This is a genomic window from Burkholderia sp. KCJ3K979, from assembly GCF_016759955.1.
In the GTDB taxonomy this organism is placed as follows: Bacteria; Pseudomonadota; Gammaproteobacteria; order Burkholderiales; family Burkholderiaceae; genus Burkholderia; species Burkholderia orbicola.
Genome location: NZ_JACFYV010000028.1, coordinates 1 through 51,451, shown reverse-complemented (window position 1 = coordinate 51,451; position 51,451 = coordinate 1). Strand labels below are relative to the sequence as shown.

Annotated in this window: 40 protein-coding genes and 1 tRNA gene; 14 read left to right on the top strand and 27 right to left on the bottom strand. The window is 66.7% G+C overall.

Annotated features, from left to right (window positions below; all coding sequences use genetic code 11):
* From recJ to H3O04_RS09640, 4 genes are all read left to right on the top strand, one after another.
* On the top strand, positions 1-1,452 hold a 1,452-nt coding region (gene recJ, locus H3O04_RS09655), incomplete at its 5' end, for a single-stranded-DNA-specific exonuclease RecJ (protein ID WP_202587570.1).
* Between the two features lie 153 nt (positions 1,453-1,605).
* Positions 1,606-2,710 (top strand): peptide chain release factor 2 gene (prfB, locus tag H3O04_RS09650; RefSeq protein WP_102961735.1). Its coding sequence is split into 2 segments (ribosomal slippage): positions 1,606-1,686 and positions 1,688-2,710, totalling 1,104 coding nucleotides; the frame shifts between segments, so codons are not numbered across the junction.
* Positions 2,711-2,782: 72 nt separating this feature from the next.
* On the top strand, positions 2,783-4,309 hold the full coding sequence (lysS, locus tag H3O04_RS09645; protein ID WP_006478395.1) for a lysine--tRNA ligase: 1,527 nt from the start codon (positions 2,783-2,785) through the stop codon (positions 4,307-4,309).
* A 347-nt stretch (positions 4,310-4,656) separates the two neighbouring features.
* Positions 4,657-5,385, top strand: coding sequence for a glycine zipper 2TM domain-containing protein (locus H3O04_RS09640; protein WP_202587569.1), 729 nt, complete (start codon positions 4,657-4,659; stop codon positions 5,383-5,385).
* Between the two features lie 157 nt (positions 5,386-5,542).
* Here the strand turns inward: H3O04_RS09640 and iscX are convergent, their stop codons facing one another.
* From iscX to H3O04_RS09580, 12 genes are all read right to left on the bottom strand, one after another.
* Complete coding sequence (gene iscX, locus H3O04_RS09635) at positions 5,543-5,752, bottom strand: Fe-S cluster assembly protein IscX (RefSeq protein ID WP_006478393.1); 210 nt, start codon at positions 5,750-5,752, stop codon at positions 5,543-5,545.
* Positions 5,753-5,771: 19 nt separating this feature from the next.
* Positions 5,772-6,113 (bottom strand): ISC system 2Fe-2S type ferredoxin, encoded by a 342-nt coding sequence (fdx, locus tag H3O04_RS09630; protein WP_006478392.1) that lies wholly within the window; start codon positions 6,111-6,113, stop codon positions 5,772-5,774.
* An 87-nt stretch (positions 6,114-6,200) separates the two neighbouring features.
* Entirely contained in the window at positions 6,201-8,069 is a 1,869-nt protein-coding gene (gene hscA, locus H3O04_RS09625; protein ID WP_105798537.1) for a Fe-S protein assembly chaperone HscA, read from the bottom strand.
* Positions 8,070-8,123: 54 nt separating this feature from the next.
* Complete coding sequence (hscB, locus tag H3O04_RS09620) at positions 8,124-8,651, bottom strand: Fe-S protein assembly co-chaperone HscB (RefSeq protein WP_006491598.1); 528 nt, start codon at positions 8,649-8,651, stop codon at positions 8,124-8,126.
* 96 nt (positions 8,652-8,747) lie between these two features.
* Entirely contained in the window at positions 8,748-9,071 is a 324-nt protein-coding gene (gene iscA / locus H3O04_RS09615; protein WP_011549461.1) for an iron-sulfur cluster assembly protein IscA, read from the bottom strand.
* Between the two features lie 65 nt (positions 9,072-9,136).
* Positions 9,137-9,544 carry a Fe-S cluster assembly scaffold IscU gene (gene iscU / locus H3O04_RS09610; RefSeq protein WP_006478389.1) on the bottom strand — a complete coding sequence of 136 codons (408 nt, stop codon included), beginning with the start codon at positions 9,542-9,544 and terminating at the stop codon, positions 9,137-9,139.
* Positions 9,545-9,611: 67 nt separating this feature from the next.
* Positions 9,612-10,835, bottom strand: a complete 1,224-nt coding sequence (locus H3O04_RS09605; protein WP_011549460.1) for an IscS subfamily cysteine desulfurase — start codon at positions 10,833-10,835, stop codon at positions 9,612-9,614.
* Positions 10,836-10,900: 65 nt separating this feature from the next.
* The gene (iscR, locus tag H3O04_RS09600) at positions 10,901-11,440 is read right to left on the bottom strand and encodes a Fe-S cluster assembly transcriptional regulator IscR (RefSeq protein ID WP_006401955.1); all 540 of its coding nucleotides are present in this window, start codon (positions 11,438-11,440) and stop codon (positions 10,901-10,903) included.
* A 114-nt stretch (positions 11,441-11,554) separates the two neighbouring features.
* Positions 11,555-12,037 carry a low molecular weight protein-tyrosine-phosphatase gene (locus H3O04_RS09595; protein ID WP_011549458.1) on the bottom strand — a complete coding sequence of 161 codons (483 nt, stop codon included), beginning with the start codon at positions 12,035-12,037 and terminating at the stop codon, positions 11,555-11,557.
* Positions 12,038-12,138: 101 nt separating this feature from the next.
* Entirely contained in the window at positions 12,139-12,366 is a 228-nt protein-coding gene (locus H3O04_RS09590; protein WP_006478387.1) for a hypothetical protein, read from the bottom strand.
* A 128-nt stretch (positions 12,367-12,494) separates the two neighbouring features.
* Positions 12,495-13,907, bottom strand: a complete 1,413-nt coding sequence (locus H3O04_RS09585) for a lactate utilization protein B (RefSeq protein WP_202587568.1) — start codon at positions 13,905-13,907, stop codon at positions 12,495-12,497.
* A gap of 35 nt (positions 13,908-13,942) precedes the next feature.
* On the bottom strand, positions 13,943-14,665 hold the full coding sequence (locus tag H3O04_RS09580; protein WP_006478385.1) for a (Fe-S)-binding protein: 723 nt from the start codon (positions 14,663-14,665) through the stop codon (positions 13,943-13,945).
* A 183-nt stretch (positions 14,666-14,848) separates the two neighbouring features.
* Here H3O04_RS09580 and H3O04_RS09575 point away from each other — a divergent pair, with 183 nt between their 5' ends.
* Positions 14,849-15,658 (top strand): IclR family transcriptional regulator, encoded by an 810-nt coding sequence (locus H3O04_RS09575; RefSeq protein WP_185920959.1) that lies wholly within the window; start codon positions 14,849-14,851, stop codon positions 15,656-15,658.
* A 123-nt stretch (positions 15,659-15,781) separates the two neighbouring features.
* On the opposite strand, the gene pbpG is transcribed toward H3O04_RS09575, so the two are convergent.
* Complete coding sequence (gene pbpG, locus H3O04_RS09570; RefSeq protein WP_124591788.1) at positions 15,782-16,948, bottom strand: D-alanyl-D-alanine endopeptidase; 1,167 nt, start codon at positions 16,946-16,948, stop codon at positions 15,782-15,784.
* A gap of 654 nt (positions 16,949-17,602) precedes the next feature.
* Between pbpG and H3O04_RS09565 the strand changes: the two genes are divergently transcribed.
* A complete protein-coding gene (locus tag H3O04_RS09565; protein ID WP_006478382.1) occupies positions 17,603-18,169 on the top strand; it encodes a phasin family protein in 567 nt (188 codons plus the stop codon).
* 192 nt (positions 18,170-18,361) lie between these two features.
* Here the strand turns inward: H3O04_RS09565 and lpdA are convergent, their stop codons facing one another.
* The 3 genes from lpdA to aceE form a co-directional block, all read right to left on the bottom strand.
* Positions 18,362-20,128 (bottom strand): dihydrolipoyl dehydrogenase, encoded by a 1,767-nt coding sequence (gene lpdA, locus H3O04_RS09560; RefSeq protein WP_011549453.1) that lies wholly within the window; start codon positions 20,126-20,128, stop codon positions 18,362-18,364.
* Between the two features lie 286 nt (positions 20,129-20,414).
* Positions 20,415-22,058 (bottom strand): dihydrolipoyllysine-residue acetyltransferase, encoded by a 1,644-nt coding sequence (aceF, locus tag H3O04_RS09555; protein ID WP_078041003.1) that lies wholly within the window; start codon positions 22,056-22,058, stop codon positions 20,415-20,417.
* Positions 22,059-22,126: 68 nt separating this feature from the next.
* The gene (aceE, locus tag H3O04_RS09550; RefSeq protein ID WP_006478378.1) at positions 22,127-24,823 is read right to left on the bottom strand and encodes a pyruvate dehydrogenase (acetyl-transferring), homodimeric type; all 2,697 of its coding nucleotides are present in this window, start codon (positions 24,821-24,823) and stop codon (positions 22,127-22,129) included.
* A 273-nt stretch (positions 24,824-25,096) separates the two neighbouring features.
* Between aceE and fixL the strand changes: the two genes are divergently transcribed.
* From fixL to H3O04_RS09530, 4 genes are all read left to right on the top strand, one after another.
* A complete protein-coding gene (fixL, locus tag H3O04_RS09545) occupies positions 25,097-27,613 on the top strand; it encodes an oxygen sensor histidine kinase FixL (protein WP_006478377.1) in 2,517 nt (838 codons plus the stop codon).
* Positions 27,610-28,248, top strand: coding sequence for an oxygen response regulator transcription factor FixJ (gene fixJ / locus H3O04_RS09540; protein ID WP_006493245.1), 639 nt, complete (start codon positions 27,610-27,612; stop codon positions 28,246-28,248). The genes fixL and fixJ overlap by 4 nt, the downstream gene beginning before the upstream one ends.
* A gap of 252 nt (positions 28,249-28,500) precedes the next feature.
* A complete protein-coding gene (gene folD / locus H3O04_RS09535) occupies positions 28,501-29,361 on the top strand; it encodes a bifunctional methylenetetrahydrofolate dehydrogenase/methenyltetrahydrofolate cyclohydrolase FolD (RefSeq protein WP_023477455.1) in 861 nt (286 codons plus the stop codon).
* Between the two features lie 282 nt (positions 29,362-29,643).
* A complete protein-coding gene (locus H3O04_RS09530) occupies positions 29,644-31,731 on the top strand; it encodes a M3 family metallopeptidase (protein WP_202587567.1) in 2,088 nt (695 codons plus the stop codon).
* Positions 31,732-31,789: 58 nt separating this feature from the next.
* On the opposite strand, the gene dinB is transcribed toward H3O04_RS09530, so the two are convergent.
* Positions 31,790-32,965, bottom strand: a complete 1,176-nt coding sequence (gene dinB, locus H3O04_RS09525; RefSeq protein ID WP_202587566.1) for a DNA polymerase IV — start codon at positions 32,963-32,965, stop codon at positions 31,790-31,792.
* Positions 32,966-33,140: 175 nt separating this feature from the next.
* Here dinB and H3O04_RS09520 point away from each other — a divergent pair, with 175 nt between their 5' ends.
* Positions 33,141-33,833: an aspartate/glutamate racemase family protein gene (locus tag H3O04_RS09520; RefSeq protein ID WP_006478371.1), complete on the top strand. Its 693-nt coding sequence runs from the start codon at positions 33,141-33,143 to the stop codon at positions 33,831-33,833.
* A 298-nt stretch (positions 33,834-34,131) separates the two neighbouring features.
* The gene (locus H3O04_RS09515; RefSeq protein ID WP_202587565.1) at positions 34,132-34,935 is read left to right on the top strand and encodes a DUF3472 domain-containing protein; all 804 of its coding nucleotides are present in this window, start codon (positions 34,132-34,134) and stop codon (positions 34,933-34,935) included.
* Between the two features lie 97 nt (positions 34,936-35,032).
* On the opposite strand, the gene H3O04_RS09510 is transcribed toward H3O04_RS09515, so the two are convergent.
* A tRNA-Met gene (locus H3O04_RS09510) sits at positions 35,033-35,109 on the bottom strand.
* 172 nt (positions 35,110-35,281) lie between these two features.
* On the opposite strand from H3O04_RS09510, the gene xth reads away from it, so the two are divergent.
* The gene (gene xth, locus H3O04_RS09505) at positions 35,282-36,058 is read left to right on the top strand and encodes an exodeoxyribonuclease III (protein ID WP_006478369.1); all 777 of its coding nucleotides are present in this window, start codon (positions 35,282-35,284) and stop codon (positions 36,056-36,058) included.
* 25 nt (positions 36,059-36,083) lie between these two features.
* Here the strand turns inward: xth and H3O04_RS09500 are convergent, their stop codons facing one another.
* From H3O04_RS09500 to glnA, 4 genes are all read right to left on the bottom strand, one after another.
* Positions 36,084-38,192 (bottom strand): prolyl oligopeptidase family serine peptidase, encoded by a 2,109-nt coding sequence (locus H3O04_RS09500; RefSeq protein WP_023477458.1) that lies wholly within the window; start codon positions 38,190-38,192, stop codon positions 36,084-36,086.
* An 87-nt stretch (positions 38,193-38,279) separates the two neighbouring features.
* Positions 38,280-39,791 (bottom strand): nitrogen regulation protein NR(I), encoded by a 1,512-nt coding sequence (gene ntrC, locus H3O04_RS09495; protein WP_023477459.1) that lies wholly within the window; start codon positions 39,789-39,791, stop codon positions 38,280-38,282.
* Between the two features lie 37 nt (positions 39,792-39,828).
* Positions 39,829-40,971, bottom strand: coding sequence for a nitrogen regulation protein NR(II) (gene glnL / locus H3O04_RS09490; RefSeq protein WP_006478366.1), 1,143 nt, complete (start codon positions 40,969-40,971; stop codon positions 39,829-39,831).
* Positions 40,972-41,132: 161 nt separating this feature from the next.
* Positions 41,133-42,548: a type I glutamate--ammonia ligase gene (gene glnA, locus H3O04_RS09485; RefSeq protein ID WP_011549441.1), complete on the bottom strand. Its 1,416-nt coding sequence runs from the start codon at positions 42,546-42,548 to the stop codon at positions 41,133-41,135.
* Between the two features lie 407 nt (positions 42,549-42,955).
* Between glnA and H3O04_RS09480 the strand changes: the two genes are divergently transcribed.
* On the top strand, positions 42,956-43,420 hold the full coding sequence (locus H3O04_RS09480; RefSeq protein ID WP_006478364.1) for a rhodanese-like domain-containing protein: 465 nt from the start codon (positions 42,956-42,958) through the stop codon (positions 43,418-43,420).
* A gap of 116 nt (positions 43,421-43,536) precedes the next feature.
* On the opposite strand, the gene H3O04_RS09475 is transcribed toward H3O04_RS09480, so the two are convergent.
* From H3O04_RS09475 to hrpA, 5 genes are all read right to left on the bottom strand, one after another.
* Positions 43,537-44,352: a competence/damage-inducible protein A gene (locus H3O04_RS09475; RefSeq protein ID WP_202587564.1), complete on the bottom strand. Its 816-nt coding sequence runs from the start codon at positions 44,350-44,352 to the stop codon at positions 43,537-43,539.
* On the bottom strand, positions 44,349-45,176 hold the full coding sequence (locus tag H3O04_RS09470; RefSeq protein WP_006478362.1) for an EI24 domain-containing protein: 828 nt from the start codon (positions 45,174-45,176) through the stop codon (positions 44,349-44,351). The genes H3O04_RS09475 and H3O04_RS09470 overlap by 4 nt, the downstream gene beginning before the upstream one ends.
* 125 nt (positions 45,177-45,301) lie before the next feature.
* Positions 45,302-46,276: a sterol desaturase family protein gene (locus H3O04_RS09465; RefSeq protein ID WP_023477463.1), complete on the bottom strand. Its 975-nt coding sequence runs from the start codon at positions 46,274-46,276 to the stop codon at positions 45,302-45,304.
* 16 nt (positions 46,277-46,292) lie between these two features.
* Complete coding sequence (locus tag H3O04_RS09460; protein WP_006478360.1) at positions 46,293-47,282, bottom strand: YVTN family beta-propeller repeat protein; 990 nt, start codon at positions 47,280-47,282, stop codon at positions 46,293-46,295.
* Between the two features lie 180 nt (positions 47,283-47,462).
* A partial coding sequence (gene hrpA, locus H3O04_RS09455; protein ID WP_272929880.1) for an ATP-dependent RNA helicase HrpA occupies positions 47,463-51,451 on the bottom strand: 3,989 nt, incomplete at its 5' end.

The following is a 51,451-nucleotide window of genomic DNA, read 5'->3' as shown; positions in this document are numbered from 1 at the left end:
GACGGCGCGACGGCCTGCGCGGTCGCGGTGCGCGGCCTGCGGATGTTCGGCGCGCAGATCGACTACCTGGTGCCGAACCGCTTCGAATACGGCTACGGCCTCACGCCCGAGATCGTCGAGCTCGCGGCCGCGCGCAAGCCCGACCTGCTGATCACCGTCGACAACGGGATCGCGAGCGTCGCCGGCGTCGAAGCCGCGAACGCGCGCGGCATCGACGTGCTCGTGACCGACCACCACCTGCCCGGCGACGCGCTGCCCGCCGCGCGCGCGATCGTCAACCCGAACCAGCCCGGCTGCGCATTCCCGAGCAAGCACCTCGCCGGCGTCGGCGTGATGTTCTACGTGCTGCTCGCGCTGCGCGCCGAGCTGCGCCGCCGCGGTGCATTCGCGAGCAAGGAGGCCGAGCCGCGCCTCGACGGCCTGCTCGACCTCGTCGCGCTCGGCACCGTCGCCGACGTCGTGCGGCTCGACAGCAACAACCGCGTGCTGGTCGCGCAGGGGCTGCAGCGCATCCGCAACGGCCGCATGCAGCCGGGCATCGCCGCGCTGTTCCGCGCCGCCGCGCGCGAAGCGCGCACCGCGTCGGGCTTCGACCTCGGCTTCGGCCTCGGCCCGCGCCTGAACGCCGCCGGGCGGCTGTCCGACATGTCGCTCGGCATCGAATGCCTGATCACCGACGACATCGGCCGCGCGTGGGATCTCGCGCAGCAGCTCGACGTGATGAACCGCGAGCGCCGCGAAATCGAGGCCAGCATGCAGCAGCAGGCGCTCGCCGATCTCGCCGACGTCGATCCGGCCGACGCGTGCACGATCACGCTGTTCAATCCCGCGTGGCACCAGGGCGTGATCGGCATCGTCGCCGGCCGGCTCAAGGAGAAATTCCACCGTCCGTCGTTCACGTTCGCGCACGCCGACGACGAAGGCCGGCGGGTCAAGGGTTCCGGCCGATCGATCGCCGGCTTCCACCTGCGCGACGCGCTCGACCTCGTGTCGAAGCGCGAACCGGACCTGATCGTCGCGTTCGGCGGCCACGCGATGGCGGCCGGCCTCACGCTCGACACCGACAACGTGCCGCGCTTCGCGGCCGCGTTCGAGGCCGTCGCGCGCGAATGGCTGTCCGACGACGCGCTGGCCCGCGTGATCGAGACCGACGGCGAACTCGAGGACGCGTACTTCACGCCGCAGTTCGTCGGCCTGCTCGACGAAGCCGTGTGGGGGCAAGGCTTTCCGGCCCCGCTTTTCTCGGGCGAATTCGACGTCGTGTCGCAGTCGCTCGTGAAGGAAAAGCACCTGAAGCTGCAGCTGGCGCGCGGCCGCCAGCGCTTCAACGCGATCTGGTTCAACCACACCGAGCCGCTGCCGGCGAGCGCGCTGGTCGCGTACCGGCTCGTCGCCGATACGTGGAACGGCGTCACGCGCGTCCAGTTGATCGTCGAACACGCGGCCGGCTGAGCGGGCCGACCGCCCCGCGACGCGCCGCCGCACGCGTGCACGCCGCGCCGGACGGGGCCGCCGACACGCGTACGGGCACCGTTTGCGTCACCGGGCAACCCTCCCGATCAGCTATAATTCCGCTTTTTTACGAAGCCGGAACAGCGAACGATCATGGAAGCGGAACGTCTCAACGCGATCGAAAGCTCCCTGCTCGACCTGCGCAATCGCGCGGGCGAGCTTCGGGGGTATCTTTGACTACGACGCCAAAGCTGCGCGTCTGACCGAAGTCAACAAGGAACTCGAAGACCCGAACGTCTGGAACGATTCAAAGAACGCCCAGGCACTCGGCCGCGAGAAGAAGCTGCTCGAAGGCGTCGTCACGACGCTCACCGCGCTCGATAGCGACCTGCGCGATGCGCTCGACCTGTTCGAGCTGGCACGCGAGGAAGGCGACGAAGACACCCTTCTCGCATCCGAAGACGACGCCGCGAAGCTCGAAGCGCGCGTCGGCGACATCGAATTCCGCCGGATGTTCTCGAACCCGGCCGATCCGAACAACTGCTTCATCGACATCCAGGCCGGCGCCGGCGGCACCGAGGCATGCGACTGGGCGTCCATGCTGCTGCGCCAGTACCTGCGCTACTGCGAGCGCAAGGGCTTCAAGGCGGAAGTGCTCGAAGAGTCCGACGGCGACGTCGCCGGCATCAAGAACGCGACGGTCAAGGTCACGGGCGAATACGCGTACGGCTTCCTGCGCACCGAAACGGGCATCCACCGCCTCGTGCGCAAGTCGCCGTTCGACTCGTCGGGCGGCCGCCACACGTCGTTCTCGTCGGTGTTCGTCTATCCGGAAATCGACGACTCGATCGAAGTCGAGATCAACCCGGCCGACCTGCGCATCGACACGTACCGCGCCTCGGGCGCGGGCGGTCAGCACATCAACAAGACCGACTCCGCGGTGCGGATCACGCACATGCCGACGGGCATCGTCGTGCAGTGCCAGAACGACCGCTCGCAGCACCGCAACCGCGCCGAAGCGATGGCGATGCTGAAGTCGCGCCTCTACGAAGTCGAAATGCGCAAGCGCCAGGCCGAGCAGGACAAGCTCGAATCGAGCAAGACCGATGTGGGCTGGGGCCACCAGATCCGCTCGTACGTGCTCGACCAGAGCCGCGTGAAGGACCTGCGCACGAACGTCGAAATGAGCAACACGCGGGCGGTGCTCGACGGCGACCTCGACGACTTCATCAGCGCGAGCCTCAAACAGGGCGTGTAAGCGCCGCGGCGCGGCCGGCCCGCGCCGCCCTTTCCGTTGCCTTGCCGCACCCCACTCCGAATTCCGACCATCATGACCGAACCGACCCAAACGCAGCCCGCCGTCACCGCGGACGAAAACCAGATCATCGCCGAGCGCCGCGAGAAGCTGCGCGCGTTGCGCGAGCAAGGCGTCGCCTACCCGAACGATTTCCGCCCCGAGCACCACGCAGCCGACCTGCAGGCCAAATTCGCCGATTCGGACAAGGCCGCGCTCGAAGCGAACCCGGTCGAGGTGTCGGTGGCCGGCCGCATGATGCTCAAGCGCGTGATGGGCAAGGCGAGTTTCGCGACGGTGCAGGACGGCTCGGGCCAGATCCAGTTCTTCGTGACGCCGAACGACGTCGGCGCCGACACCTACGACGCGTTCAAGAAGTGGGACCTCGGCGACATCGTCGCCGCGCGCGGCGTGCTGTTCCGCACCAACAAGGGCGAGCTGTCGGTCCAGTGCAAGGAGCTGCGTCTGCTGTCGAAGGCGCTGCGCCCGCTGCCGGACAAGTTCCACGGCCTGTCCGACCAGGAAATGCGCTACCGCCAGCGCTACGTCGACCTGATCGTCACGCCGGAAACGCGCGACACGTTCCGCGCCCGCACGAAGACGATCGCGTCGATCCGCAAGTTCATGGACAACGCCGACTTCATGGAAGTCGAGACGCCGATGCTGCACCCGATCCCGGGCGGCGCGGCCGCGAAGCCGTTCGTCACGCATCACAATGCGCTCGACATGCAGATGTTCCTGCGCATCGCGCCGGAGCTGTACCTGAAGCGCCTGATCGTCGGCGGCTTCGAGCGCGTGTTCGAGATCAACCGCAATTTCCGGAATGAAGGCGTGTCGCCGCGCCACAATCCGGAATTCACGATGATGGAGTTCTACGCCGCGTACACCGACTACCGCTGGCTGATGGACTTCACCGAGCAACTGATCCGCCAGGCGGCAATCGATGCGCTCGGCACCGCGACGATCCAGTATCAGGGCCGCGAGCTCGACCTCGCGAAGCCGTTCCATCGCCTGACGATCACGCAGGCGATCCAGAAGTACGCACCGGACTACACCGACGGCCAGCTGTCGGACGACGCGTTCCTGCGCACCGAACTGAAGCGCTTCGGCGTCGACGTGTCGCAGCCGGCGTTCCTGAACGCCGGCATCGGCGCGCTGCAGCTCGCGCTGTTCGAGGAAACGGCCGAAGCGCAGCTGTGGGAGCCGACGTTCATCATCGACTACCCGGTCGAGGTGTCGCCGCTCGCACGCGCATCGGATACTGTGCCGGGCATCACCGAGCGTTTCGAGCTCTTCATGACCGGCCGCGAGATCGCGAACGGCTTCTCGGAGCTGAACGATCCGGAAGACCAGGCCGCGCGCTTCAAGAAGCAGGTCGAGCAGAAGGACGCGGGCGACGAGGAAGCGATGTTCTTCGACGCCGACTACATTCGCGCGCTCGAATACGGGATGCCCCCGACCGGCGGCTGCGGGATCGGCATCGACCGTCTCGTGATGCTGCTGACCGACAGCCCGACGATCCGCGACGTGCTGTTGTTCCCGCATCTGCGCCGCGAAGACTGACGGCCGCGACCGCGTGTGCGCCGCCCCCCGTGGCGCGCACGCGTCGGCTTTGTAACGACGCGTAAATCCCGCCAGCCGGCGTCTGCCGGCCTTCGATCCTTCCCCGTTTTATTCCCTTGTCGCGACGCCCTTCTCCGGGTTTTCCCGGTAGCAAGCGTTGATCCCGTGCTGCAATTCGTTACACCTTGATACGGTGCACCTCTGGGCCGTGGACGACACTCCTGTTGCGTCACCACGCATGACCACGGGACCAGAACGAGGCGCCGGAACGCCGAGTCTGCTCGCTCCCGAGCGTGGGATCCTGCTCCGGCGCAGCGCGCCGATCCGGATCGACCTTGGAGAACAAAATGGACAACCAGAATCAGACCACGCCGCAAAAGCAACGCCTCCACCCGCTGATCGCCACCGCAGCCGGCGCCGTCATCGTCGCCAGCCTCGCGGCGACGGCAGCGATCACGGGCGTGTTCCCGAAAGCCACCAGCAGCAATGAACAGAATGGTCAGACCCAGGCTGCGCTGATCGCGTCGCAGCCGGCCGTCGATACGGCCGCGGCCGCCAGCGCCGCGCTGGCCGCACAAGCGCAGCGGCAGGCCGCGGAACAGGCCGCCGCGCAGCAGAAGGCCGCCGTCGCGCAGGCCGAGCCGAAGCCGGCGCCGCGCCCGGCCGCGCCGCACCGCCGTCACACGACCGCGCCGCAGCCGCCGCAATACGCGCAGCAGCCGTCGGCGCCGGCGCAAGCCTACTGCCAGAGTTGCGGCACGGTCGTCGCGATCACGCAGACGCGCACGCCGGGTCAGAGCTCGGGCATCGGCGCCGTGGGCGGCGCAGCGGCGGGCGGCCTGCTCGGCAACCAGTTCGGCAACGGCAACGGCCGCACCGCGATGACGATCATCGGCGCGCTGGGCGGCGGTCTCGCCGGCAACCAGGTCGAGAAGCAGGTCCGCGCGGAAACCGACTATCAGGTGCAAGTGCAGATGGAAAGCGGCGCGACGCGCACGTTCACGTACCACAACCCGCCGCCGTTCGGCCAGGGTCAGCGCGTGCGGATCGAGAACGGCACGCTGGTCGGCGCTTGAAGCTGATCGTGTAGTCGCCGGCGTCCCGCTGCCCGCACGTCGTGCGCGGCGTCGCCCAAAACGAAAACGGCTCGCGAGCAAGCGCTCACGAGCCGTTTTTCATTGACGCGGCGCGCACCGTTGCAGCGCCCGCCGTGGCCGTTCGGGTCGGGGCCGATCAGTCCTCGTCGTCGAAATCCGATTCGTCGATCCAGTGCGCCTGGATCGCCTCGAGGATCTTCTCGCCGGAATGCGTCGGATCGTCGTCGAAGCCGTCGAGCTCGAGCACCCACTGGCGCAGGTCGACGAAGTTGATCCGCTGCGGGTCGATGTCGGGGTGCTTGTCCGCCAGCGCAATGGCTATTTCACGCGAATCGGTCCATTTCATCGCCTGCCTCCGGTTCCTGTCAGTGATTTTCCTTCGCGTGGTTGATCGAGTACTTCGGGATCTCGACCACCAGGTCTGAATCTTCCTTCACGATCGCCTGGCACGACAGGCGCGACGTCGGCTCCAGGCCCCACGCCTTGTCCAGCAGATCGTCCTCGTCCTCCTCGGACGGCGTCAGATCGTTGAAGCCTTCGCGGATCACCACGTGGCACGTCGTGCATGCGCACGACTTCTCGCATGCATGTTCGATCTCGATCCCGTGATCGAGCAGGTTGTCGCAGATACTCTTGCCGGGCGTCGCGTCGATCACCGCGCCGTCCGGGCACAGTTCGACGTGAGGCAGCACCACCAGTTGAGGCATGTTCGTTCCGTCAGTCAGGGTGCGGCGCCGCGCGCCGCACGTTCATCATCGCGCGGGCCGTTGCCGGCCGATGCGCGGTTCGTGGGTTCAGATCTCGTCGAGCCGGCGGCCCGACAGCGCGCGCCTGATGCTCTTGTCCATCCGGCGCGCCGCGAATTCGTCGGTCCCGTCGGCCAGCGCCTTGGTCGCCGCTTCGATCGCATTCGTATCGTCGCCCTGCGCGACCGCGCGCAACGCCGCGGCGAGCGCATCGACCTGCGCGCGCTCGTCGGCCTCGAGCAGTTCGCCGTCGGCCGCCAGCGCGGCCTGCGTCGCCTCGAGCATCCGTTCGGCCTCGACCTGCGCTTCGCGCAGCGCGCGGGCCCGCATGTCGATTTCGGCGGTCTTGAAGCTGTCTTCCAGCATCTTCGCGATGTCGTCGTCGGCGAGGCCGTACGACGGCTTCACGACGACCGATGCCTCGACGCCCGACAACTGCTCGCGTGCGAACACCGACAGCAGGCCGTCCGCGTCGACCTGATAGGTCACGCGAATGCGAGCCGCGCCCGCCGTCATCGGCGGAATGCCGCGCAGCTCGAAGCGCGCGAGCGACCGGCAGTCGGCGACGAGCTCGCGCTCGCCCTGCACGACGTGGATCGCCATCGCGGTCTGGCCGTCCTTGAAGGTCGTGAATTCCTGCGCACGCGCGATCGGAATCGTCGAGTTGCGCGGAATGATCTTCTCGACGAGGCCACCCATCGTCTCGACACCGAGCGACAGCGGAATCACGTCGAGCAGCAGCCAGTCGTCGCCGGTGCCGCGATTGCCCGCGAGCAGATCGGCCTGGATCGCCGCGCCGAGCGCGACGACCTGATCCGGATCGAGGTTCACGAGCGGCGGCTGGCCGAAATACTTCGCGACCGCGTCGCGGATCACCGGCATGCGCGTCGCGCCGCCGACGAGCACGACGCCCTTGATGTCGGCCGGCGTGACCTGCGCATCGCGCAGCGCCTTGCGGGTCGGCGTGAGCGTGCGCTGCACGAGCGGCTCGACGAGCGACGCGAAGGTATCGTGCGAAATCGTCTGCACGAGGTGTGCGCCGCTCGACAGCGTCACGTCGAGCGCCGCTTCGGGCGCCGACGACAGCGCTTCCTTCAGCACGCGCACCCGATCGAGCAGCAGGCGCACGTCTTCGGGCGCGAGCGTCTTCGCGTCGATCCCGGCCTGCGCGAGCACGTGGCCGAACAGCGCGTGGTCGAAATCGTCGCCGCCGAGCGCGGAATCGCCGCCCGCGGCCAGCACCTCGAACACGCCCTTGGTCAGCTTCAGGATCGACAGGTCGAACGTGCCGCCGCCGAGGTCGTACACCGCGTAAAGGCCTTCGGCCGCGTTGTCGAGACCGTAGGCAATCGCCGCGGCGGTCGGTTCGTTCAGCAGGCGCAGCACGTTGAGGCCCGCGAGACGCGCGGCATCCTTGGTCGCCTGGCGCTGCGCATCGTCGAAGTAAGCCGGCACCGTGATCACCGCGCCGACCAGCTCGTCGCCGAGCGAATCTTCCGCGCGATAACGCAGCGTCGCGAGAATCTCGGCCGACACTTCGACCGGGCTCTTCACGCCGTCGATCGTACGGATCTGCACCATGCCCGGCGCATCGACGAATTCGTACGGCGCGTTCGCCGCGCCTTCGACCTCGGCCTTGCCGCGGCCCATGAAGCGCTTGACCGACACGATCGTATTGCGCGGATCGGTCGCGGCCTGCTCCTTCGCTTCGTGGCCGATGCGGCGGCCGCCCTTCTCGAGGTAACGGACCACCGACGGCAGCAGCACGCGGCCCGCTTCGTCCGGCAGGACTTCGGGCACGCTGTTGCGCACGGCGGCGACGAGCGAGTTCGTCGTGCCGAGATCGATCCCGACGGCGAGTCGCCGCTGGTGCGGCGCCGGCGCCATGCCCGGTTCGGAAATTTGCAGTAAAGCCATCTTGGTTCGTTCGGGCGCTCGGCCCGTTTGCTGCGCGTGCCGCAAGGCACGCGGTTAAGTTTCGAGGCGCTCGATCTGCGCGCCCACTTCCGACGCGACTCGTTCGATGAACATCAGCTGACGCACGGCTTCCGCGGCGGCCTGGTCGGCACCGCTGTCGAGCAGCGTGCCGAGGCGCTCGACGCGCACGCGCTTCTCGTCGCGCAGCTCGGCAAGCAGCGCATCGAGCGCGTCGACGTTGCGGGCGGCCGCGGCATCCTCGATGCCCTCGCGCCACTCCATCTGCTGCATCAGGAACGCAGGCTCCATCGCCGTGTTGTTTTCCGCGCCGATGTCGACACCGCGCAGCGACAACAGATAGGACGCGCGCTTCAACGGATCGCGCAGCGTGCGGTACGCCTCGTTCGCGCGAGTGGCCCATTGCATCGCGATGCGCTTTTGCGCGTCGCCGGCCGCCGCGAAGCGGTCGGGATGCACCTGCGTCTGCACCGTCCGGTAGGCGGCGTCGAGCGCCGTCTCGTCGAGCGCGAATTGCGCCGGCAGGTGAAACAGGTCGAAATGGCTGTCTTTCAGCGAAACCATCGTCGCGTTCAATTCCGGTTCGTCGTGCGGCAAGCGCCGCACATTAAAAAGGCGGCCCGTGCCGCCTCTTGCCCGCATCGCGCGGAGGGAGCCGCGTCACACGCGGAACGATTCCCCGCACCCGCACTCGTCCTTCACGTTCGGGTTGTTGAACTTGAACCCTTCGTTCAGGCCTTCGCGGGCGAAGTCGAGCTCGGTGCCGTCGATATACGCGAGGCTCTTCGGATCGACGACGACCTTCACGCCATGGCTCTCGAACACCTGATCCTCCGGAGCCAGATCGTCGACATACTCGAGCTTGTACGCGAGCCCCGAGCACCCGGTCGTACGAACGCCAAGCCGCAGGCCCACACCCTTGCCGCGACGGACGAGGTATTTCTGAACGTGCTGTGCTGCTTTTTCGGTCAGTGTAATTGCCATGATGTCCTTGCCGCGGCGCCCCACCCGGAGGCCCCGCGTTTCCTTCCCTAGCCGCTCGATGCCGCTCAGGCGGCTGCCTGATCGCTTTCCTTGGTGTCGTGGCGCTTCTTGTAGTCGGCCACGGCTGCCTTGATCGCGTCTTCCGCGAGGATCGAGCAGTGAATCTTCACCGGCGGCAGCGCGAGTTCTTCGGCGATCTGCGTGTTCTTGATCGACAGTGCCTCGTCGAGCGTCTTGCCCTTCACCCATTCGGTGACGAGCGAGCTCGATGCGATCGCCGAACCGCAACCGTAGGTCTTGAACTTCGCGTCTTCGATCACGCCGTCCGCGCCGACGCGGATCTGCAGCTTCATCACGTCGCCGCATGCCGGCGCGCCGACCATGCCCGTGCCGACCGTGTCGTCGTCCTTCGCGAACGAACCGACGTTGCGCGGGTTTTCGTAGTGATCCAGAACCTTGTTGCTGTAAGACATGACTCAGACTCCTTGACTCGTTACGTCTGCGTGCGTCAATCCGCCCGCGGTTGCATTCAATGCGGTATCAGTGCGCGGCCCATTCGATCGTCGACAGATCGATGCCTTCCTGGTGCATTTCCCAGAGCGGCGACAGTTCGCGCAGCTTCGCGATCTTGCTGTTCAGCAGGTTGATCACGAAGTCGACTTCCTGCTCCGTCGTGAAGCGGCCGACCGTGAAGCGGATCGAGCTGTGCGCGAGCTCGTCGTTGCGGCCGAGCGCACGCAGCACGTACGACGGCTCCAGCGACGCCGACGTGCACGCGGAGCCCGACGACACCGCGACGTCCTTGATCGCCATGATCAGCGACTCGCCTTCGACGAAGTTGAAGCTGATGTTCAGGTTGTGCGGGACACGGTGATCCATGTCGCCGTTCACGTAGGTTTCCTCGATCTGCGACAGGCCGCGCAGCAGCTTGTCGCGCAGCATGCGGATGCGCTCGTTCTCGGTCGCCATTTCCTCGCGCGCGATGCGGAACGCTTCACCCATGCCGACGATCTGGTGCGTCGGCAGCGTGCCCGAACGCATGCCGCGCTCGTGACCGCCGCCGTGCATCTGCGCTTCGATGCGCACGCGCGGCTTGCGGCGCACGTACAGTGCGCCGATGCCCTTCGGGCCGTAGGTCTTGTGTGCCGAGAACGACATCAGGTCGACCTTCAGCTTCGCGAGGTCGATCGCGACCTTGCCGGTCGACTGCGCGGCATCGACGTGGAACACGATGCCCTTCTCGCGGCAGATTTCGCCGATCGTCTCGATGTCCTGGATCACGCCGATCTCGTTGTTCACGTGCATCACCGACACGAGGATCGTGTCCGGGCGCAGCGCGGCCTTGAACACGTCGAGGTCGATCAGGCCGTCATCCTTCACGTCGAGATAGGTGACTTCGAAACCGTCGCGCTCGAGCTCGCGGCACGTATCGAGCACGGCCTTGTGCTCGGTCTTCACCGTGATGATGTGCTTGCCCTTGCCCTTGTAGAAGTTCGCGGCGCCCTTGATCGCGAGGTTGTCCGACTCCGTGGCGCCGGACGTCCAGATGATCTCGCGCGGGTCGGCGTTCACGAGTGCGGCCACCTGTTCGCGCGCTTCCTCGACTGCACGCTCCGCGTCCCAGCCGTAAGCGTGGCTGCGCGACGCCGGGTTGCCGAACTGCTCGCGCAAGTACGGCACCATCTTGTCGACCACGCGCGGATCGACGGGCGTCGTCGCGCTGTAATCCATATAGATGGGCAGGTGGAGAGTCTCTTGGGTCATCTGTCGCTCCGGGTATTCTGTGCAGGGACTATGTGCGTTATGGGGTATGGCGGGCGCTTTCGCGCTCACGAACTCGCGATGTTGAACACCGAATTGGGGCCGAGCGGCATCGTGCGCACGGGCTCGGCCGGTGCGGCGACGGGCTCCGGCGCGCGACGGTCGCGCAGCACCGCGGGGGCGCCCTCGCGTGCGCGCTGCTGATCGACGAGATCCTGCAGCGACACCGAATCGAGGTATTCGACCATCTTCTGGTTCAGCGTCGACCACAGCTCGTGCGTCATGCAATGGCCGTCGGGCTGCTTCGAGCCGTCGCACGTGCCTTTGCCGCCGCACTGCGTGGCGTCGAGCGGTTCATCGACCGCGATGATGATGTCGGCGACGGTGACGTCCTGCGCGCGACGCGCGAGGTTGTAGCCGCCGCCCGGGCCGCGCACGGATTCGACGATTTCATGCCTGCGCAGCTTGCCGAACAGCTGTTCGAGATACGAGAGCGAAATCCGCTGGCGCTGGCTGATGCCTGCAAGCGTCACCGGGCCCTGCTCCTGGCGCAGTGCCAAGTCAATCATCGCCGTGACGGCGAAACGGCCTTTGGTGGTGAGTCTCATGGTGTCTAGGGGACTGCAATCTTGACGATTTTGGTCAAGTATAAATATTTGACGTTTTTAGTCAAGTATCCATGTCTTTGAAAGGGTATTCGCAGACCGCTGAATAGCGCGCGGTCAGTGCGCCGTGCGTGCGCGCAGCGTCTCCAGCAGACCCGCGCATGCGCGCTCGACCTGGTCGAGCACCTGCTCGAAGCCCTGCGCGCCGCCGAAATACGGATCGGCCACTTCGGTTTCGGTCGCGCCCGGTGCGAATTCCATCAGCAGGCGCACTTTCTCGCGGTGCTGCGGCGGGCAACGGCGGCGCAGTTCGGCGAGATTCGCCTCGTCCATCGCGAGCAGCAAGTCGAATTGCTCGAAATCCGCCGCGCTCACCTGCCGCGCGCGCAGCGCCGACAGATCGTAGCCGCGGCTGCGGGCCGCCGCCTGCGCCCGCGTATCGGGCGGTTCGCCCACGTGCCAGTCGCCGGTGCCGGCCGAATCGATCGCGATCCGGTCGGCCAGCGCGGCCGCGTCGACCTGGTGGCGCATCACGCCTTCCGCGGTGGGCGAACGGCAGATGTTGCCGAGACAGACGAAACAGATCGCAACGCGGGTCATCGCACTATCGAAAAGCCGCGGCGGACCGCGTGGGAGAAGAACACGCCATTATACAAAGGCGACCGGAATCGCGCCGTCGCGCAAAGCGACGGCGCCCTGCCTTACAGCGCCTTCGGCGCAGCGAGCACCATGTCGCCCGACGCCGCCGGCAGCGGCTGTGCCGCGTCGCCGACCAGCCCGAACGACACCGCGCGCGCCAGCTCGGCGGACGCCTGGTGAACCGCGAGCGGGCCGCGCGACGGCGCACCGGCCATCGCATGCAAATAGGCAACCGCTGCCAGCGGAACCACGATTGCCAGCGGCCAGTACATCGATATTGTCTTTTTCATGATGCGGACCTCCTTGACCTCGTACCCCGAAACCCAATTCCGGGGACTACAGACGAGATTCTATAGATCGCATCTATCGAGATAAATATACAAATAGCGAACGCACTGTTGCTGCCCGCTGAACAGTGTCAGCCGAGATGGCTTTGCGACGCCGCATACAGCTCGCGGAAGGTGCGCCCGGTCGGCGTCGGCATGTCGCGCGTGTCCATCCAGCCACCCATCATCGGCAGGCGCCGCAGCATGCCGCCGTCGCCGCCCAGCCGTTCGAGGATGCGCACCGCGAGCTTGGTCGTCAGCGCATACAGCAGCGGCCGCCGCGCGAAGAAACCCCATGCGGCGAGCGCCGCGCGCTCGCGCCATGGCCGCAGGTGGCGCTCGACCTGCTTCTCGCGCAGCGTGCGCAACAGGCGCGACAACGGAATCCCGGCCGGGCAGACGCTGTCGCATTCGCCGCACAGCGTCGCCGCCTGCGGCAGGTCGAGCGTGCGGTCGAGCCCGACGTAGCTCGGCGTCAGCACCGAGCCCATCGGCCCCGGATAGACCCAGCCGTACGCGTGGCCGCCGACCTTCTGATACACCGGACAATGGTTCATGCAGGCGCCGCAGCGGATGCAGCGCAGCATCTCCTGGAATTCGCCGCCGATCAGGCCCGTGCGGCCGCCGTCGACGAGCACCACGTAGTTGTGCTCGGGGCCGTCTTCGTCGCCCGGCCCGCGCGGCCCGGTCAGCAGCGAGAAATAGTTCGACGTCTTCTGCCCGGTCGCGGAACGCGGCAGCAGGCGCATCGCGGTCGCGAGATCCTCGAGGGTCGGCAGCACCTTCTCGATGCCGGTCACCGCGACATGCACGCGCGGCATCACCGTGCACATCCCCTCGTTCCCTTCGTTCGTCACGATCGCGACCGAGCCCGTCTCGGCAATCACGAAGTTGCCGCCCGTCACGCCCATGTCGGCCGACATGAAATGCGGGCGCAGCACCTCGCGCGCCTCGCGCGTCATGTCCGGAATCTCGGTGAGCCGCTCGCGCTGGTGCGTGCGTGCGAACAGGTCGGCGATCTCGTCCTTGTCCTTGTGCACGACGGGCGCGATGATGTGGCTCGGCGGCTCGTTGTCGTTGATCTGCAGGATGTATTCGCCGAGGTCCGTCTCGATCGACTGCACGCCCATCTCCGCGAGCACCGCATTCAGGCGCATTTCCTCGGACACCATCGACTTGGTCTTGATGACCTTCTTCACGTCGTGCCGGCGCGCGATGTCGGCCACGAGCCGCGCGGCGTCCGCGGTCGTTTCCGCGAACAGCACCGTCGTGCCGCGCCGCGTCGCCTCGCGCTCGAATGCCTCGAGCCACACGTCGAGATGCTCCAGCGCGCGGTTGCGGCGCGCCTTGAGCGCGGCGCGCGTGGCCGGGAAGTCGATCAGGGTCATCGCGTCGGCGCGCGCGGACACGAACTTCGTCGACAGCTTCTTCAGGTTCTGCTGCAGGCGCTGGTCGGCCAGCTTCTGGCCGGCGCGCGCCTTGAAATGCATCGATTGGACTTGCATCGCGGTATCGGGGGAAAAGTGAGCGGAACCGGGCGTCAGACGTCGCCCGCCAGCACCTGCGCGACGTGCAGCACGCGCGTGTCGCGGTCGCCGGTGCGGCGCAACCGCCCTTCGATGTTCAGCATGCAGCCGAGATCGCCGAGCACGACGGTGCCCGCGCCCGACGCACGCACGTTCGCGCATTTCTCGTCCGCGATGGCCGCCGAGATGTCGCCGTATTTCACCGAGAACGTGCCGCCGAAGCCGCAACAGTGCTCGCAGTCCTTCATCTCGGTCACCGCGACGCCGCGCTGCGCGAGCAGCGCGCGCGGCTGCGCCTTCACGCCGAGCTCGCGCAGGCCCGAGCACGAATCGTGATAGGTGACCGGGCCGGTGAATTCGCCCGGCGCGAGCGACACCTTCGCGACGTTCGCGAGAAAATCGGTCAGTTCGTGGACTTTCTGCTGGAACCGCGTGTAACGCCCCATCAGTTCGGGATCGTCGCGGAACAGGTCGCCGTAGTGCGCGCGGATCATCCCGCCGCACGAACCCGACGGCGCGACGACGTAATCGAACTGCTCGAACTCGCGCAGCGTCTTTTCCGCGAGATCGCGCGCGAGCGCGCGGTCGCCCGAGTTGTAGGCCGGCTGGCCGCAGCAGGTCTGCGCGGGCGGCACGATCACTTCATAGCCGGCGTCGCGAATCAGCTTGAGCGCCGAAAAGCCGATTTCGGGGCGCATCAGGTCGACCAGGCAGGTCACGAACAAACCGACTCGCATACGTGCTCCTTCGAGAAAACGGCTCTCATTATCCGACGTTTGGCTGGCAAGACCAACGCCGGCCCGTGCGCAAGCCCGCGGTACGCGAAACGAGGACTTCCTCGAACGGCGTTCGCTTTTTTCACGATACGAGATACAATCGTTCCAACACCGCTTGACGCGTCAACCGATTCCTCCCCCGACATGAGCCAACCCACCCCGGATTCAAAAACGTCGATCCAGGTGATCGAACGCATGATGCGGTTGCTGGACGCGCTCGCCGCGCACAGTGACCCTGTCAGCCTGAAGGAACTTGCGCAGCGCACGGAGCTGCACCCGTCGACCGCGCACCGCATCCTCAACGACATGGTGACCTGCCGCCTCGTCGACCGCTCCGATCCCGGCACCTACCGCCTCGGCATGCGACTGCTCGAGCTCGGCAACCTCGTGAAGGCACGCCTGTCGGTGCGCGACGCGGCGCTGATGCCGATGCGCGAGCTGCACCGTCTCACCGGGCAGACCGTGAACCTGTCGGTGCGCCAGGGCGACGAGATCGTCTATATCGAGCGCGCGTACTCGGAGCGCTCGGGAATGCAGGTCGTCCGCGCGATCGGCGGCCGCGCGCCGCTGCACCTCACGTCGGTCGGCAAGCTGTTCCTCGCGGCCGACGAAACGTCGCGGGTGCGGGCCTATGCGACGCGCACCGGGCTGTCCGGCCATACGCAAAACAGCATCACCGATATCGCGAAGCTCGAGCGCGAGCTGACGATCGTCCGCCAGCAATCGTGCGCGCGCGACAACGAGGAGCTCGAACTCGGCGTGCGCTGCATCGCGGCCGGCATCTACGACGATTCGGGCAAGCTCGTCGCGGGCCTGTCGTTGTCGGCGCCGGCCGACCGCCTGCAGGACGCGTGGCTCGGCCAGTTGAGCCGGACGGCGCTCACCATCTCGGAATCGCTCGGCTACCGGCCGGCGCCCGAGAAGAACGTGGACGGGTTGCAGCGGCAGGCGTGAGCCGCGCCGTCGGCCCCGCTTCCGGCCCCGATTCCGGTTTCGCCGGATAAAAAAAGCCCCGCGATTGCGGGGCTTTTTCGTTGCAGCGACCGGTGCGGTACGGCGGCGAACCGCCGCACACGATCAGGTGCCGCCGGCCGGCGTGTTGGCCGCCGTCAGACGCTCGCCGCCGCCGGCATCGAGCCAGTTGCGCAGGCGCGAGGCGTCGGCGAAGCGCGAGTACTTGCCGAACGAATCGAGCAGCACCATCACCATCGGCCGGCCATGGATCGTCGCCTGCATCACGAGGCATTCGCCCGCTTCGTTGATGAAGCCCGTCTTCTGCAGGCCGATGTCCCACGAGCCGTTGCCGCGGATCAGCGCGTTGGTGCTGTTGTAGACCAGGTTGCGCTTGCCCGTGTACACCTCGTAGGTGCGATCGGTCGAGAACTGGCGGATCATCGGGTACTGGTACGCCGCATTGACCATCTTCACGAGGTCGCGCGCGCTCGACACGTTCGAGCTCGACAGGCCGGTCGAATTCTCGAAGTGCGTATCGGTCATGCCGAGCGCCTTCGCCTTCGCGTTCATCGCCGCGATGAACGCCGGACGGCCGCCCGGGTAGTAACGCGACAGCGCGGCCGCCGCACGGTTTTCCGATGCCATCAGCGCGATGTGCAGCATGTCCTCGCGCGACAGCACCGAGCCGACCGACAGGCGCGAGCCCGTGCCCTTCTCGTAGTCGCGGTCTTCGTCGGTGACTTCGAGCTGGTCGGTCATCGGCGACTTCGCGTCGAGCACGACCATGGCCGTCATCAGCTTCGAGATCGACGCGATCGGCACGACCGCGTGCGAGTTCTTGTCGAACAGCGGCTCGCCGGAATTCTGGTCGACGACGTACGCGACGCTGGAGCGCAGCGCGAGCGCGTCGGGCGTGTCGTGCAGGCCGAACGCCTGGCCGACCGTCGGACGGCGCGGCTGGAACGCGACCTTGCGCACCGCGCCGCGATGGCCGCCGTGCACGTTGCTCGCCGCGAGCGTCACGCGCTTGCGTGACGCTTTCGCGCGCGGCGCATCGGCCGCGGCGACCTTGGCGGATTTATCGGTGGTCGCCCTGGCCGACTTCTTCTTCGCTGACGAAGCAGGAGCAACGGCCTTTTTCTTGGCGGCTTGGGTCTTCGCAGTGGCGGCGAAGGCGTCGGCAGGCGTGACGAACGCGGTGGTCGCCAGCAACGCGACTGCGACCGACACAGCGGTGCCGAGCGTCATGCTCTGCAACAATCTGCGCGGTGAAAACGATTCGGCTTTCATTGGGGTCTGGACAAAGCGGGCGGGAGGTTTCCGCAAGTGTAGTTAAAGCTGAAAAAAAGAGCAATATTAGGCACTTACCGATCGTCTTTAAACCGGAATGTAAGAGTCGGCCAACCTCCGGCCAATCGACCCTTCCGATCCCATCGAAAAAATCGATGAGATGCACTGCCCGACAGCGCCCGTCTCCCGATTACCGCACGGTTAATTGAGATAACGTCACTTCGGAGGCGATTTAAAGCGGGGAAAGTACGTATCCGGTGCTCGGCGTGCCACAGGCGCCGGTCTCGACCGTGGCGGCGGCACGTCGCCACGGCACGCGCATCGAAACAGCGCGTTTTTCGACAGGAACAGAAGGATAACGTTCCATGGGCCTGTCAGGTTTACCTGTGCATGATCATGGTGCGGCGCGCTTGCCCCGCCACCGTGCGCACCATGTGGGAACAAGCCTGAAACCGATTCCGAACGACCGCGATAACTCGTTGTTTTATCGATAATTTGTCGCGATTGTGCAACGCACAAAAAGTGCTTGACATCCGTGCTCTCTGCCCTAAAATAGGCCTCATTGCTGCGTTGCACAAAGCACGCGGCGCCGAAGTTCCCCAGCGTAGTGCCCTTTATTCTGCGATCGACGCGATCGCTTTTCAGGAGCCTGACATGTCCTTGCTGACCCCCGAGCAAATCGCCGCCGCCCAGAAAGCCAACCTCGAAAGCCTGTTCGGTCTGACGACCAAGGCGTTCGAAGGCGTCGAAAAGCTGATCGAACTCAACCTGCAGGTCGTGAAGTCGACGCTGACCGAGAGCCAGGAAAACGCGCAGCGCCTGCTGTCGGTGAAGGACGCGCAGGAACTGATCGCGCTGCAAGCGAGCCTGTCGCAGCCGGTCGCGGAAAAGGTGCTGTCGTACGGTCGTCACCTGTACGAAATCGCATCGTCGACGCAAGCCGAGTTCGCGAAGGTCGCCGAAGCGCAATTCGAAGAGCAGAACAAGAAGGTCCAGGCACTCGTCGACAACGTCGCGAAGAACGCCCCGGCCGGTTCGGAAACGGCCGTCGCCGCACTGAAGTCGGCGCTGAACGCTGCGAACACCACGTACGAAACGGTTCAGAAGGCCACGAAGCAAGCAGTGGAGATCGCTGAAACGAACTTCAACGCCGCTGCTGCCGTCGCAACGAAGGCTGCCACCGCTGCTGCCGCACGTCGTTCGAGCAAGCCGGCCGCGTAAGCGTCCCCTGCTCCTGAAAGAGCCGCGCCCAGCGCGGCTTTTTCGTTTCTGGCGCCGGAATGCGCGCGAGCGGCAACTGCCCGCCACATTCGAGCCTGTCACGCGCCACGCAAAAGAAAACGCCGCCGCCCGGATTCCCCGGGGCGGCGGCGTTTTGTCATGGCCGGCGCGTGGCCGGCCGTGCCGGTCGCGTTACTTCTTGCGCTGCGGCGGCAGGTCCGTGCAGACGCCTTCGTACAGCTCGGCGGCCATGCCGACCGATTCGCCGAGCGTCGGGTGCGGATGGATCGTCTTGCCGATGTCTTCCGCGTCCGCGCCCATCTCGACCGCGAGGCACACTTCGCTGATCAGGTCGCCCGCGTTCAGGCCGACGATCGCGCCGCCGATCACGCGATGAGTTTCCTCGTCGAAGATCAGCTTCGTAAAGCCTTCGTCGCGGCCGTTCGCGATCGCGCGGCCCGACGCGGCCCACGGGAACACGGCCTTGCCGTACTTGATGCCTTCGGCCTTGCACTGGTCTTCGGTCTTGCCGGCCCACGCCACTTCCGGATCGGTGTAGGCCACCGACGGGATCTGCAGCGCGTCGAAGTACGCCTTCTCGCCATGCGCGGCTTCCGCTGCGACGTGGCCTTCATGCACGGCCTTGTGCGCGAGCATCGGCTGGCCGACGATATCGCCGATCGCGAAGATGTGCGGCACGTTCGTGCGCATCTGCTTGTCGACGTCGATGAAGCCACGGTCGGTGACCGCGACGCCGGCCTTGTCGGCACCGATCTTCTTGCCGTTCGGGCTGCGGCCCACCGCGACGAGCACGAGGTCGTAGCGCTGCGCTTCCGCCGGCGCCTTCTCGCCCTCGAACTTCACGTAGATGCCGTCTTCCTTCGCTTCCGCGCCGACCGTCTTGGTCTTCAGCATCACGTTGCCGAAGCGCTTCGCGTTGTATTTTTCCCAGACCTTCACGAGATCGCGGTCGGCGCCCATCATCAGGCCGTCCATCATTTCGACGACGTCGATCTCGGCGCCGAGCGTCGAGTACACCGTGGCCATTTCGAGGCCGATGATGCCGCCGCCGATCACGAGCATGCGCTTGGGCAACTGGCGCAGTTCGAGCGCGCCCGTCGAATCGACGACGCGCGGGTCTTCCGGCATGAACGGCAGCTTCACGGCCTGCGAGCCGGCGGCGATGATCGCCTGCTTGAACTTGACGACTTTCTTGCCGTTTTCGCCCTGCACTTCCATGTGGAACGGATCGACGAACGCGCCGACGCCGGTGACCACTTCGACCTTGCGTGCCTTCGCCATGCCGGCGAGGCCCGTCGTCAGTTTCTTGACGACGCCGCCCTTGAAGTCGCGCAGCTTGTCGAGATCGACCTGCGGCTTGCCGAACGTGATGCCGTGCGACGCGAGCGCCGCGGCTTCCTCGACGACGAGCGACGTATGCAGCAGCGCCTTCGACGGGATGCAACCGACGTTCAGGCAGACGCCGCCGAGCGTCGAATAGCGTTCGACGAGTACGGTCTTCATGCCGAGGTCGGCGGCGCGGAACGCGGCCGAGTAGCCACCGGGGCCGGCGCCGAGCACGAGCATGTCGCACTCGATGTCGGCGGCGCCGCTGTAGCTGCCGGCTTGCGGCACGGGCGCCGGCGCGGCGGCGGCCGGAGCCGGTGCGGCGGCTGCGGGCTTCGGCGCTTCGGGCTCTTTCGCGGGCGCGGCTGCGCCTGCCGAGGCTTCGACGATGGCGATGACGGTGCCTTGCGAGACTTTCTCGCCGGCTTTGACCTTGACTTCCTTGACGGTGCCGGCGACGTCGCTGGGCACTTCCATGGAGGCTTTGTCGGATTCGAGCGTGATGAGCGTTTGCTCTTTTTCGATCACGTCGCCGGGTTTGACGTTGACTTCGATGACATCGACGCCGCTGAAATCGCCGATATCCGGAACCTTGACTTCGATGAGACTCATGACTGTCCCCTTCTTGATTAGCTGCAGAGAGAGAGGGAGGGACTGGCGAAAAGACGGAACCTGCCTACATGCGGCCTGACAAGAGAACGCGACGTTGGGCGGGAACCACCTTTGCCGTCCGCCCAAGGACGCGCCTTTCTTTTGGTTACTTTTCTTTGGAAGACAAAGAAAAGTAACCGCCGCCCCGCGCAGGGGCGACGCTGGCAGACCGTTGGCAAAACAGGTTCAACGACAAGGGCGTGGAGAACCAAAAACAAACCCACGCCCCCGCGAGCCCCTCATCTCATCAAAGAATGATGCGACGGAAATCCCCGAGCAACGCTCCGAGATACGCATTGAACCGCGCGGCTTCCGCGCCATCGATGACGCGATGGTCATACGACAGCGACAGCGGCAGCATGAGCCGCGGCACGAACTGCTTGCCGTCCCACACCGGCTTCATCTGGCCGCGCGACAACCCGAGGATCGCCACTTCCGGTGCGTTGATGATCGGCGTGAAGTTCGTCCCGCCGATCCCGCCGAGCGACGAGATCGAGAAGCAGCCGCCTTGCATCTGGTCCGGCTTCAGCTTGCCTTCGCGCGCAGCCTTCGACAGGTCGCTCATTTCCTTCGCGATGTCGACGAGGCCCTTCTTGTCCGCATCGCGGATCACCGGCACGACGAGGCCGTTCGGCGTATCGGCCGCGAAACCGACGTGGAAGTACTGCTTGAACACGAGGTTGTCGCCGTCGAGGCTCGCGTTGAAGGTCGGGAATTTCTTCAGCGCGGCGACGACTGCCTTGATCACGAACGCGAGCATCGTGAACTTCACGCCCGCCTTTTCGTGCTCCTTGTTCAGCTGGACGCGCAGCGCTTCGAGCTCGGTGATGTCCGCTTCGTCGTTGTTCGTGACGTGCGGGATCATCACCCAGTTGCGATGCAGGTTCGCGCCCGAGATCTTCTTGATGCGCGACAGCGGCTTCGCCTCGAACGGGCCGAACTTCGAGAAGTCGACCTTCGGCCACGGCAGCAGGTTCAACTCGCCGCCGCCTGCCGGTGCGGCTGCCGCGGCGGGTGCCGCGCGCTGGCCGGTCATCACGCCCTTCACGAAGCCCGTGACGTCTTCCTTCGTAATGCGGCCCTTCGGACCGGAACCCTGCACACGCGCGACGTCGACGCCGAGTTCGCGTGCGAACTTGCGGACCGACGGCGATGCGTGGCTGGCGCGGTATTCGCCCGACGGCGCGGCGGCCGGGGCGGCGGCAGCCGGTGCCGGCGCAGCCTTCGCAGGCGCGGGTGCCGGTGCAGCAGCAGGCGCCGGTGCGGCAGCGGCCGGAGCCGGTGCGCTGGCCTGCGGTGCGGCAGCCGGCGCGCCGGCGGCTTCGAGCAGCACGATCAGCGTGCCTTCCGACACCGAATCGCCCACCTTGACCTTGATGTCCTTCACGACGCCGGCGGCCGGGCTCGGCACGTCCATCGTCGCCTTGTCCGATTCGAGCGTGACGAGCGACTGTTCCTTCTCGACCGTGTCGCCGACTTTCACACCGATCTCGATCACCGGGACATCCTTGTAGTCGCCGATGTCGGGCACCTTCACTTCCAGCGTGCCGCCGGACGCGGCCGGTGCAGCCGCGGGGGCCGCGGCAGCCGGTGCCGGCGCTGCTGCCGGAGCCGCGGCCGGCGCTGCCGCGCCATTCGCCTGGGCGCCAGCGCCGCCTTCGAGCAGGATGATCAGCGAGCCTTCCGACACGGAATCGCCGACCTTGACCTTGATTTCCTTCACGACGCCGCCGACCGGGCTCGGCACGTCCATCGTCGCCTTGTCCGACTCGAGCGTGACGAGCGACTGCTCGGGCTCGACCGTATCGCCCACCTTCACGCCGATCTCGATGACCGGCACGTCCTTGTAATCGCCGATATCCGGCACCTTCACTTCGATCGCTTGACTCATCTGTTTCTGTCTCCATGGCCGCGCGCGCTCCTCGCGGGAGCGGCGCGCGGCATCACACGGCGTGTGCGTTAAACGGTCATCGGGTTGGGCTTGGACGGATCGAGGTTGTACTTGGCGATCGCGTCCGCGACCACCTTGCGCTCGATCGTGCCTTCGTCGGCCAGCGCGTTGAGCGCGGCGACGGTGACCCAGTGACGGTCGACCTCGAAGAAGTGACGCAGCTTCTCGCGGGTGTCCGAACGACCGAAGCCGTCGGTGCCCAGCACGACGAAGCGGCGATCGATCTGGCCACGGATCTGGTCGACCAGCGCACGGACGTAGTCGGTCGATGCGATGACCGGGCCCTGCGTATCCTTCAGGCACTTCTGCACGTGCGACAGGCGACGCTCCTCGGTCGGATGGAGCAGGTTCCAGCGCTCGACCTCATGACCTTCGCGCGCGAGTTCGGTGAAGCTCGGCACGCTCCACAGGTCGGCGGCGACGCCCCAGTCGTTCTTCAGCAGGTCGGCGGCGGCGATCACTTCGTTGAAGATCGTGCCCGCGCCGAGCAGCTGGACGCGCGGCGCCTTCTTGTCGGCGTCGGCCTTCTTGAACGCGTACATGCCCTTGATGATGTCGGCCGCCACGTGCTCGCCCTGCGGAATCGCCGGGTGCTCGTAGTTCTCGTTCATCACCGTGATGTAGTAGTACACGTCTTCCTGGTCCTGCACCATGCGGCGCAGGCCGTCCTGGATGATCACCGCGAGTTCGTAGCCGAACGTCGGGTCGTAGCTCACGCAGTTCGGCACCGATGCCGCCCACAGCAGCGAGTGACCGTCTTCGTGCTGCAGGCCTTCGCCGTTCAGCGTCGTACGGCCCGCCGTGCCGCCCAGCAGGAAGCCGCGCGAACGCATGTCGCCCGCGGCCCAGGCCAGGTCGCCGATCCGCTGGAAGCCGAACATCGAGTAGAAGATGTAGAACGGCACCATGATCTCGCCGTGCGTCGAATACGACGTCGCCGCCGCGATCCAGTCGCACATGCCGCCCGCTTCGTTGATGCCTTCCTGCAGGATCTGGCCGGTCTGCGATTCCTTGTAGAACATCAGCTGGTCGGAATCTTCCGGCACGTACTTCTGGCCTTCCTGGTTCCAGATACCGATCTGGCGGAACAGGCCTTCCATGCCGAACGTACGCGATTCGTCCGGGACGATCGGCACGACGCGCTTGCCGAGCGCCTTGTCCTTCAGCAGGATGTTCAGGATCCGCACGAACGCCATCGTCGTCGAGATCTCGCGGCCTTCGCCCGTGCCCTTCAGGAGCGGCTCGAACGCGTCGAGCGCCGGCACCGGCAGCGACGTCGCCTTCTCGCGGCGGTGCGGCAGGTAGCCGCCGAGGTCCATGCGCTTCTGGCGCATGTATTCGAGTTCCTTCGAGCCTTCCTCGAACTTCAGGTACGGCACGTCGGCGATCTGCTCGTCGGTGATCGGCAGGCGGAACTGGTCACGGAACTTCTTCAGTTGCTCGACCGGCAGCTTCTTCTGCTGGTGCGTGATGTTCATCGCCTGGCCCGACTCGCCCATCCCGTAGCCCTTGATGGTCTTCGCGAGGATGACGGTCGGCGCGCCCTTCGTGTTCGTGGCTTCGTGGAATGCCGCGTAGATCTTGTGCGGATCGTGACCGCCGCGGTTCAGCGCCCAGATGTCGTCGTCCGACCAGTCGGCGACGAGCGCCTTCAGTTCAGGCGTGTTGAAGAAGTGCTCGCGAACGTACGCGCCCGACTCCGACTTGTACGTCTGGTATTCGCCGTCGACGCACTCCATCATGCGGCGCATCAGCGCGCCCGACTTGTCGCGCGCGAACAGCGCATCCCAGCGGCTGCCCCAGATGACCTTGATCACGTTCCAGCCGGCGCCGCGGAATTCCGATTCGAGTTCCTGGATGATCTTGCCGTTGCCGCGCACCGGGCCGTCGAGACGCTGCAGGTTGCAGTTGATCACGAACACGAGGTTGTCGAGCTTCTCGCGGCTCGCCATGCCGATCGCGCCGAGCGATTCCGGCTCGTCCGTCTCGCCGTCGCCGAGGAACGCCCACACCTTGCGGCCTTCCGTCTTCGCGATGCCGCGCGATTCCAGGTACTTCATGAAGCGGGCCTGGTAGATCGCCATGATCGGGCCGAGACCCATCGACACGGTCGGGAACTGCCAGAAGTCCGGCATCAGCCACGGGTGCGGATACGACGAGATGCCCTTGCCGTCGACTTCCTGACGGAAGTTGTCGAGCTGCTCTTCCTTCAGGCGGCCGAGCAGGAACGCGCGCGAGTACACGCCCGGCGACGAGTGGCCCTGCACGAACACGAGATCGCCGCCGTGCTGGTCGGACGCTGCGTGCCAGAAGTGGTTGTAGCCGACGTCGTAGAGCGTCGCCGCCGATGCGAACGACGCGATGTGGCCGCCGACGTTCGTGTCCTTGCCTGCGCGCAGCACCATCGCCAGCGCGTTCCAGCGCGTGTACGAACGGATGCGGTGCTCGATGTCCTGGTCGCCCGGAATCTTTGCCTGGGCTTCGACCGGAATCGTGTTGATGTACGGGGTATTGGCGGAGAACGGCAGGTGTTCGCCGTGCATGCGGGCGAATTCGATCTGCTTTTCGATCAGGTAATGCGCACGGCCGGTGCCCACGGAGGAGATCACGCCATCGAGCGACTCCAGCCACTCGACGGTTTCTTGCGGGTCGTCGTCACGTTCGGCGGCGACATATTTCATCACTTCGTTCGGTACAGCGGACATTCTCGTCTCCTGGGTCCTGGAATGTGAGGATCGCTCTCGTGCAGACGACGCGACGCGGCCGGCTGCGGGCAAGCTCCGACGGATTGTAATGAGCGTGGACGGGCCTGCGCAACAAAATTTTCGAATTGTGAGATCTTTTCTCGTAATGCGGAATATTGCTGCGCTGCACCCATATTTCGGGGCTCCGCGGCCCGTCTCGTCCGAACAAAACCGTTTCCGTTCAACATATCCGGTATCGGTTTTCCATGTATTGCGCTGCGCTACAATCCTGCCATGTTGACCGATCGGCTTTTCGCACGCTCGGCGCGACCGCCGGGCCCGCCGGCGGAGTCGCAGCCGTCCCGTTGGCACCACGGACCGTGGTGGTCCAACTCCTATTTGCTGACGCCGCTGCTGTCGATCCTGGTGTTCCTCGTCGTGATGAGCCTCATCCTGTGGAGCCTCAACCGGCGCGAACAGCAGCAGCAGGAAGACACCCTGTTTCGCAACGTCGCGTGGGCCCAGCAGCAGATCCGCCTGTCGATGACGGGCGCGCAGGAGCAGTTGCAGGCGCTGTCGCGCGACCTCGCGTCCGGCCGCCTCGACCAGAACGCATTCCAGATGGCCGTCGCAGACGTGATGCAGACGCACCCGGAAATCCTTTACCTGAACTGGTACACGGCGCCCGGCGTGCAGCGCTGGCCGACCGTGCATCCGCCGCTGCTCGGCCAGCGCCTCGCGAAGCCCGGCGACGCGCAGATGCAGGACGCCGTGCGCGGCGCGTACGACGAGGCGCGCAGCACGCGCCGCCAGGCCTATTCTCCGCTGATCTACGACGACTTCGGCAACGGCTTCATCACGTTGCAGACGCCCGTGATGCGCGGCGACCGCGAATATCTCGGCTCGATCGCCGCGGTGTTCTCGGTCGAGGGCATCCTGAAGCACGACATCCCGCAGGAACTGTCGTCGAAGTACAAGATCTCCATCACCGACTCGAACAACCGCGAACTGTCGTCCACGTCGACACGCCCGCGCCTGCCGCGCGACTCGCACTACGATCTTCCGCTCGACCCGCCCGGCCAGGGGCTGACGGTGCGCGTGTACGCGTTCCCGCAGCTCACCAACCTGACCAACAACACGCTCGTGTGGCTCGTCGCCGGCCTGTCGTGCTTCGTGCTGTGGAGCCTCTGGAGCCTGTGGAAGCACACGCGCCAGCGCTTCGAGGCGCAGCAGGCGCTGTACGCGGAAGCGTTCTTCCGCCGCGCGATGGAAAACTCGGTGCTGATCGGCATGCGCGTGCTCGACATGCACGGCCGCATCACGCACGTGAACCCCGCGTTCTGCCGGATGACGGGCTGGGACGAAACCGATCTCGTCGGCAAGGTCGCGCCGTTCCCGTACTGGCCGCGCGACGCGTACCCGGAAATGCAGCGCCAGCTCGACATGACGCTGCGCGGCAAGGCGCCGAGCTCGGGCTTCGAGCTGCGCGTGCGGCGCAAGAACGGCACGCTGTTCCACGCGCGCCTGTACGTGTCGCCGCTGATCGACAGTTCGGGCCGCCAGACCGGCTGGATGTCGTCGATGACCGACATCACCGAGCCGAAGCGCGCGCGCGAAGAACTCGCGGCCGCGCACGAACGCTTCACGACGGTGCTCGAAAGCCTCGACGCCGCGGTGTCGGTGCTGGCCGCCGACGAAGCCGAGCTGCTGTTCGCGAACCGCTACTATCGCCACCTGTTCGGCATCCGCCCGGATGGCCATCTGGAGCTGTCGGGCGGTGGCTTCGATCGCGCGCAGGCATCGTCCGACTCGATCGACATGGTCGACGCGTTCGCGGGCCTGCCGGCCGCCGCGCTGACGAGCAGCACCGCCGATGCGCAGGAGGTGTACGTCGAGAGCATCCAGAAGTGGTTCGAGGTGCGCCGCCAGTACATCCAGTGGGTGGACGGCCACCTCGCGCAGATGCAGATCGCGACCGACATCACGACCCGCAAGAAGGCGCAGGAGCTCGCGCACCAGCAGGAAGAGAAACTGCAGTTCACGAGCCGATTGATGACGATGGGCGAAATGGCGTCGTCGATTGCTCACGAATTGAATCAGCCGCTCGCCGCGATCAACAACTACTGCTCGGGCACGCTCGCGCTCGTGAAGAGCGGCCGCGGCACGCCCGAGACGCTGCAGCCCGCGCTGGAAAAGACCGCGCAGCAGGCGCTGCGGGCCGGGATGATCGTGAAGCGGATTCGCGAATTCGTGAAGCGCAGCGAGCCGAAGCGCCAGCCGGCGCGGGTCGCGGACATCGTCGCCGACGCGGTCGGGCTGGCCGAAATCGAGGCCAGAAAGCGCAGGATCCGGATCGTCACGGAAATCCTCGCAAGAATGCCTATTATTTATGTCGACCCCGTGCTGATCGAACAGGTGCTGATGAACCTGATGAAGAACGCAGCCGAGGCGATGGCCGACGTGAAGCCGGCGTCGGCGGACGGCGTGATCCGCGTGGTCGCCGACATCGATGCGGGCTTCGTCGACATCCGTGTGATCGACCAGGGCCCGGGCGTCGACGAAGCGACCGCCGAGCGCCTGTTCGAACCGTTTTACAGCACCAAGTCCGATGGCATGGGCATGGGGCTGAACATCTGCCGTTCGATCATCGAATCGCATCGGGGGCGTCTGTGGGTGGTCAACAACGTCGAGCCGGATGGCCGCATTTCCGGCGCGACGTTCCACTGCAGCCTGCCCATTGGGGAACCCGCTGATCTCGGCCAAGGGGGGCGCGAGGCATCGGCATCACATACCGTTACGGGAGAACTATGAATAGCCCTGTCACCACCACTCAGGAAACCGTCTTTGTCGTCGACGACGACGAGGCCGTACGGGACTCGCTGCGCTGGCTGCTGGAGGCGAACGGCTATCGCGTGCAATGCTTCTCGAGCGCCGAGCAGTTCCTCGATGCCTATCAGCCGGCGCAGCAGGCCGGCCAGATCGCCTGCCTGATCCTCGACGTGCGGATGTCGGGCATGAGCGGCCTCGAATTGCAGGAACGCCTGATCGCCGACAATGCCGCGCTGCCGATCATCTTCGTCACCGGTCACGGAGACGTGCCGATGGCCGTGTCGACGATGAAAAAGGGTGCGATGGACTTTATCGAGAAACCGTTCGACGAAGCCGAGCTGCGCAAGCTCGTCGAGCGGATGCTCGACAAGGCCCGAAGCGAAAGCAAGAGCGTGCAGGAGCAGCGTGCCGCGAGCGAACGCCTGTCGAAGCTGACCGCGCGCGAGCAGCAGGTGCTCGAGCGGATCATCGCCGGCCGCCTGAACAAGCAGATCGCCGACGACCTCGGCATCAGCATCAAGACGGTCGAGGCACACCGCGCGAACATCATGGAAAAGCTCAACGTCAACACGGTGGCCGACCTGCTGCGCCTCGCGCTGTCGAAGAAGCAGGCCTGAGCGGGTTCTCCGGCCGCGGCGGCACGGCCCACCGCCGGCCGCCCGGCTCGGAACCGGTGTTTGCCGCCCCGCGCGATGCGGCCCACTCGCGCGGCGGCGGCCGTTTCTCCCGGCGCGCGAGCGCCGCGGCCATGACGCTTCCCGTTGATTCGCTGTCGGACGGCAGCAGGCGAACGGTATAATTACGTGCTTTGCTACGGCGCTTTGCGCGCCGTACGCCCGCATTCCAACTTCCCGGCAGGACCCACCACCATGACAGCCCTCCTCATCGACGGCAACGCCCTTTCGAAGACCTTGCGCGCCCAGGCCGCCGAACGCGCCGCCGCGCTGACCGCACGCGGCCACCAGCCCGGTCTCGCGGTGATCCTCGTCGGCGCCAACCCGGCGAGCGAAGTTTACGTGCGCAACAAGATCAAGGCGTGCGAGGACAACGGCTTCTTCTCGCTGAAGGATGCGTACCCGGCCACGCTGTCCGAAGCCGACCTGCTTGCACGCATCGACGAACTGAACCGCGACCCGAAGATCCACGGCATCCTCGTCCAGCTGCCGCTGCCCGCGCACATCGACAGCCACAAGGTGATCGAGGCGATCGCGCCGGAAAAGGACGTCGACGGCTTTCACGTCGCGAACGCCGGCGCGCTGATGACCGGCAAGCCGCTGTTCCGCCCGTGCACGCCGTACGGCGTGATGAAGATGTTCGAAGCGCACGGCATTGCGCTGCAGGGCGCGAACGCGGTCGTGATCGGCCGCTCGAACATCGTCGGCAAGCCTATGGCGATGATGCTGCTCGACGCCGGCGCGACCGTGACGATTTGCCACAGCAAGACGCGCGACCTCGCCGCGCATACGCGCGAGGCCGACATCGTGGTCGCCGCGGTCGGCAAGCGCAACATCCTGACCGCCGACATGGTGAAGCCGGGCGCAACGGTGATCGACGTCGGCATGAACCGTGACGACGCGGGCAAGCTGTGCGGCGACGTCGATTTCGCGGGCGTGAAGGAAGTCGCCGGCTACATCACGCCGGTGCCGGGCGGCGTCGGCCCGATGACCATCACGATGCTGCTGATCAACACGATCGAATCCGCCGAACGCGCCGCTGCCGCCGCAGCCTGAAGCTGTCTTTGCCCAGCCGGTGCGCGGTCCGCGCGCCGGCGCCTCGCCAGCCGCAATCGCGCGGCTGCATCGCGCCGGCCGGCGCGCCGATGCACCTCGCTGCTCGCCCGCCGCCGGCCGCCCCTGGCCGGGCGCCCACATCCGACCCTGCGTCAATCGCGTCATTAGAAACTAACGATTGGAAAGCGCACGATGCGCCCCAATAATGTCGCTATCGGGCGCCGCTTCATCGCGCCTCACCCTTTTCACCCCGGTTCATCCGGCAACAGACAGGGAGTCTCAATGTCCGCCAGCGCCAACACCAATCCCCTCCTCGACTTCTCCGGCCTGCCCCGTTTCGGCGAGATCCGCCCGGAACACGTGACGCCCGCGCTCGATACGCTGCTCGACGCCGCCAGCCGCGCGGTCGAAGCGGCGAGCGCGAGCGACACGCCGTCGACCTGGGCCGCCGTCGTCGAGACGGTCGAGCAGGCCACGGAGCCGCTCGGCCGCGCCTGGGGCATCGTCGGTCATCTGAATGCGGTCGCCGACACGCCCGAACTGCGCGCTGCCTACGGTGAAAACCTGCCGCGCGTGACCGAGTTCTGGTCGAGCGTCGGCCAGAATCTCGCGCTGTACGAAAAGTACAAGGCGATCGCCGCGAGCGCCGAATACGCAACGTTGTCCGCCGAGCGCAAGAAGATCCTCGACAATGCGCTGCGCGACTTCCGCCTGTCGGGCGCCGAGCTGCCCGAGGACCAGAAACCGCGCTTCGCGGAACTGCAGGAACAGCAGGCCGCGCTGTCGAAGGCGTTTTCCGATCACGTGCTCGATGCAACCAACGCGTACGCGTACTTCGTCACCGACGAAGCCGAGCTGGCCGGCCTGCCCGGCGACGCGATCGAGGCTGCCCGCGAAGCCGCGCAGAAGGACGGCAAGGAAGGCTGGAAATTCACGCTGCATTTCCCGTCGTACTTCCCGGTGCTGCAGTACGCGGACAACCGCGCGCTGCGCGAGACGCTCTACCGCGCCTATGCGACGCGCGCGTCGGAGCTCGGGCCGCAGTACGGCGACGGCAAGGCCGAATGGGACAACACGGCGATCGTCGTCGACGCGCTGAAGCTGCGCCGCGAAGAGGCGCAGATGCTCGGCTACCGCAACTTCGCCGAAGTGTCGCTCGCGCCGAAGATGGCCGAATCGCCGCAGCAGGTGATCGCATTCCTCGAGGATCTCGCGACGCGCGCCCGCCCGCACGCGGACAAGGACTGGGACGAGCTGCGCACGTTCGCCGCGAAGGAGCTCGGCCTCGCCGAACTCGCGCCGTGGGACGTCGCATACGCGGCCGAGAAGCTGCGCCAGCAGCGCTATGCGTTCTCGGAAAACGAGGTCAAGCAGTACTTCCCGGAACCGGCCGCGCTGAAGGGCCTGTTCACCGTCACCGAAACGCTGTTCGGCGTGAAGATCAAGCCGGACGACGCGCCGGTATGGCACAAGGACGTGCGCTTCTTCCGCGTCGAGAACCGCGACGGCTCGCTCGTCGCGCAGTTCTATCTCGACCTGTACGCACGCGAAGGCAAGCGCGGCGGCGCCTGGATGGACGACGCGCGTTCGCGCGCGAAGCGCGGCAGCGACGTGCAGACGCCCGTCGCGTACCTGACCTGCAACTTCTCCGCGCCGGTCGGCGGCAAGCCCGCGTGCTTCACGCACGACGAAGTGATCACGCTGTTCCATGAATTCGGCCACGGGCTGCATCACATGCTCACGCGCGTCGACGAGCTCGGCGTGTCGGGCATCAACGGCGTCGAATGGGATGCGGTCGAACTGCCGTCGCAGTTCATGGAGAATTTCTGCTGGGAATGGGACGTGCTGTCGTCGATGTCGTCGCACGTCGATACGGGCGCATCGCTGCCGCGCGAGCTGTTCGACAAGATGATCGCCGCGAAGAACTTCCAGAGCGGGCTCGGCACGCTGCGCCAAATCGTGTTCTCGATGTTCGACATGCTGCTGCACGTCGACTTCGACCCGGCCGGCGCCACCGGCGTGACCGCGTTCGCGCGCGAGATCAACGAGCGCTATCACGTGATCCCGCAGGCGGCGTTCTCGCGCTGGCCGAACACGTTCAGCCACATCTTCGCGGGCGGCTATGCGGCCGGCTACTACAGCTACAAGTGGGCCGAAGTGCTGTCGGCCGATGCGTACGCGGCGTTCGAGGAAGCGGCCGCCGCCAACGGCAGCGTGCTCGACGCGGCAACCGGCACGCGCTATCGCCGCGAAATCCTCGAGGTCGGCGGCAGCCGGCCGGCGATGGAGTCGTTCAAGGCGTTCCGCGGTCGCGAGCCGCAGATCGACGCGCTGCTGCGCCACAACGGGATGGCCACGTCCGCGCACTGAACGGGCTGCCCGGCCACGCCGGCTGCATCGACAGGCACCGCTTCGGCGGTGCCTTTTTTCATGGCGCGGGCGTGTCGTCGCCCACTTCGTCGTCGAACAGCAGGAATTGCCCGTGGCGTTCGGCCGTATCCTCGTCGATGCGCACGCCGACGCCGAGCAGCCGTACCGGCTGCGCGCGCCGCAACAACCCCTTCCCGAGCAGCGTGACGGCCGTCTCGGCATTCGTCGCGTCGGCCACGCACTCGACCGTCGTGCGCTGGAAATCGGCGAAGCGGATCTTCACGTACAGCTTGCGGATCGACCGCGCGGCGCCCGCGCGATCGATCCGCGCGTCGAGTTGCACGACGAGGCGACGGATTTCGCCCGCGCATTGTTCGAGTGTCGTCAGGTCGGTCACGTAGGTCGTCTCGACGCTGACCGACTTGCGCTCCTGATCGGCCTGCACGGGCCGCTCGTCGATCCCGCGCGACAGTTCGTACAGCCGCCGCCCGAACGCGCCGAACTCGCGGTGCAGGTCGATCAGCGGCCAGTCGCGCAATTGCGCGCAGGTCTGGATGCCGAGCCGGTCGAGCCGCGTGGCCGTCACCTTGCCGACGCCGTGCAGCTTGCGCACCGGCAGCGCCGCGACGAACGCGTCGATCTCGTGCGGCCGCACGACGAACAGCCCGTCGGGCTTGTTCCAGTCGGACGCGATCTTCGCGATGAACTTGTTCGGCGCGACGCCTGCCGACACGGTCACGCCGACCGTATCGCGCACCCGCTCGCGGATCTCGCGCGCAATCAGCGTCGCACTGCCCTGGCAACGCTCCGACCCGCTGACGTCGAGGTACGCCTCGTCGAGCGACAGCGGCTCGACGTCCGGCGTGTAGTCGCGATAGATCGCCATGATCTGCCGCGACGCCGCGCGATACTTGTCCATCGCGGACGGCAGGATCAGCAGGTCCGGACACTTGCGCATCGCCAGCGCGGACGACATCGCCGAATGCACGCCGTAGCGCCGCGCCTCGTAGTTGCAGGTCGCGATCACGCCGCGCTGGTCGGGGCGGCCGCCGACCGCGAGCGGCCGGTTGCGCAGCGACGGGTCGTCGCGCATCTCGACCGATGCGTAGAAGCAGTCACAGTCGCAATGAATGATCTTGCGCATGCGCGGCGGCGCGTCGCCGGGCGGTGGCGCGGGCGGATCGGCAGGCGGGATGGTGGTCGGGCTCACGGTGCCGATACTGTACAAAAACACAGTGCCGGTTTCAACTGCCGCGTATGTCCGAGGGCGGTCGCAGCCGGCCACCCGGCGCCGGCCATCTGCCGCCGGCCGCGCCGTACTGGCCCGCTTTGTGCGGATCGTACCGGCCGGGCACGGGCAGCGGCCCCTATACTCGTCTGCCACGACACACGAAACGCAAAGGTGACGGATGAAGACAATCGGGCTGATCGGCGGCATGAGCTGGGAATCGTCGGCCGAGTACTACCGGATGATCAACCGGCACTCGAAGGCATTGCACGGCGGCCATCACAACGCGAAGAGCGTGCTGGTCACGGTCGACTTCGCCGAAATCGAAGCGCTGCAGCGCACGCACGACTGGGCCGCGCTCGGCGAACGGATGGCCGACGCCGCGCGACAGCTCGAAGCGGCCGGCGCCGACCTCGTCGTCCTGACGACCAATACGATGCATCGCGTGCACGACGCGATCGAGGCCGCGGTGACGCTGCCGTTCCTGCATATCGCCGATCCGACCGGCAGCGCGCTGCGCGCCGCGGGCGTCGAGCGCGTCGCGCTGCTCGGTACGCGCTACACGATGGAACTGCCGTTCTATGCGGCGCGGCTGCGCGAGAAGTTCGGGCTCGACGTGCTGGTGCCGGACGAACGCGGGCGCGACGACGTGCACCGGATCATCTACGACGAGCTGTGCCACGGCGTCATCTCGGAGGAATCGCGCTCCACGTATGTGTCGATCATCGATGGGCTGGCTCAGCGCGGCGCGCAGGCCGTGATCCTCGGCTGCACGGAAATCACGCTGCTGATCGGTGCGGACGACTCGCCGCTGCCGGTATTCGATACGACCGCGCTGCATGCGAAAGCAGCCGTCGAATGGGCGGCGCGCTGAACGATGCGCGCCATCGCATAAAGAAAACCGTCGCCGGACGGCATCGCCGCATTGTTCCGCGCACCGGGATTCACTCTCCCGGCGTACGTGTCGCCGTGCGCCCGACTCCCTGCTCTCGCCCATCACACCGGCCCGGCACGAACGACCCACGAATCACGCGGCTCGCTTCACGCGGACGCGCCGGCGCGACTGCTGATCCCTTGGTAATAAAGTGACCGCAAATTGGTACGCGAGCAGCGGCACCGCACTCGACGCTGCTCGTCGCGGTCTCTTTTTTCCACCAACCGGAAACAGGAACATGAAAAGACTCAGCACCGTGCTCGGCGCGCTGCTCGCCGTGTCGGCCACGCTCAACGCGCACGCGGACCCCAGCATCACCGCATCGGCCGCCACGACGCCCAGGGACGGCTTCGATCGCATGACGTGGGAGATCACGCCCGAAGTCGTGCCGACCCAGGTCAACGCCAGTTACTACTGGGCCAACCAGTTGTCGTCGCAACACGGCGGGCATGCGATCTACACCGGCATCCAGCCGCGCACCCGCAGCACCAACGTGGTGATCTTCAGCGCGTTCGGCACCGGCACGGCGCCGCTGTCGGCGAATTGCCGCGGCGGCGCCGACGGCGGCTCCGGCACGTCGTGCTCGATCGCCTACCCGTGGAAAACCGGCCACGCCTATCGGCTGCAGGTCACCGTGACGCAGGCCAATCGCAGCGACGGGCGCTCGACCGTCGACGGCTTCATCACGGACGTCGCCACCGGCGCCACGACGCCGACCGGCAGTATCGCGGTGCCGGCGGACTGGGGCGGCCTGTCGAGCTCGGCTTACCTGTTCGACGAGTACTTCCCGTTCAACGCCGCGTCGAAGGACCCGATGCAGCGGCCGTGCGTGCCGTATGCGCGCTACATGACGTCGCTGCCGCATTTCTACCTGAAGGATGTGGACTACCCGGCGACCGAGCGGTCGATCCGGCTGAATACGGGCAAGGACAAGTGCGCGGTGCTCTCGGGCACGCCGAACGCACGGGCCACGCTGGTCAACACGACGACCTATCTGCTCGAGAACGGCTTCCTGCCCGGGAGCCCGGGCGCGCCGAAATAACAAGCGGACGCGGAAAACAAAAAACCCGGCATGGAGCCGGGTTTTTCGTGGACGAGGTGCGCATCGGTCAATTGCGCGGCACATCGTCTGGTGTGCTTGGTTGCGGGGACAGGATTTGAACCTGTGACCTTCGGGTTATGAGCCCGACGAGCTGCCAGACTGCTCCACCCCGCGTCAGAGAAATAAATTATAGGGTGAGGAAGTACTCACGTCAATACTTTTGTCACAATTTCTGCCTCCCCTCCTCGCGCGACGATGCGTGACCCTGCATGACACCCGCGTTCGCACCCCATGCTCGCGGTAAGATGACGGCCTCCGAATTCACGCCGCACGCCCCCTCCCGTTCATGAAAATAGCCACCTGGAACGTCAACTCGCTCAACGTCCGCAAACAGCACGTGCTCGACTGGCTCGCGCAAAGCGGCACCGACGTCCTGTGCCTGCAGGAACTGAAGCTGCCGGACGAGAAATTCCCGCGCGCCGATCTCGAGGCGGTCGGCTACCGCAGCTGGTTCACGGGCCAGAAGACCTACAACGGCGTCGCGATCCTCGTGCGCGACACGCTCGCCGTCGACGAATCGGACGTCGTGCGCAACATCCCCGGCTTCGACGACCCGCAGCAGCGCGTGATCGCCGCGACGGTCGACGGCGTGCGCATCGTGTCCGCCTACTTCCCGAACGGCCAGGCGCTCGACTCCGACAAGTTCGTCTACAAGATGCAGTGGCTCGACGCGCTGCAGGCATGGCTGCGCACCGAGCTGCAGCGCTACCCGAAGCTCGCGCTGCTCGGCGACTACAACATCGCGCCGGAAGACCGCGACGTGCACGATCCCGCGAAATGGGAAGGCCAGAACCTCGTGTCGCCGCAGGAGCGCGCGCACTTCGCGCAGCTGATCGAACTCGGCTTCGTCGATGCGTTCCGCCGCTTCGAGCAGCCCGAGAAAACCTTCACGTGGTGGGACTACCGGATGATGGCGTTCCGCCGCAACGCGGGGCTGCGCATCGACCACATCCTGCTGTCGCCGGCGCTCGCGGCAACCTGCGCGTCGTGCGAGGTCGATCGCACGCCGCGCACGTGGGAACAGCCGTCCGACCACACGCCCGTCGTCGCGATCGTCGGCTGATCGCCCAGGGCCTGTTCACGCGCGATCAGCGCCGCGCGGGCGCCGGCCCGAGATGGGCCCACAGGAAGCCGAATTCGGCCGCATCGGCTTCCGCGCGTTCGAGATCGTCGGCGCTGCCGTGGCCGCCGTCGGTGTTCTCCCAGTACCACACCCGTTCGTGACCGAGCGCCTGCATGCGCGCGGCCAGCTTGCGTGCATGCGCGGGATGCACGCGGTCGTCGCGGGTCGACGTCGTCAGCAGCAACGGCGGATACACGACACCTTCGCGCACGCGGTGATAGGGCGAATACGCTGCCAGCGCCGCGCCTTCGCGCGGATCGTCCGGATCGCCGTATTCGTCGAGCCATGCGGCGCCCGCGTGCAGCTTCGGATAGCGCTGCATGTCGAGCAGCGGCACGCGGCACAGCACCGCGCCGAACAGCTCCGGCCGCTGCATCATGCACGCGGCGACCAGCAGCCCGCCGTTGCTGCCGCCCTCGATCCCCAACTGCGCGGCGCTCGTCACGCCGGTCGCAATCAGATCCTCGGCCACCGCGATGAAATCGTCGAACGAACGCTGACGGTGTTCGCGCTGCGCGTCGGTATGCCAGCGCGGTCCGAACTCGCCGCCGCCGCGGATGTGCGCGAACGCCATCACGCCGCCGCGTTCGAGCCAGCCGATGCCGAACGCATCGCTGTAGCCCGGCAGGTTCGGGATCGCAAAGCCGCCATAGCCCGACAGCAGGCACGGCCGCGCGACGCGCGTCTCGCCTTCCGGTGCGTCGAGCGCATCGCTCGGCCCGATCAGCGTGTACGGCACCACCGTGCCGTCGTGCGAACGCGCGCTCGCGCGGCGCACGACGAGGCCGGCCGCGTCGAACTGCACCGGCGGCCGGTCGAGCAGCACGCGGCGCGACGGTGCATCGTCCGCGCGGTCGGCCAGATCGGCCAGCCAGCATTCGGGCGGATCGAGATAGGTGTCGACGTCGACGTACACCTCGTCGTTCAGCGTCGATTCGACGGGCTCGACGTCGATCTGCGCGTCGCCGGGCCAGTCGAACGGCCGCGCGTCCCACGTCCACGCCCCGTCGTCGGCCTGCCGCGGCTGCCACAGCATCGTGCGGTTGTGCACGTCGTCGAGCCAGCTGGCGATCAGCGTCGTGCGCGTATGCGTCCACGTACAGGCGGACGTCGTCGGCCGCGGCGCGAACAGCGTCGTGAAATCGCGCGCGCCGGCCAGGAACGCCTCTTCGCGAATCGCGAGCAGCGAGCCGCCCGCGTGGCGCACGCCGTCGCAATCCCAGTCGAGGCGCGGCTCCAGCACGAGCCAGCCCTCCCAGAACCCGACCTCGACATGCGTCGGCACGTCGTAGCGCGCCCATTCGCCCGCGTCGGTCAACCAGTACGCGTGTGCGTCGAAGAAATCGACGCTGCGCCACGCGACGTGGCGGCGGTCGATCGGGTCGTACCACGCTCCTGCGCTGATGTCGTCCGGTTCGCCGCTGAACACGACGGGCGCGTCGGCAAGCGCCGTGCCACGCGCCCAGCGCCGCGCTTCATACGGATAGCCGGCGGCGGTCGCATGCGCTTCGCCGCGATCCCAGCTCACGTACACGGTATCGCGGTCGATCCAGCCGACCGTGTGATGGCCCGGCGCGTCGATCGTGAAACCGTCGTCGACGAAACGGCGCTCGACGAGATCGAATTCGCGCACGACGACCGCGTCGGCGCCGCCGGGCGACAGCGACAGCAGCACGCGATCGCCGTCCGGATACAGGATCGCCTCCTGCTCGAACACCCACGACTCGCCCTCTTCGGCGCCGAGCGCGTCGATGTCGAGCAGCGTTTCCCAGGCCGGCTGGCCGGCCCGCCAGTCGGCCCAGCGCGTGCGGCGCCACAGCCCCTTGGGATGGAGATCGTCCTGCCACAGGTCGTACGCCCAGTCGCGCCAGCGGGTCGGAATCACCGGGCGTTCGCGCGGCAGATACGCTTTCGCGAGACGCGCGGTCAGCGCGCGATAGGCATCGTCGTCGCGCAGCGCGGCGCGGGTGCGCGCATTCTGCTCGTCGACCCACGTGCGGGCGCGCTTGCTGTCGAGTGCTTCGAGGAAACGGAACGGGTCGGCCCCGGCGGGCCAGCGGAAGGATTCGGACATTGAGGATCGCGGAATGGCAAGCTGCATGCAAACCGCGATTATGTCCGATCGCGGCATGCGCGGGCCCGCGCATGCCGCGAATCGTGCTCAGGGTTCCAGATGGAGTTCCTGGATCTTGCGCGTGATCGTGTTGCGGCCGATGCCGAGCCGCTCCGCGGCCTCGACCTTGCGACCGCGCGTGAAGTCGAGCGCCTCGCGGATCACGGCGGCTTCGAAGCGGCGTGCGAGTTCGTCCATCACGTCGGCCGAGTTCTCGCGCAACAGCCGCGCGACTTCGGTGCGCAGCCCGTGCTCCCACAACGGGTAGCCGGCCGGCGCGCTGCCGTTCGCCGCGCTCGCGACGGGCGCGGCCGTCGGCGCTGCACCGATCGCGGCAGGCGCCGCTGCGTGACCGCCGCTGCCGTGCGCGTCCGCGCCGTCGCCCGTCGCGACGACCGGCGCACCGGCCGGCACGAGGTCGGGCGGCAGATCCTTGATCTCGACCGTCTGCGCGGGCGCCATCACGGTCAGCCAGTTCGCGAGATTCTCGAGCTGCCGCACGTTGCCGGGAAACGGCAGCGACGTCAGGTACGCGAGCGCGTCGTCGGACACGCGCTTCGGCTCGACGCCGAGATCGCGCGCGCTCTTCTGCAGGAAGTGACGCGTGAGCAGCGCGATGTCCTCGCTGCGTTCGCGCAGCGGCGGCAGACGCAGCCGGATCACGTTGAGCCGGTGATAAAGATCCTCGCGGAACAGCCCCTGCCGCACGCGCGACTCGAGATTCTGGTGCGTCGCGGCGATCACGCGCACGTTCGCGCGCAGCGGGTTGTGGCCGCCCACGCGGTAGAACTGCCCGTCCGACAGCACGCGCAACAGGCGCGTCTGCAGATCGAACGGCATGTCGCCGATTTCGTCGAGGAACAGCGTGCCGTTCTCGGCCTGCTCGAAGCGGCCCTGCCGCGTCGTCTGCGCGCCGGTGAACGCGCCGCGCTCGTGGCCGAACAGTTCGGATTCCAGCAGATCCTTCGGAATCGCCGCCGTGTTCAGCGCGATGAACGGTCCGTTCGCACGCGGGCTGTGACGGTGCAGCGCCCGCGCGACGAGCTCCTTGCCGGTGCCCGACTCGCCGGTGATCAGCACGGTCGCGGCCGAATGCGACAAGCGGCCGATCGCGCGGAACATGTCCTGCATCGCCGGCGCCTGGCCGAGCATCTCGGGCGCCTCGGCCACGCGCTCGTCCTGCGGCGCGCCGCCGCGCAGACTTTCTTCCACCGCGCGGCGGATCAGCTCGACCGCCTTGTCGACGTCGAACGGCTTCGCGAGGTATTCGAACGCGCCGCCCTGGAACGCCGCGACGGCGCTGTCGAGATCGGAGAACGCCGTCATGATGATGACGGGCAGGCCCGGCAGCCGCTCGTGCATCGCCTGCAGCAACTCGAGGCCCGAGCCGCCCGGCATCCGGATGTCGGACACGAGCACCTGCGGCGTCTCGTGGTCGAGCGCGGCCAGCGCATCGCGCACGTTCGCGAAGCTCTTCGTCGCGAAGCTGTCCCGGGCGAGTGCCTTTTCAAGCACCCAGCGGATCGATTGGTCGTCGTCTACTATCCAGATCGGCTTCATAGGTCGGTCAGGTATGGGTGAATCGCAATGCTGCCGCTCAATGGTCGAGCGGCAGCAGAATCTGAAATTCGGTACGTCCGGGCCGGCTTTCGACCTCGATCATCCCGTCGTGCTGCTGCACGAACGTCTGCGCGAGCGTGAGGCCGAGGCCGCTGCCGTCGTCGCGTCCGGACACGAGCGGATAGAAGATCCGGTCGCGGATCTCTTCCGGAATGCCGGGCCCGTTGTCGACCACGTGCAAGTCCAGTGCCAGCTTGTACAGGCGCTTCGCGATCGTGATCTTGCGCGCGATGCGCGTGCGCAGCTCGATCTTCGCGTCGCCCTGCGCGATCCGCTCGCGCAGCGCCTGCGCGGCGTTGCGCACGATGTTGAGCAGCGCCTGGATCAACTGCTCCTTGTCGCCGCGCAGGTCCGGCACGCTCACGTCGTAATCGCGCTCGATCGTGAGCCCGCGCGGAAATTCCGCGAGCATCACCGCGCGCACGCGTTCGCACACTTCATGAATGTTCACGTCGCCGACGATGTGCGGATGCCGGTGCGGCTCCAGCAACCGGTCGACGAGCGTCTGCAGGCGATCGGACTCCTTGATGATCACCTGCGTGTATTCGCGCAACTCGCCGCGCTCGCGCTCGCCCAGTTCGAATTCGAGCAGCTGGGCTGCGCCGCGAATGCCGCCGAGCGGGTTCTTGATCTCGTGCGCGAGGTTGCGGATCAGTTGCTTGTTGACCGCGGTCAGGTCGTGGATGCGCTCTTCCCGATCGGTGCGCGACTGCCGTTCGTTCTCGAACAGCTCGACGAGCACGAAATCGGGCGCGCTCTCGAGGAAGCCGACGATCGCATGCACGTGCAGCGGTTCGCGGCCGGGCCGGTCGAGCACGGTATCGAGGTGCGTCGCGTGAAAGCGTTCCTGGCCGATCGCGGTGATCGTCGACGCAAGCTCGTTCGCGTTCGGGAAAATCTCGCCCCACGGCCGCTGCGCGAGCTGCCGCCGCGAGATGTCGAGCATCGCCTCCGCGGACGGGTTCGCGAACGCGACCCGCAGCGTCTTGCGGTCGAGCACGATCACGACCGTCGGCAGCGCTTCGAGCCCCGCCAGCAGACCCGAGCGCGCGAGCCGCTCGTCGTCCGTCAGTCGTTCGGGTTGCCCCGTTTTCGCCTTGATCAGATTCTTCAGAACCATCTGCGTGCTTGTCGCGCCTCACCGGGCCAGAAAATGAAAATCGTCGGAACAAAAAAGGGACGGCCGGACGCCGTCCCCTTTCAGACTCCGCCGTTCCCGCCGCCAGCCGCGCGACGGGAACGAACCGGCATGACGGCGCTGAATCGAAGCGCCATCGCCGATTAGAGCGAGTAGTACATCTCGAACTCGATCGGGTGCGTCGTCATGCGGAACTTCGCCAGCTCCTGCTCCTTCAGCGCGAGGTACGCGTCGAGCATGCTGTCCGTGAACACGCCGCCACGGGTCAGGAACTCGCGATCCTTGTCGAGCGCTTCCAGTGCCTGGTCGAGGCCTGCGCAGACGGTCGGGATCTTTGCATCCTCTTCCGGCGGCAGGTCGTACAGGTTCTTGTCGGCTGCTTCGCCCGGATGGATCTTGTTCTGGATCCCGTCGAGGCCGGCCATCATCAGCGCCGAGAACAACAGGTACGGGTTCGCCATCGGGTCCGGGAAGCGCGTTTCGATACGGCGGCCCTTCGGGTTCGACACGTGCGGAATGCGGATCGATGCCGAACGGTTGCGTGCCGAGTAGGCGAGCTTGACCGGTGCTTCGAAGTGCGGGACCAGACGCTTGTACGAGTTCGTCGTCGGGTTCGTGATCGCGTTCAGCGCACGGGCGTGCTTGATGATGCCGCCGATGTAGAACAGCGCCAGTTCCGACAGGCCGGCGTAGCCGTTGCCCGCGAACAGGTTCTGGCCGTCCTTCCAGATCGACTGGTGAACGTGCATGCCCGAACCGTTGTCGCCGACGACCGGCTTCGGCATGAACGTCGCCGTCTTGCCGTACGAGTGCGCGACGTTATGGATGATGTACTTCGACCATTGCGTCCAGTCGGCGCGCTGAACCAGCGTCGAGAACTTCGTGCCGATTTCGTTCTGGCCCTGGCCCGCCACTTCGTGGTGGTGCACTTCGACCGGGATGCCGAGCTGTTCGAGCAGCAGGCACATTTCCGAACGCATGTCCTGGAACGTGTCGACCGGCGCGACCGGGAAGTAGCCGCCCTTCGTGCCCGGACGGTGGCCGGTGTTGCCGCCTTCGAATTCCTTGCCGGCCGACCACGGTGCTTCTTCCGAGTTGATCTTCACGAAGCAGCCCGACATGTCCGTGTTCCACTGGACCGAGTCGAAAATGAAGAATTCCGGTTCCGGACCGAAGTACGCCGTGTCGCCGATACCCGTGCTCTTCAGGTAGGCTTCCGCGCGCTTCGCGAGCGAACGCGGGTCGCGCTCGTAGCCCTTGCCGTCGGCCGGCTCGACCACGTCGCAGGTCAGCACGAGGGTCGACTCTTCGTAGAACGGGTCGACGAAGGCAGCGGTCGGGTCCGGCATGAGCAGCATGTCCGACGCCTCGATGCCCTTCCAGCCCGCGATCGACGAACCGTCGAATGCATGGCCGCTTTCGAACTTGTCTTCGTCAAACGCCGAAACCGGCACCGACACGTGCTGTTCCTTGCCGCGCGTATCCGTGAAGCGGAAATCGACAAACTTGACGTCCTCGTCCTTCACGAGCTGCATGACGTCGGCGACGGTTTTACTCATAACCTCTTCTCCTGATTGAACAATTCCGGCGGACTGGGAAACCGCCTCGTTTATCGAGCTGATCGGGGTCTTGCTTTGGCGCAGCGCGCCCCGATTCGACCGAATTCTATATAGCAGCTTCCGTGCCACCTTCATGCAGGATCGGCGCGAATCGCGTCAGGGCTCGCCACGACAGGGCTGCGCTGCGCGATTCCGGGGCTTTACCCGCCATCGGTTCCACCCCGAAAGCACCGACGTGGTGCAACCATCGAGCCCCGTCGCTTCGAGCGAGTTATTTTGGTGCATTCACGCCATTCTGCACTCTTTTGGTGAGCGCGTGTACGGCCCATGCACCGTGTCGCAGGCGGACGTCCGTGCCGCGACGTCGCGCTAGAATGATCGTTTGACCGATACGGAGACTCCCTGCCATGAGTACGCTGGACCAGCTTTACGCGAAGGCCGACGAACGCCGCGCACAAGGCGCGCTCAACTATGCCGGCGCGCTGCTGCCGGTCGAAGCATTCGAACTGCTGCAGCTCGACCCGTCGGCGCGCCTGGTCGACGTGCGCACCCGCGCCGAGCTCGACTGGATCGGCCGCCCGCTCGTCGGCGACGGCCAGTACCTGCACCTCGAATGGACGCGTTACCCGGGCGGCGTGCCGAACGCCGAATTCGTCAACGAACTGAAGGCGGCCCTCCCGGCCGATACGCCCATCCTGTTCCTGTGCCGCAGCGCCGCGCGCTCGAAGCTCGCCGCGGTCGCGTCCGCGCAGGCCGGCTTCACGAAGGCGTTCGACCTGCTCGAAGGCTTCGAAGGCGCGAAGGACGCCGAAGGCCACCGCAAGACGGTCGACGGCTGGTGCTTCCGCAAACTGCCGTGGATCGGCGCCTGAGCGCGCGCCGCTCACGCCGGCTGCGACGACCTCATCGTCGAGCCGGGCGATGACATGCCGATGACGGGCCGCGTTGCGCGGCCCGTTGCTTTTGACAAGGCGGCGTGGCAGGCCGCTCAGGCGCGCGGCGTATCGGGCTCGACGACGTCGCCGCCGAGCAGGTGCACGCCTTCGCGCAGCTTCACGAACGCGGCCGCGACCGCTTCCGGCTCGCCCTTCACGCCGAGATCGATGTGACGGCGCGCATAGATGCCCCCGCGCTCCGCGTCGCCGACGCTCGGCAGGCTGAACACGCGCACGCCGGGGAAATCGCGCTCGATCTTCTCCATCAACGGCGTGAGCGTCGATTCCGGCAGCTCGAACACATACAGCGAGCGCTCGGCATGCGGCGTCGCGTGATGCAGCTGCGCGTACTTCGTATCGAGCACCCATTCGATCATCGGCCACGCCATCACCGGGAAGCCCGGCACGAAATGCAGATCGCCGACCGAGAAGCCGGGAATCCGGTTGTAGCCGTTCGGGATGATCGTCGCGCCCGCCGGGAACACGCCCATGTTGAAGCGATGCTGGTTCTCCGGGGAATCGAAATCGACCGGCGCGGCCGGATCGGTATGCGTTTCGCGAATGCGCTCCGAAATCAACGCCTTCGCCTCCGGATGCAGCTCGAGCGGCACGCCGAGCGCGGCGGCCGCGCACTGGCGCGTATGGTCGTCCGGCGTCGCGCCGATCCCGCCCGTCGAGAACACGATGTCGCCCGACGCGATCGCGCGTGCGAGCGTCGCGGTGATGCGCGCCGGATCGTCGCCGACGTATTCGGCCCAGTCGAGCGCGAGGCCGCGCGCGCCGAGCAGCTCGATGACCTTCGCCAGATGCTTGTCCTGCCGGCGGCCCGAAAGGATTTCGTCGCCGATGATGATGATGCCGATGCTCATGCCTGCCCCATGTCGATTGCGGTGGCGCGCGCACTCGCGCGCAGGTCCTCCAGCGCGCGCAGGCAGTAGTGCCCGAACCACAGCGCCGAGAAGACGAGGATGAAAGCGTAAACCCAGATCATGGCGGCCGCGACGAACGGAAACAGCACCATCATCCAGACCGACGAGACCCACACGAAGGTCGGCACGGTGCCGAGCAGCCCGGTCGCGACGCCGATGCCGATCAGCGGCCAGCGGTGCCGGCGCACCAGCGCGCGGCGCTCGTCGCGGCTCGCGTGCAGCGCGAGCGCGTCGTAGGTCATCACGCGGTACGTGAGCCAGCCCCAGATCACCGGCGGCAGCAGCGCGAAGAACGGCGGAATCAGCCACAGCGGGATCGTGACGACGAGCAGCACGACGCCGACGATCGCCGCGCCGAGCGAATTGACCACGCTGCCGAAGAAGGTGCCGCCCCGCTTCGCTTCGAGTGCCGCGAACTGGCGATTCGACAGGTGCTTGATCACGACCGGCATCGAGATCGTCGCGATCAGCAGCAGCACGGTCAGCACGATCAGCGGGATCGCGAGCGACACGACCACGAACGGCGCGACGACCGCATGCAGTTGCGACATGCCGATCGCGTCGAATGCGCGGTACAGCATGGCCGTCAGCACGAAGCCGTCGAGCGCGCCGCGCGCGAGGTCCAGCAGCGTCTGCCACGAGAACCACAGCACGGCGCCCCACAGCAGCGCCGACACGACGAACGGCATCAGGGTGAGCCACAGCATGCGCGGGTGCAGCGCGCTGGCGAGCGCCCGGACGAAGGAACGCAGCAAGTCGTTCATGCGAGCCTATGGAATCTGGATTGACGGAGAAAAACGGGGAAAGGATAAACCACGCGGCCCGCATGCGCCAAAGCGCATGCGGGCCGCGTGGAAGGGTCGTTCAACGGGAGAACGGCCGGAGGGGATCAGGCCGACGCCGCGCCGCGCTTGGCGGGGAACAGGCGCCGGAAGATCCGCACGAACGCCAGGCCGTGCTGCGACCAGAAGCCGTCGCCATAGGACACGCCCTCGACCTGCTCGCGGATGCCGGTCGGCTCGACCGTGCGGCTCCACGACGCGGTGCCGAACATCATGTCCCACCACGGGAACAGCACGCCGAAGTTGCAGCCGTACTTGGTGCCTTCGTGGCCGTAGCCGACCGCATGGTGGCGGCGGTGGAAGATCGGGCTGACGAGCAGGCGCTCGCCGAGCCAGCCGAACGACAGCCGCGCATTCGTATGCTGGATGCTCTGCACGAAGTTCGTGACCGCGGTGAGCACGACGAACTGCGACGGCGTCACGCCGATCACGAGCGCGATCGCCGCGAAGAAGCACGACTGCAGCACGTCGTCGAGCAGGTGGTTGCGGTCGTCGCACCACAGCGACATCTGGCGCTGGCTGTGATGGACCGCGTGCAGCTCCCACCAGACGCCGAACTTGTGTTGCCAGCGGTGATACCAGTAGCCGGCGAAATCGAGCACGACGAGGTAGATCGCGAACGCGACGATCGGCTGCGAGGTCACGCCCGGCCACAGATAGTCGAGGTTGACGTTCGCGACACCGTGCAGGCGCAGCCACGCCTGGAAGTTGTCGAACACCGGCTGCAGCGCGAAGAAGAAGAACAGCGTGTAGATGCCGAGCTTCGAGATCGCCGTGTAGATCACGTCGACCCGCACCGCGCGGCGGTTCTTCCAGCGCTCGACCGGCAGCAGCGCCTCGAGCGGGCGCAGCAGCGCGAACATCAGCACCATCTGCAGCGCGCCGATGATCACCCAGTACAGCGCGTCGTAGGTGTCCTCGTCATAGTCCATCAGGTTGAACTTGAAGAGGAGCGGCTGCACGACGTCGACGTACAGCCAGGTCTGGATGTCCGACACGAACGCATCGATCAGGTGCAGCATCGTTCGCCTCCGCCCGTCACGCGCCGTTCGCCGCTCTCCACGGCGCGCGGTCGTAGAAGTAGATGCCGTGCGGCGAGCGGCCGACGGCGATCGTCTGCACCAGCTTGCGCGAGGCCAGGTCGATGATCCCGACCTTCTTCGCGAAACGGAACGTCACCCACAGCGTCTTCTTGTCGGCGGACAGCTCCATGTCGTCGGGGCCCGGCAACAGGCCCGTGATGTCGCCGACGTTGGTGAGCGTGTTCTCGTCGATGATGCTGATCGTGTTCGCGACGCGGTTCGTCACCGCGACGTGCGTGCCGTCGGCGAGCGAGCGGAAGTTGTGCGCGCCCTTGCCCGTGTAGATCTGCTTGACGACCTTCTGGTTGCGCCAGTCGACGACCGCGACGTAATCCGCGCCGGTCATCCCGACGAGCAGGAACTTGTCGTCCGGCGTGAGCCACAGGCCGGCCGGCACCTTGCCGACCTTCATCTTCCATTTGACCGTCTGCGTCGGCAGGTCGATCGCCGCGATCTCGCCGGACACCTGCAGCGACACGAGCAGCGTCTTGCTGTCCTTCGTGAACGCGAGGTGGCTCGGCATCACCGCGAGCGGCACGCGCTTCACGAGCTTCAGATCGCGGCCGTCGTAGCCGTAGATGTCGACGCGGTCGAGCCGCAGGCCGGCCGCCGCGAACCACTTGCGATCGGGCGAGAAACCGAGCTGGTAAGGATCGTCGATCCCTTCGACGGTGCGCTGCAGCTTGCCCGTCTTCGGATCGAGGAACATCAGGCTGTTCGAGACCGAATTTGCGACGATCAGCGACGCGTTGTCGGGCGTCGCCATCAAATGGTGCGGTTCCTTGCCGGTCGGCATCGTGGAAACGACTTCGCGGGTCTGCTGGTCGATCAGGGAAAGCGTCGCTTCGGCCGAATTGAGGACGATCACGTTATTCGCGTGGGCGGCGGGCGCCAGGACGGCGGCGGCCAGCGCGAGCGTGCGGCCGAGGGAAAGGAAAGTGCGCATGAAGACTCACGTCGTGGAACAGCAGTCATTGTAGAACGTTCGGCGGGCCCCGCCGGTTGACCCAGGCCGGCATTGCGCCGCTTCGACGCACGCCCCGCCTGCCGGACGAGCCGCCGCGGCAGGCGCCGTGCGGCCGACCGGGGCCGGCCGCCGAGGCCGGCCCGGCCCATCGAAGTTGCGCTAGCGCTGCATCGACTCCCAGACCTTGTGCAGACGCTTGACAGAGACCGGCATCGGCGTGCGCAGTTCCTGCGCGAACAGCGAAATTCGCAGTTCCTCGAGCAGCCAGCGGAATTCCGCGAGCCGCGCATCGGCGACGCCGCCGCGCTGCGACACCGCGCGCTGGTACTGCTGGGCGAGCGGCAGCAGGTCGGCCGACTGCTTCGCGTCGCGCGCCGGATCGGCCTTCAGCTTGTCGATCCGCAGCGCGATGCCCTTCAGGTAGCGCGGGAAGTGCGCAAGCTGCGCGTAAGGCGTGTCGATCACGAAACGCTTGCCGACCAGCGCGCCCAGTTGCTGCTGCAGATCCGCATGGGCCTGCGCGAACGGCTTCGCCTGCGCGAGCTTCTTCACGAGGCCCGCGTATTCGGCCAGGATCTGCCCGACGAGCCGCGCGATTTCCTGCGCGAGCAGGTTCAGGCGGCTGCGGCCCTCGTCGCGGCGCGCGTGGAAGCTCGCGTCGTCGTCGGGCAGCGGGTCCTGCAGGCACGCGCGGTCGAGCGCCGTATCGATCAGCTGGTCGCGCAGCTCGTCCTGCGTGCCGAGCGACATGTACTGCATCGCCATCTCGCGCAGGCCCGGCAGGTTCTTTTCGAGGAACTTGATCGGCTCCTTCAGCTGCAGCGCGAACAGCCGCCGCAAGCCGGCCCGGTGGATGCGCGCGGCCTCCTCCGGCGAATCGAACACCTCGACGTCGCAATGCGTGCCGCGGTCGACGAGCGCCGGATAGCCGTACAGCGTCTGGCCGCGCCGGCGGATTTCCAGCAGCTCGGGCAGCTTGCCGAAATTCCACGTCGTCAGGTTCTCGTACAGCGCGGTCGCGCCGGTTTCCGCCGCGGTGGCCGTCTGCGGCGCCGCGCCCTTGCCCGGCTTGCCGCCCTTCGCCGCCGAACCCGGCGCGGCAGCGGGCGCCGGCGTATCGCCTGCGTCGCCCGCGCCGGCATCGGCGCCGCCGGTCGCGATCGTCGACGCCGCCGCGATCTTCTGGAACTGCTGCTGCGCCTGCGCGCCCAGTTCCTGGCGAAGCTGCGCGAGATTGCGCCCCATCGCGAGCTGGCGGCCGTGCTCGTCGATCACCTTGAAGTTCATGAACAGGTGCGCGGGCAACGTCTCGAGCTTGAAGTCGGCCGTTTTCATCGCGACCTGCGTCTCGCCGCGCACGTCGGCGATCAGCGCCTCGACGAGCCCGCCCGCACCGAAGCGCTCGCGGCCCATCCGCTCGACGAAGCCGGCCGCGTACTCGGGCAGCGGCACGCAGTGCCGGCGCAGCTTCTGCGGCAGCGACTTCAGGAGCAACTGCACCTTTTCCTTCAGCATCCCCGGCACGAGCCACTCGCAACGGCGCGCGTCGACCTGGTTCAGCGCGAAGAGCGGCACCGCGAGCGTCACGCCGTCGCGCGGCGTGCCCGGCTCGAAGTGATACGTGAGCGCCATCTCGACGCCGGCCATCGTCGCGCGCTTCGGAAACAGGTCGGTCGTGACGCCGGCCGCCTCGTGGCGCATCAGGTCGTCGCGCGACAGGTACAGCAGCCGCTGCTTGTCCTCCGCCTGGCCGCCCTTCTTCACCTCGTCGCGATACCAGCGCTCGAACGCGGCGCCCGTGTGGATGCCTTCGGGAATCGCCTGGTCGTAGTACGCGTAGATCAGTTCGTCGTCGACCAGCACGTCCTGGCGGCGCGACTTGTGTTCGAGCTGCTCGATGTCGGCGAGCAGCTTGCGGTTGTGCGCGAAGAACGGCAGCTTCGTGTCGAATTCGCCTTCGACCAGCGCACCACGGATGAACAGCTCGCGGGCGCGCGCCGGGTCCTGCTTGCCGAACGCGACGCGCCGCCGGTGGTAGATCGGCAGCCCGTACAGCGTCGCGCGCTCGAATGCGCTGACCTGCGCCGGACGCTTTTCCCAGTGCGGCTCCGACAACGATTTCTTCAACAGGTGCGCGCCGATCTTCTCGACCCACTCAGGCTCGATCTTCGCGAGGCAGCGCGCGTACAGCCGGCTCGTCTCGACCAGTTCGGCCGCCATCACCCAGCGGCCGGCCTTCTTCGCGAGCGCGGAGCCCGGCCACAGGTAGAACTTGATGCCACGCGCGCCGAGGTAATGCGGATCGTCGTCGGCCTTCATCCCGAGGTTGCCGAGCAGGCCCGTCAGCAGGGCCAGATGAATCTGTTCGTAGGTGGCCTCGACTTCGTTGAGTCGCCAGCCGTGCTCGCGCACGACCGTCAGCAGCTGTGAATGGACGTCGCGCCATTCGCGCAGCCGCAGGTGCGACAGGAAGTTCTGCCGGCATGCGTCGATCAGTTGGCGATTCGATTTCTTGTGCGCGACGGCCTCTTCGAACCACGCCCAGATCTTCAGCCACTGCAGGAATTCGGAGCGCTCGTCGGCGAACCGGCGGTGCGCCTGGTCGGCCTGCTCCTGCGCCTCGATCGGGCGGTCGCGCGGGTCCTGCACGGACAACGCGCTCGCGATGATCAGCACCTCGCGCAGCGATTGCTGGTCGCGCGCGGCGAGAATCATCCGGCCGACGCGCGGATCGAGCGGCAGCCGCGCCAACTCGCGGCCGAGCGGCGTCAGCGCGTTGTCGTCGTCGACCGCGCCGAGTTCGTTGAGCAACTGGTAGCCGTCCGCGATCGCGCGGCCGGGCGGCGGTTCGAGGAACGGGAACGATTCGATCGCCGTCAGGTGCAGCGATTTCATCCGCAGAATCACCGACGCGAGCGACGAGCGCAGGATTTCCGGGTCGGTGAAGCGTGCGCGCGCCTGGTAGTCGCTTTCCTCGTACAAGCGGATGCAGACGCCATCGGCCACGCGGCCGCAGCGGCCCGCACGCTGGTTCGCGGCCGCCTGCGAGATCGACTCGACCTGCAGTTGCTCGACCTTGTTTCGGTACGAATAGCGCTTCACGCGCGCGAGGCCGGTGTCGACCACGTAGCGGATGCCCGGCACCGTCAGCGAGGTTTCGGCCACGTTGGTCGCGAGCACGATCCGGCGCGCGTTCGACGCCTTGAACACCTTGTCCTGGTCGGCCGCCGACAGCCGCGCGAACAGCGGCAGGATCTCGGTGTGCGGCGGATGGTGCTTGCGCAGCGCCTCGGCCGCCTCGCGGATCTCGCGCTCGCCGGGCAGGAACACCAGCACGTCGCCGGGGCCTTCGCGGCACAGCTCGTCGACCGCGTCGACGATCGCGTCCATCAGGTCGCGCTCGGCCTCGCGCGCGGTCTTCACGCGATCGCGGCCGCCGGTGCCTTCGGCGTTCTTCACCGCCGGGCGATCCTCGGCCACCGGGCGGTAGCGCATCTCGACCGGATACAGCCGCCCGCTCACCTCGATCACGGGCGCCGGACGTTCGTCGGTGCCGAAATGGCGCGCGAAACGGTCGGCGTCGATCGTCGCGGACGTGACGATCAGTTTCAGGTCCGGCCGCCGCGGCAGGATTTCCTTCAGGTAGCCGAGCAGGAAGTCGATGTTCAGGCTGCGCTCGTGCGCCTCGTCGATGATCAGCGTGTCGTACGCCTTCAGCAGCGGATCGGTCTGCGTCTCGGCGAGCAGGATGCCGTCCGTCATCAGCTTGACGGACGCGCCCGGCGCGAGGTTGTCGGTGAAGCGCACCTTGTAGCCGACCACCTCGCCGAACGGCGTGCCGAGTTCCTCGGCGATGCGGCGGCCGGTCGACGATGCGGCCAGGCGTCGCGGCTGCGTATGGCCGATCAGGCCCGTGCCGCCGGCGCCGAGGCCGCGGCCGAGATCGAGACAGATCTTCGGCAACTGCGTGGTCTTGCCCGAGCCGGTTTCGCCGCAGACGATGACAACCTGATGACCGGCGATCGCGCGCGCGATTTCGTCGCGCTTGCCCGACACGGGCAGGCTTTCGGGGTACGTGATCGGCGGGACGGGATTCGGTGCCACCGCGGCACGCGGCGCACGTTCGCGGCGCGGGGCGCGGTGGCACC

Excerpts from the sequence above, each read along its gene's own strand:
- iscX (WP_006478393.1), bottom strand. The coding sequence starts at position 5,752 with ATGAAATGGACCGATTCGCGTGAAATAGCCATTGCGCTGGCGGACAAG.
- xth (WP_006478369.1), top strand. The coding sequence starts at position 35,282 with ATGAAAATAGCCACCTGGAACGTCAACTCGCTCAACGTCCGCAAACAG.
- H3O04_RS09565 (WP_006478382.1), top strand. The coding sequence starts at position 17,603 with ATGTCCTTGCTGACCCCCGAGCAAATCGCCGCCGCCCAGAAAGCCAAC.
- aceE (WP_006478378.1), bottom strand. The coding sequence starts at position 24,823 with ATGTCCGCTGTACCGAACGAAGTGATGAAATATGTCGCCGCCGAACGT.
- fdx (WP_006478392.1), bottom strand. The coding sequence starts at position 6,113 with ATGCCTCAACTGGTGGTGCTGCCTCACGTCGAACTGTGCCCGGACGGC.
- H3O04_RS09595 (WP_011549458.1), bottom strand. The coding sequence starts at position 12,037 with ATGACCCGCGTTGCGATCTGTTTCGTCTGTCTCGGCAACATCTGCCGT.
- iscR (WP_006401955.1), bottom strand. The coding sequence starts at position 11,440 with ATGAGACTCACCACCAAAGGCCGTTTCGCCGTCACGGCGATGATTGAC.
- ntrC (WP_023477459.1), bottom strand. The coding sequence starts at position 39,791 with ATGAAGCCGATCTGGATAGTAGACGACGACCAATCGATCCGCTGGGTG.
- hscA (WP_105798537.1), bottom strand. The coding sequence starts at position 8,069 with ATGGCTTTACTGCAAATTTCCGAACCGGGCATGGCGCCGGCGCCGCAC.
- H3O04_RS09465 (WP_023477463.1), bottom strand. The coding sequence starts at position 46,276 with ATGCTGCACCTGATCGATGCGTTCGTGTCGGACATCCAGACCTGGCTG.
- H3O04_RS09470 (WP_006478362.1), bottom strand. The coding sequence starts at position 45,176 with ATGAACGACTTGCTGCGTTCCTTCGTCCGGGCGCTCGCCAGCGCGCTG.
- H3O04_RS09500 (WP_023477458.1), bottom strand. The coding sequence starts at position 38,192 with ATGTCCGAATCCTTCCGCTGGCCCGCCGGGGCCGACCCGTTCCGTTTC.
- H3O04_RS09640 (WP_202587569.1), top strand. The coding sequence starts at position 4,657 with ATGGACAACCAGAATCAGACCACGCCGCAAAAGCAACGCCTCCACCCG.
- H3O04_RS09580 (WP_006478385.1), bottom strand. The coding sequence starts at position 14,665 with ATGCGAGTCGGTTTGTTCGTGACCTGCCTGGTCGACCTGATGCGCCCC.
- H3O04_RS09475 (WP_202587564.1), bottom strand. The coding sequence starts at position 44,352 with ATGAGCATCGGCATCATCATCATCGGCGACGAAATCCTTTCGGGCCGC.
- aceF (WP_078041003.1), bottom strand. The coding sequence starts at position 22,058 with ATGAGTCAAGCGATCGAAGTGAAGGTGCCGGATATCGGCGATTACAAG.
- lysS (WP_006478395.1), top strand. The coding sequence starts at position 2,783 with ATGACCGAACCGACCCAAACGCAGCCCGCCGTCACCGCGGACGAAAAC.
- hscB (WP_006491598.1), bottom strand. The coding sequence starts at position 8,651 with ATGGTTTCGCTGAAAGACAGCCATTTCGACCTGTTTCACCTGCCGGCG.
- H3O04_RS09590 (WP_006478387.1), bottom strand. The coding sequence starts at position 12,366 with ATGAAAAAGACAATATCGATGTACTGGCCGCTGGCAATCGTGGTTCCG.
- iscU (WP_006478389.1), bottom strand. The coding sequence starts at position 9,544 with ATGTCTTACAGCAACAAGGTTCTGGATCACTACGAAAACCCGCGCAAC.
- fixL (WP_006478377.1), top strand. The coding sequence starts at position 25,097 with ATGTTGACCGATCGGCTTTTCGCACGCTCGGCGCGACCGCCGGGCCCG.
- pbpG (WP_124591788.1), bottom strand. The coding sequence starts at position 16,948 with ATGAAAGCCGAATCGTTTTCACCGCGCAGATTGTTGCAGAGCATGACG.
- H3O04_RS09530 (WP_202587567.1), top strand. The coding sequence starts at position 29,644 with ATGTCCGCCAGCGCCAACACCAATCCCCTCCTCGACTTCTCCGGCCTG.
- H3O04_RS09585 (WP_202587568.1), bottom strand. The coding sequence starts at position 13,907 with ATGCAAGTCCAATCGATGCATTTCAAGGCGCGCGCCGGCCAGAAGCTG.
- fixJ (WP_006493245.1), top strand. The coding sequence starts at position 27,610 with ATGAATAGCCCTGTCACCACCACTCAGGAAACCGTCTTTGTCGTCGAC.
- iscA (WP_011549461.1), bottom strand. The coding sequence starts at position 9,071 with ATGGCAATTACACTGACCGAAAAAGCAGCACAGCACGTTCAGAAATAC.
- H3O04_RS09460 (WP_006478360.1), bottom strand. The coding sequence starts at position 47,282 with ATGCGCACTTTCCTTTCCCTCGGCCGCACGCTCGCGCTGGCCGCCGCC.
- H3O04_RS09480 (WP_006478364.1), top strand. The coding sequence starts at position 42,956 with ATGAGTACGCTGGACCAGCTTTACGCGAAGGCCGACGAACGCCGCGCA.
- glnL (WP_006478366.1), bottom strand. The coding sequence starts at position 40,971 with ATGGTTCTGAAGAATCTGATCAAGGCGAAAACGGGGCAACCCGAACGA.
- H3O04_RS09605 (WP_011549460.1), bottom strand. The coding sequence starts at position 10,835 with ATGACCCAAGAGACTCTCCACCTGCCCATCTATATGGATTACAGCGCG.
- folD (WP_023477455.1), top strand. The coding sequence starts at position 28,501 with ATGACAGCCCTCCTCATCGACGGCAACGCCCTTTCGAAGACCTTGCGC.
- glnA (WP_011549441.1), bottom strand. The coding sequence starts at position 42,548 with ATGAGTAAAACCGTCGCCGACGTCATGCAGCTCGTGAAGGACGAGGAC.
- lpdA (WP_011549453.1), bottom strand. The coding sequence starts at position 20,128 with ATGAGTCTCATCGAAGTCAAGGTTCCGGATATCGGCGATTTCAGCGGC.
- H3O04_RS09520 (WP_006478371.1), top strand. The coding sequence starts at position 33,141 with ATGAAGACAATCGGGCTGATCGGCGGCATGAGCTGGGAATCGTCGGCC.
- H3O04_RS09575 (WP_185920959.1), top strand. The coding sequence starts at position 14,849 with ATGAGCCAACCCACCCCGGATTCAAAAACGTCGATCCAGGTGATCGAA.
- H3O04_RS09515 (WP_202587565.1), top strand. The coding sequence starts at position 34,132 with ATGAAAAGACTCAGCACCGTGCTCGGCGCGCTGCTCGCCGTGTCGGCC.